At 59.8% G+C, this 55,499-nt stretch carries 55 protein-coding genes and 1 tRNA gene (2 of these 56 running past the window's edge); 23 read left to right on the top strand and 33 right to left on the bottom strand.

The window, feature by feature from the left end; all coding sequences use genetic code 11:
* Together glnA and ACPYOP_RS09635 are read right to left on the bottom strand one after the other, a co-directional pair.
* Positions 1 to 1,032: the 5' portion of a type I glutamate--ammonia ligase gene (gene glnA / locus ACPYOP_RS09640; RefSeq protein WP_481410165.1), read on the bottom strand. It extends 378 nt beyond the left edge of the window; only the first 1,032 of its 1,410 coding nucleotides appear in the window; its start codon is at positions 1,030 to 1,032; the stop codon falls past the left edge of the window.
* Between the two features lie 61 nt (positions 1,033 to 1,093).
* Positions 1,094 to 1,432 carry a P-II family nitrogen regulator gene (locus ACPYOP_RS09635; RefSeq protein ID WP_015339877.1) on the bottom strand — a complete coding sequence of 113 codons (339 nt, stop codon included), beginning with the start codon at positions 1,430 to 1,432 and terminating at the stop codon, positions 1,094 to 1,096.
* A 348-nt stretch (positions 1,433 to 1,780) separates the two neighbouring features.
* On the opposite strand from ACPYOP_RS09635, the gene ACPYOP_RS09630 reads away from it, so the two are divergent.
* Positions 1,781 to 3,256, top strand: coding sequence for an NAD(P)H-hydrate dehydratase (locus tag ACPYOP_RS09630; protein WP_481410197.1), 1,476 nt, complete (start codon positions 1,781 to 1,783; stop codon positions 3,254 to 3,256).
* A gap of 1 nt (position 3,257) precedes the next feature.
* Here ACPYOP_RS09630 and ACPYOP_RS09625 read toward each other — a convergent pair whose 3' ends face one another.
* A complete protein-coding gene (locus ACPYOP_RS09625) occupies positions 3,258 to 4,064 on the bottom strand; it encodes a DUF72 domain-containing protein (protein WP_481410164.1) in 807 nt (268 codons plus the stop codon).
* 32 nt (positions 4,065 to 4,096) lie between these two features.
* Positions 4,097 to 7,018, bottom strand: a complete 2,922-nt coding sequence (uvrA, locus tag ACPYOP_RS09620; protein WP_481410163.1) for an excinuclease ABC subunit UvrA — start codon at positions 7,016 to 7,018, stop codon at positions 4,097 to 4,099.
* Between the two features lie 271 nt (positions 7,019 to 7,289).
* Between uvrA and ACPYOP_RS09615 the strand changes: the two genes are divergently transcribed.
* Positions 7,290 to 7,844, top strand: a complete 555-nt coding sequence (locus ACPYOP_RS09615; protein ID WP_481410162.1) for a single-stranded DNA-binding protein — start codon at positions 7,290 to 7,292, stop codon at positions 7,842 to 7,844.
* A gap of 51 nt (positions 7,845 to 7,895) precedes the next feature.
* Here the strand turns inward: ACPYOP_RS09615 and ACPYOP_RS09610 are convergent, their stop codons facing one another.
* Positions 7,896 to 8,528 (bottom strand): MarC family protein, encoded by a 633-nt coding sequence (locus ACPYOP_RS09610; RefSeq protein WP_481410161.1) that lies wholly within the window; start codon positions 8,526 to 8,528, stop codon positions 7,896 to 7,898.
* Positions 8,529 to 8,753: 225 nt separating this feature from the next.
* Here ACPYOP_RS09610 and gyrA point away from each other — a divergent pair, with 225 nt between their 5' ends.
* Complete coding sequence (gyrA, locus tag ACPYOP_RS09605) at positions 8,754 to 11,549, top strand: DNA gyrase subunit A (RefSeq protein WP_481410160.1); 2,796 nt, start codon at positions 8,754 to 8,756, stop codon at positions 11,547 to 11,549.
* A 149-nt stretch (positions 11,550 to 11,698) separates the two neighbouring features.
* Here gyrA and ACPYOP_RS09600 read toward each other — a convergent pair whose 3' ends face one another.
* From ACPYOP_RS09600 to ACPYOP_RS09590, 3 genes are all read right to left on the bottom strand, one after another.
* On the bottom strand, positions 11,699 to 12,589 hold the full coding sequence (locus ACPYOP_RS09600; RefSeq protein WP_481410159.1) for an NAD-dependent epimerase/dehydratase family protein: 891 nt from the start codon (positions 12,587 to 12,589) through the stop codon (positions 11,699 to 11,701).
* A 376-nt stretch (positions 12,590 to 12,965) separates the two neighbouring features.
* The gene (locus ACPYOP_RS09595; RefSeq protein WP_162943881.1) at positions 12,966 to 13,124 is read right to left on the bottom strand and encodes a hypothetical protein; all 159 of its coding nucleotides are present in this window, start codon (positions 13,122 to 13,124) and stop codon (positions 12,966 to 12,968) included.
* A gap of 91 nt (positions 13,125 to 13,215) precedes the next feature.
* Positions 13,216 to 13,440, bottom strand: a complete 225-nt coding sequence (locus ACPYOP_RS09590) for a hypothetical protein (protein ID WP_481410158.1) — start codon at positions 13,438 to 13,440, stop codon at positions 13,216 to 13,218.
* Between the two features lie 201 nt (positions 13,441 to 13,641).
* Between ACPYOP_RS09590 and coaD the strand changes: the two genes are divergently transcribed.
* From coaD to ACPYOP_RS09555, 7 genes are all read left to right on the top strand, one after another.
* Positions 13,642 to 14,154: a pantetheine-phosphate adenylyltransferase gene (gene coaD / locus ACPYOP_RS09585; protein WP_481410157.1), complete on the top strand. Its 513-nt coding sequence runs from the start codon at positions 13,642 to 13,644 to the stop codon at positions 14,152 to 14,154.
* 30 nt (positions 14,155 to 14,184) lie between these two features.
* Entirely contained in the window at positions 14,185 to 14,757 is a 573-nt protein-coding gene (locus ACPYOP_RS09580; RefSeq protein WP_481410156.1) for a peptidylprolyl isomerase, read from the top strand.
* Positions 14,758 to 14,890: 133 nt separating this feature from the next.
* On the top strand, positions 14,891 to 15,400 hold the full coding sequence (locus tag ACPYOP_RS09575; protein WP_168838950.1) for a peptidylprolyl isomerase: 510 nt from the start codon (positions 14,891 to 14,893) through the stop codon (positions 15,398 to 15,400).
* Positions 15,401 to 15,488: 88 nt separating this feature from the next.
* Positions 15,489 to 16,574 (top strand): tRNA preQ1(34) S-adenosylmethionine ribosyltransferase-isomerase QueA, encoded by a 1,086-nt coding sequence (queA, locus tag ACPYOP_RS09570; protein ID WP_481410155.1) that lies wholly within the window; start codon positions 15,489 to 15,491, stop codon positions 16,572 to 16,574.
* Between the two features lie 6 nt (positions 16,575 to 16,580).
* Positions 16,581 to 17,711 carry a tRNA guanosine(34) transglycosylase Tgt gene (gene tgt, locus ACPYOP_RS09565; RefSeq protein ID WP_481410154.1) on the top strand — a complete coding sequence of 377 codons (1,131 nt, stop codon included), beginning with the start codon at positions 16,581 to 16,583 and terminating at the stop codon, positions 17,709 to 17,711.
* Between the two features lie 234 nt (positions 17,712 to 17,945).
* Positions 17,946 to 18,329 carry a VOC family protein gene (locus ACPYOP_RS09560; RefSeq protein ID WP_481410153.1) on the top strand — a complete coding sequence of 128 codons (384 nt, stop codon included), beginning with the start codon at positions 17,946 to 17,948 and terminating at the stop codon, positions 18,327 to 18,329.
* A 296-nt stretch (positions 18,330 to 18,625) separates the two neighbouring features.
* Positions 18,626 to 19,516, top strand: a complete 891-nt coding sequence (locus ACPYOP_RS09555; protein ID WP_481410152.1) for a cell wall hydrolase — start codon at positions 18,626 to 18,628, stop codon at positions 19,514 to 19,516.
* 78 nt (positions 19,517 to 19,594) lie between these two features.
* On the opposite strand, the gene ACPYOP_RS09550 is transcribed toward ACPYOP_RS09555, so the two are convergent.
* The 6 genes from ACPYOP_RS09550 to ACPYOP_RS09525 all read right to left on the bottom strand — a co-directional run bounded on the left by ACPYOP_RS09550 (position 19,595) and on the right by ACPYOP_RS09525 (position 26,385).
* Positions 19,595 to 20,017, bottom strand: coding sequence for a DUF4864 domain-containing protein (locus ACPYOP_RS09550; RefSeq protein WP_481410151.1), 423 nt, complete (start codon positions 20,015 to 20,017; stop codon positions 19,595 to 19,597).
* A 57-nt stretch (positions 20,018 to 20,074) separates the two neighbouring features.
* Entirely contained in the window at positions 20,075 to 21,340 is a 1,266-nt protein-coding gene (gene fabF / locus ACPYOP_RS09545) for a beta-ketoacyl-ACP synthase II (protein WP_481410150.1), read from the bottom strand.
* 17 nt (positions 21,341 to 21,357) lie between these two features.
* Positions 21,358 to 21,864, bottom strand: a complete 507-nt coding sequence (locus ACPYOP_RS09540; RefSeq protein ID WP_481410149.1) for a winged helix-turn-helix transcriptional regulator — start codon at positions 21,862 to 21,864, stop codon at positions 21,358 to 21,360.
* Between the two features lie 205 nt (positions 21,865 to 22,069).
* Positions 22,070 to 22,660 carry an NADPH-dependent FMN reductase gene (locus ACPYOP_RS09535; RefSeq protein WP_481410148.1) on the bottom strand — a complete coding sequence of 197 codons (591 nt, stop codon included), beginning with the start codon at positions 22,658 to 22,660 and terminating at the stop codon, positions 22,070 to 22,072.
* A 36-nt stretch (positions 22,661 to 22,696) separates the two neighbouring features.
* Positions 22,697 to 24,598 (bottom strand): ABC transporter ATP-binding protein, encoded by a 1,902-nt coding sequence (locus tag ACPYOP_RS09530; RefSeq protein WP_481410147.1) that lies wholly within the window; start codon positions 24,596 to 24,598, stop codon positions 22,697 to 22,699.
* 2 nt (positions 24,599 to 24,600) lie between these two features.
* Positions 24,601 to 26,385 (bottom strand): ABC transporter ATP-binding protein, encoded by a 1,785-nt coding sequence (locus ACPYOP_RS09525; RefSeq protein WP_481410196.1) that lies wholly within the window; start codon positions 26,383 to 26,385, stop codon positions 24,601 to 24,603.
* 336 nt (positions 26,386 to 26,721) lie between these two features.
* On the opposite strand from ACPYOP_RS09525, the gene ACPYOP_RS09520 reads away from it, so the two are divergent.
* A complete protein-coding gene (locus ACPYOP_RS09520) occupies positions 26,722 to 27,378 on the top strand; it encodes a dihydrofolate reductase family protein (protein WP_481410146.1) in 657 nt (218 codons plus the stop codon).
* Between the two features lie 40 nt (positions 27,379 to 27,418).
* On the opposite strand, the gene ACPYOP_RS09515 is transcribed toward ACPYOP_RS09520, so the two are convergent.
* On the bottom strand, positions 27,419 to 28,309 hold the full coding sequence (locus ACPYOP_RS09515) for a LysR family transcriptional regulator (protein WP_481410145.1): 891 nt from the start codon (positions 28,307 to 28,309) through the stop codon (positions 27,419 to 27,421).
* A 102-nt stretch (positions 28,310 to 28,411) separates the two neighbouring features.
* Here ACPYOP_RS09515 and ACPYOP_RS09510 point away from each other — a divergent pair, with 102 nt between their 5' ends.
* The 3 genes from ACPYOP_RS09510 to ACPYOP_RS09500 all read left to right on the top strand — a co-directional run bounded on the left by ACPYOP_RS09510 (position 28,412) and on the right by ACPYOP_RS09500 (position 31,054).
* Complete coding sequence (locus tag ACPYOP_RS09510) at positions 28,412 to 28,636, top strand: DUF1127 domain-containing protein (protein ID WP_481410144.1); 225 nt, start codon at positions 28,412 to 28,414, stop codon at positions 28,634 to 28,636.
* Between the two features lie 353 nt (positions 28,637 to 28,989).
* Complete coding sequence (locus ACPYOP_RS09505) at positions 28,990 to 29,844, top strand: D-alanyl-D-alanine carboxypeptidase family protein (RefSeq protein WP_481410143.1); 855 nt, start codon at positions 28,990 to 28,992, stop codon at positions 29,842 to 29,844.
* Between the two features lie 487 nt (positions 29,845 to 30,331).
* The gene (locus ACPYOP_RS09500) at positions 30,332 to 31,054 is read left to right on the top strand and encodes a class I SAM-dependent methyltransferase (protein WP_481410142.1); all 723 of its coding nucleotides are present in this window, start codon (positions 30,332 to 30,334) and stop codon (positions 31,052 to 31,054) included.
* 175 nt (positions 31,055 to 31,229) lie between these two features.
* On the opposite strand, the gene ACPYOP_RS09495 is transcribed toward ACPYOP_RS09500, so the two are convergent.
* The 5 genes from ACPYOP_RS09495 to metG all read right to left on the bottom strand — a co-directional run bounded on the left by ACPYOP_RS09495 (position 31,230) and on the right by metG (position 35,447).
* Positions 31,230 to 31,709 (bottom strand): SRPBCC domain-containing protein, encoded by a 480-nt coding sequence (locus ACPYOP_RS09495; protein WP_481410141.1) that lies wholly within the window; start codon positions 31,707 to 31,709, stop codon positions 31,230 to 31,232.
* A 73-nt stretch (positions 31,710 to 31,782) separates the two neighbouring features.
* Positions 31,783 to 32,274 carry a YbaK/EbsC family protein gene (locus tag ACPYOP_RS09490; protein WP_481410140.1) on the bottom strand — a complete coding sequence of 164 codons (492 nt, stop codon included), beginning with the start codon at positions 32,272 to 32,274 and terminating at the stop codon, positions 31,783 to 31,785.
* Positions 32,271 to 33,098 (bottom strand): MBL fold metallo-hydrolase, encoded by an 828-nt coding sequence (locus tag ACPYOP_RS09485; RefSeq protein WP_481410139.1) that lies wholly within the window; start codon positions 33,096 to 33,098, stop codon positions 32,271 to 32,273. Before ACPYOP_RS09485 ends, ACPYOP_RS09490 begins: the two co-directional genes overlap by 4 nt.
* Before the next feature lie 4 nt (positions 33,099 to 33,102).
* On the bottom strand, positions 33,103 to 33,885 hold the full coding sequence (locus ACPYOP_RS09480; RefSeq protein WP_481410138.1) for a TatD family hydrolase: 783 nt from the start codon (positions 33,883 to 33,885) through the stop codon (positions 33,103 to 33,105).
* An 8-nt stretch (positions 33,886 to 33,893) separates the two neighbouring features.
* On the bottom strand, positions 33,894 to 35,447 hold the full coding sequence (metG, locus tag ACPYOP_RS09475) for a methionine--tRNA ligase (protein ID WP_481410137.1): 1,554 nt from the start codon (positions 35,445 to 35,447) through the stop codon (positions 33,894 to 33,896).
* A 211-nt stretch (positions 35,448 to 35,658) separates the two neighbouring features.
* Here metG and ACPYOP_RS09470 point away from each other — a divergent pair, with 211 nt between their 5' ends.
* Both ACPYOP_RS09470 and purN read left to right on the top strand, forming a co-directional pair.
* A complete protein-coding gene (locus ACPYOP_RS09470; protein WP_481410136.1) occupies positions 35,659 to 36,498 on the top strand; it encodes a sulfite exporter TauE/SafE family protein in 840 nt (279 codons plus the stop codon).
* Positions 36,499 to 36,660: 162 nt separating this feature from the next.
* Entirely contained in the window at positions 36,661 to 37,260 is a 600-nt protein-coding gene (gene purN, locus ACPYOP_RS09465) for a phosphoribosylglycinamide formyltransferase (RefSeq protein WP_481410135.1), read from the top strand.
* Positions 37,261 to 37,346: 86 nt separating this feature from the next.
* Here the strand turns inward: purN and ACPYOP_RS09460 are convergent, their stop codons facing one another.
* The 9 genes from ACPYOP_RS09460 to ACPYOP_RS09420 all read right to left on the bottom strand — a co-directional run bounded on the left by ACPYOP_RS09460 (position 37,347) and on the right by ACPYOP_RS09420 (position 45,189).
* Complete coding sequence (locus tag ACPYOP_RS09460; protein ID WP_481410134.1) at positions 37,347 to 38,378, bottom strand: DNA polymerase III subunit delta'; 1,032 nt, start codon at positions 38,376 to 38,378, stop codon at positions 37,347 to 37,349.
* A complete protein-coding gene (gene tmk, locus ACPYOP_RS09455; protein ID WP_481410133.1) occupies positions 38,375 to 39,052 on the bottom strand; it encodes a dTMP kinase in 678 nt (225 codons plus the stop codon). Before tmk ends, ACPYOP_RS09460 begins: the two co-directional genes overlap by 4 nt.
* Before the next feature lie 153 nt (positions 39,053 to 39,205).
* On the bottom strand, positions 39,206 to 40,414 hold the full coding sequence (locus ACPYOP_RS09450; protein ID WP_481410132.1) for a D-alanyl-D-alanine carboxypeptidase family protein: 1,209 nt from the start codon (positions 40,412 to 40,414) through the stop codon (positions 39,206 to 39,208).
* Between the two features lie 70 nt (positions 40,415 to 40,484).
* The gene (locus ACPYOP_RS09445; RefSeq protein WP_481410131.1) at positions 40,485 to 41,654 is read right to left on the bottom strand and encodes a septal ring lytic transglycosylase RlpA family protein; all 1,170 of its coding nucleotides are present in this window, start codon (positions 41,652 to 41,654) and stop codon (positions 40,485 to 40,487) included.
* A gap of 333 nt (positions 41,655 to 41,987) precedes the next feature.
* Entirely contained in the window at positions 41,988 to 42,491 is a 504-nt protein-coding gene (locus ACPYOP_RS09440; protein ID WP_481410130.1) for an N-acetyltransferase family protein, read from the bottom strand.
* A gap of 78 nt (positions 42,492 to 42,569) precedes the next feature.
* Positions 42,570 to 43,442: a sigma-70 family RNA polymerase sigma factor gene (locus tag ACPYOP_RS09435; RefSeq protein ID WP_481410129.1), complete on the bottom strand. Its 873-nt coding sequence runs from the start codon at positions 43,440 to 43,442 to the stop codon at positions 42,570 to 42,572.
* Positions 43,435 to 44,058 carry a flavodoxin family protein gene (locus tag ACPYOP_RS09430; RefSeq protein ID WP_481410128.1) on the bottom strand — a complete coding sequence of 208 codons (624 nt, stop codon included), beginning with the start codon at positions 44,056 to 44,058 and terminating at the stop codon, positions 43,435 to 43,437. Before ACPYOP_RS09430 ends, ACPYOP_RS09435 begins: the two co-directional genes overlap by 8 nt.
* Before the next feature lie 161 nt (positions 44,059 to 44,219).
* Complete coding sequence (locus ACPYOP_RS09425; protein ID WP_481410127.1) at positions 44,220 to 44,870, bottom strand: hypothetical protein; 651 nt, start codon at positions 44,868 to 44,870, stop codon at positions 44,220 to 44,222.
* Between the two features lie 229 nt (positions 44,871 to 45,099).
* A tRNA-Ser gene (locus ACPYOP_RS09420) sits at positions 45,100 to 45,189 on the bottom strand.
* 425 nt (positions 45,190 to 45,614) lie between these two features.
* Between ACPYOP_RS09420 and ACPYOP_RS09415 the strand changes: the two genes are divergently transcribed.
* Positions 45,615 to 46,211 carry a DNA-3-methyladenine glycosylase gene (locus tag ACPYOP_RS09415; RefSeq protein ID WP_481410126.1) on the top strand — a complete coding sequence of 199 codons (597 nt, stop codon included), beginning with the start codon at positions 45,615 to 45,617 and terminating at the stop codon, positions 46,209 to 46,211.
* 78 nt (positions 46,212 to 46,289) lie between these two features.
* A complete protein-coding gene (locus ACPYOP_RS09410; protein WP_481410125.1) occupies positions 46,290 to 46,694 on the top strand; it encodes a VOC family protein in 405 nt (134 codons plus the stop codon).
* A 94-nt stretch (positions 46,695 to 46,788) separates the two neighbouring features.
* On the opposite strand, the gene ACPYOP_RS09405 is transcribed toward ACPYOP_RS09410, so the two are convergent.
* From ACPYOP_RS09405 to ACPYOP_RS09390, 4 genes are all read right to left on the bottom strand, one after another.
* Positions 46,789 to 48,333 (bottom strand): DHA2 family efflux MFS transporter permease subunit, encoded by a 1,545-nt coding sequence (locus ACPYOP_RS09405; RefSeq protein ID WP_481410124.1) that lies wholly within the window; start codon positions 48,331 to 48,333, stop codon positions 46,789 to 46,791.
* The gene (locus tag ACPYOP_RS09400) at positions 48,326 to 49,552 is read right to left on the bottom strand and encodes an HlyD family secretion protein (protein WP_481410123.1); all 1,227 of its coding nucleotides are present in this window, start codon (positions 49,550 to 49,552) and stop codon (positions 48,326 to 48,328) included. Before ACPYOP_RS09400 ends, ACPYOP_RS09405 begins: the two co-directional genes overlap by 8 nt.
* A complete protein-coding gene (locus tag ACPYOP_RS09395; RefSeq protein WP_481410122.1) occupies positions 49,545 to 50,009 on the bottom strand; it encodes a MarR family winged helix-turn-helix transcriptional regulator in 465 nt (154 codons plus the stop codon). Before ACPYOP_RS09395 ends, ACPYOP_RS09400 begins: the two co-directional genes overlap by 8 nt.
* A 257-nt stretch (positions 50,010 to 50,266) precedes the next feature.
* A complete protein-coding gene (locus tag ACPYOP_RS09390; protein ID WP_481410121.1) occupies positions 50,267 to 50,548 on the bottom strand; it encodes a hypothetical protein in 282 nt (93 codons plus the stop codon).
* 180 nt (positions 50,549 to 50,728) lie between these two features.
* Here ACPYOP_RS09390 and ACPYOP_RS09385 point away from each other — a divergent pair, with 180 nt between their 5' ends.
* The 5 genes in view from ACPYOP_RS09385 to ACPYOP_RS09365 are tightly spaced (at most 25 nt apart) and all read left to right on the top strand, a layout consistent with a single transcriptional unit that may run on beyond the window.
* A complete protein-coding gene (locus ACPYOP_RS09385; protein ID WP_481410120.1) occupies positions 50,729 to 52,621 on the top strand; it encodes a peptidylprolyl isomerase in 1,893 nt (630 codons plus the stop codon).
* 25 nt (positions 52,622 to 52,646) lie between these two features.
* Positions 52,647 to 53,669, top strand: a complete 1,023-nt coding sequence (gene trpD, locus ACPYOP_RS09380) for an anthranilate phosphoribosyltransferase (RefSeq protein ID WP_481410119.1) — start codon at positions 52,647 to 52,649, stop codon at positions 53,667 to 53,669.
* Between the two features lie 6 nt (positions 53,670 to 53,675).
* The gene (trpC, locus tag ACPYOP_RS09375) at positions 53,676 to 54,491 is read left to right on the top strand and encodes an indole-3-glycerol phosphate synthase TrpC (protein WP_481410118.1); all 816 of its coding nucleotides are present in this window, start codon (positions 53,676 to 53,678) and stop codon (positions 54,489 to 54,491) included.
* 1 nt (position 54,492) lies between these two features.
* On the top strand, positions 54,493 to 54,987 hold the full coding sequence (gene moaC, locus ACPYOP_RS09370) for a cyclic pyranopterin monophosphate synthase MoaC (protein WP_481410117.1): 495 nt from the start codon (positions 54,493 to 54,495) through the stop codon (positions 54,985 to 54,987).
* A gap of 3 nt (positions 54,988 to 54,990) precedes the next feature.
* On the top strand, positions 54,991 to 55,499 hold the beginning of the coding sequence (locus tag ACPYOP_RS09365) for a molybdopterin molybdotransferase MoeA (RefSeq protein ID WP_481410116.1). The gene runs 718 nt beyond the window's last position; only the first 509 of its 1,227 coding nucleotides appear in the window; the start codon lies at positions 54,991 to 54,993; the stop codon falls past the right edge of the window.

The following is a 55,499-nucleotide window of genomic DNA, read 5'->3' as shown; positions in this document are numbered from 1 at the left end:
GCAGGAGGCGGAGCGGTTGCGGGCCGAGTAAGCGAGAAGAACCGGCGCTTCATAACCCGGGACGAGACGCTTGTAGGAGTTCGTCGACGGGTTGGTGAAGGCGTTGATCGCCTTGGCATGCTTGATGATGCCGCCGATATAGTAGAGGCAGCTTTCCGACAGGCCTGCATATTCGTCGCCCGCGAAGGTCGGCTTGCCGCCCTTCCAGATCGACTGGTGAACGTGCATGCCCGAGCCGTTGTCGCCGAAAATCGGCTTCGGCATGAAGGTTGCGGTCTTGCCGTAGGCATTGGCGACCTGATGCACGACATACTTGTAGATCTGCATCTTGTCGGCGTTGCGCACCAGCGTGTCGAACTTGATGCCGAGTTCGTGCTGCGCGGCTGCGACTTCGTGGTGATGCTTTTCGACGGTGACGCCCATTTCGGTGAGAACCGTCAGCATTTCCGAACGCATGTCCTGGCAGCTGTCGATCGGCGGGACCGGGAAGTAGCCGCCCTTGACGCGCGGACGGTGACCGAGGTTGCCCGTTTCGTAATCGGTGTCGTCGTTGGACGGCAGTTCGCTGGAGTCGAGCTTGAAGCCCGTATTGTAGGGGTCAGCCTTGTACTTGACGTCGTCGAAGACGAAGAATTCGGCTTCCGGGCCGAAGAAGGCGGTATCGCCGATGCCGGAGGCCTTCAGGTAGGCTTCGGCCTTCTTGGCGGTGCCGCGCGGGTCGCGGTTATAGGCTTCACCGGAGACCGGGTCGAGGATGTCGCAGAGGATGACCATGGTGGACTGCGCGAAGAATGGATCCATATGGACCGTGTCCGTGTCGGGCATCAGCACCATGTCGGACTCGTTGATGGCCTTCCAACCTCCAATCGAGGAGCCATCGAACATGACGCCATCGGCGAACATGTCTTCGTCGACGCAGACTACATCCATGGTGAGGTGCTGCAGCTTGCCCTTCGGGTCCGTGAAGCGCAGGTCGACGAACTTGACGTCGTTGTCCTTGATTTGTTTCAAAATTTCGCTTGCGGTCGTCATTAAATTACTTCCCTTGACTTAGTGACGATTAAACGAGCCGCGGCCTGAGGGGCCGGGCGGATTAAATGGCATCGATGCCCGTCTCACCAGTGCGGATTCGAATGACTTCTTCCACGTTGGAAACGAAAATCTTTCCGTCGCCGATACGGCCTGTTTGCGCAGCCTTGCGGATGGCCTCGATCACCGCCTCCGCATTTTCGTCCGCCAATACAACTTCGACCTTCACCTTCGGCAGGAAGTCGACGACGTATTCGGCGCCACGATAGAGCTCCGTGTGGCCCTTTTGACGACCGAAGCCCTTCGCTTCCGTGACGGTGATGCCCTGCAGGCCGACTTCCTGAAGGGCTTCCTTCACTTCGTCGAGCTTGAAGGGCTTAATGATCGCTTCGATCTTTTTCATGAGAAAATGTCTCTCCGCTTCTTCTGTTACAGCAGGACTACTCCCCGCTCGGCCAACGTAATGCACGTATCATGCCAGTTGAGAACGAGCTGCCGTAGAAAATCCCGGCGAATTCGCACCGAGACGATGGATTGATGAGGATTTTTCGGAAAAATGGAAGCGATTTCGCGCTGAAATGCATGGGATAAGCAAAATTTCGCAAAAAAGTGCCATGCATGCCATGTTTATGCTCTGGCAAGCCATTGAATGTTATTGTTTAATTATTATGCAAATGCACATTTATCGGCCAAATTGCAGGCTACAAAAGCGGTTGTTTTTGAGGCAGATTTCGCATCTATAATGGCTGCCATGATGTTGCCGCTTGCCGACCTCCTCCTCACGCCCGACGATATGGCCGCGGTCGACAGCGCCGCCGCCATCTCCGGCATCGATTCCTATGGGCTTATGGAAAGGGCGGGTCAGGCTGTCGCCGCCGCAGCGCTCCGGTACTTTCCCGAGGCACATCGATATGTCGTTCTTTGCGGGCCGGGCAACAATGGCGGGGACGGCTATATCGCAGCCCGCGCGCTGCTGCAGGCCGGTGCCGAACTGCGGCTTTTCCATCTTGGCGACCCCAAGCGGCTCAAAGGGGATGCAGCCCGCGCCTTTGCAGATTGTCCCCTCGGCGGCGAGGCGATCGGCAGCTATATCCCGAGGGCTGGCGATGTGGTGATCGACGCCATCTTCGGCGCGGGGCTTTCCCGCTCCGTTCCGGATGAGGTGGCGGCCATCATCGCGCAAGTCGCCGAAGCGAAACTTCCCGTCATCGCCGTCGATCTACCGTCCGGCATCGATGGGCGCAGCGGCCGAATCCTCGGCGCCGCCTTTCATGCCGCGCGCACCATTACCTTCATGACGCGCAAGCCGGGCCACCTTCTTCTTCCCGGCCGCGATCTGTGCGGGGAGCTGGAGATTTTCGACATCGGCATATCAGCCCGCATCGTTCGCGCCCATGCCGACAATCTGATCGCGGAAAATACCCCGGCACAGTGGCAGGCTATGATACCGTCGGCGGGCGTAGATACGCACAAATACAAGCGCGGCCATCTGGTCGTTTTCTCAGGCGGACCGAACGCGACCGGCGCCGCGCGCATGTCGGCCATGGCGGGGCTGAAGGCCGGGGCAGGGCTTGTCACGATCGCCTCGCCGCCCGAAGCGCTTGATGTCAATGCCAGCCTGCTCACAGCAATCATGCTGCACGCCGTCGAGGATGAAGCGTCGTTGCGGCAATGGCTTGCCGATCAGCGCCTCTCGACCTTCATTCTCGGACCGGGCTTCGGCGCCGGCGAGAAAGCGCGGCAATTCTGCCTTGCGCTCGCGGATCGCCATCTGGTGCTGGACGCGGACGGCATCACGTCGTTTCGAGACGAGCCGCAACGATTGTTCGATGCTTTTGCCGAGGGACCGACACGCTTGGTGCTGACGCCGCATGAAGGGGAGTTTGCGCGGCTCTTTCCCGATATTGCCGCGGACGAAGCCCTGAGCAAGGTCGACAAGGCGAGGGCAGCTGCGGTGAGAGCCCACGCGGCCATTATCTACAAGGGTGCCGATAGCGTGATTGCCGCGCTTGATGGCAGGGCCCTGATCAATGCCAATGCGCCGCCCTGGCTTGCCACGGCCGGTTCCGGCGATGTGCTGGCGGGTATCGTCGGCGGCCTGATGGCGCAGGGCGTGCCCGCTTTCGAAGCCGCCGCGGCCGGCGTCTGGCTGCACGGCCTAGCAGGCCAGCACGCCGGTAAGGGGCTGACGGCCGAAGATCTCGTCGCAAACGTCAGGCCGCTGTAGGCTATTTTGCCACTTCTTCCTGCAATGCGATCGCGCCCGGAGGCGCATTCACCTTGCCCTCATGGATCATGAAGGCAAAGACATCGCGCGGCTCGGCCTTGACTTTGCGCTTCGCATCGATCAGCGGCAGATCGTCCGGCACCTTGCCCTCGGCCCAGGTTTTCAGGCGATCCGCCCAGGCCTTCAGATCCTTCGGCGGATAGCAGGTCTTGATATCGTCTGAGCCCTTCTGCAGGCGGGCATAGACGAAATCGGCCGTCACATCGGCAATCATCGGATAGTCGAAATGCTCGGCGCAGACCGGCGCCACATTGTATTTCTCGAGCAGGGTGATGAAGTCAGGCACCTTGAAGGAATCGTGCCGGACTTCGACGACATGCTTCAGCCCAAGACCATCCTGCTTGGCCGGCAGCAGCTTCAGAAAAGCCTCGAAATCATCCGGGTCGAACTTCTTCGTCGGTGCGAATTGCCAAAGCAGCGGCCCTAGATGATCGCCGAGCTCGCTGATGCCGGATTCCAGGAAACGCTGCATCGACTCGCCCGCTTCGGCAAGCACGCGACGATTGGTCACGAAGCGGGTGGCCTTCAGGGAGAAGATGAAGCCATCGGGAACGTCAGCGGCCCATTTGGCGAAGACCGCGGGCTTCTGGGTGCTGTAATAGGTGCCGTTGACCTCGATCACCTTCAGCCGGCGGCTGGCGTAGTTCAGCTCATCCTTCTGCTTCAGCGTATCGGGATAGAAGGTCCCGCGCCAGGGTTCGAAAGTCCAGCCACCTATGCCTGTGCGGATTTCGCCCGCTTTGGTCATTCTCTCCTCCATGGACGTTCAGTCGGGTGAATTCACTCCGCTGCCGCAACCTTCTTCATCGGACGCCGCTCCAGCAGCTCCTTCAGGAACTGCCCCGTATAGGAGCGCTTTTCGTTGACGACCGCTTCCGGTGTTCCAACGGCAACGATCTCGCCGCCGCCATCGCCACCTTCCGGACCGAAATCAAGAATCCAGTCGGCCGTCTTGATGACTTCGAGATTATGCTCGATGACCACAACCGAATTGCCCTGATTGACCAGCTCATGCAGCATTTCCAGCAACTTGGCGACATCGTGGAAGTGCAGCCCGGTTGTGGGCTCGTCGAGAATATAGAGCGTGCGGCCCGTCGATCGCTTCGACAGTTCCTTGGCTAGCTTGACGCGCTGCGCCTCGCCACCCGAAAGCGTATTGGCCTGCTGTCCCACCTTGATATAGCCGAGGCCAACATCTTTGAGGCTCTGCAGCTTGTCGCGCACGGCGGGGACAGCCGCAAAGAAATCGACGCCTTCCTCGACCGTCATGTCGAGCACGTCGGCGATCGACTTGGTCTTGAAGGTGACGTCGAGGGTTTCGCGATTGTAGCGCTTGCCGTGGCAGACGTCGCAGGTGACGTAGACGTCGGGCAGGAAGTGCATCTCGATCTTGATGACGCCGTCGCCCTGGCACGCCTCGCAGCGGCCGCCTTTGACGTTGAAGGAGAAGCGGCCGGGCTGATAGCCGCGCGCCTTGGCCTCCGGCAACCCGGCGAACCAGTCGCGGATCGGCGTGAATGCGCCCGTATAGGTCGCCGGGTTCGAGCGCGGGGTGCGGCCGATCGGCGATTGATCGATATCGATCACCTTGTCGATATGCTCGAAACCGTCAATACGGTCGTGATCGGCCGGGATTTCACGAGCGCCCATGACGCGTCGCGCAGCCGACTTATAAAGCGTCTCGACCAGGAAGGTGGACTTGCCGCCGCCGGAAACGCCCGTGACGGCGGTAAACACGCCGAGCGGGATGGACGCCGTGACGTTTTTGAGGTTGTTGCCCCTTGCGCCGACGACCTTGATTTCCTTGCCCTTCTTGGGCTTGCGACGCTCGTCCGGAACCGGAACGCCGAGCTCGCCGGAAAGATATTTACCGGTCAGTGACTTCGGGTTCGCCATGATATCCTGCGGCGTGCCGTGTGCCACTACCTGGCCACCATGCACGCCGGCCGCGGGGCCGATATCGACCACATCGTCGGCTGTCAGGATCGCATCCTCGTCATGTTCGACCACAATGACCGTATTGCCGATGTCTCGCAGATGCTTCAGCGTCTCCAGCAGGCGGGCATTGTCGCGCTGATGCAAGCCGATGGACGGCTCGTCGAGAACGTAGAGCACACCGGTCAGGCCGGAGCCGATCTGCGATGCCAGCCGGATGCGCTGGCTCTCGCCGCCGGAAAGCGTGCCTGAATTGCGCGACAGGCTCAGATATTCGAGGCCGACATCGTTGAGGAAGCGCAGGCGATCGCGGATTTCCTTGAGGATGCGGACCGCAATCTCGTTCTGCTTGTCAGTGAAAGTTCCCGGCAGCGCGTCGAACCAGTCGCGGGCAACACGGATCGACATCTCCGCGACCTGGCTGATGTGCAGCTTGTCGATCTTGACCGCCAGCGCCTCCGGCTTCAGGCGATAGCCGTTGCAGGCCGGGCAGGGGGCTGCCGACATGAAACGTTCGATCTCCTCGCGCGCCCAGGCGGAATCCGTTTCCTTCCAGCGCCGTGCAAGGTTGGGCACGATGCCTTCGAAATTCTTGTGCGTGGTGTAGGAACGCGCGCCGTCGGCATAATGGAATTCGATCTTGTCTTCCGTACCGTTCAGGATCACGTCCTTGGCCTTGTCGGACAGTTCGTTCCAGCGGCTGCCGAGCTTGAAGCCATAATGTTTGCCGAGCGCTTCCAGCGTCTGGTTGTAATAAGGCGAAGTCGATTTGGCCCAGGGAGCGACGGCGCCATCACGCAGCGTGCGTTCCGGCTCCGGCACGATCAGTTCCGGATCGATTTTCTGCTGCGAGCCGAGGCCGTCGCAGGATGGGCAGGCACCGAAGGGATTGTTGAACGAGAACAGACGCGGTTCGATTTCGGGAATGGTGAAACCGGAAACCGGGCAGGCAAATTTCTCCGAGAACAATACGCGCTCATGCGTCTCGTTCAGCGATTTGTTGGCCGAACCGCCGGCAGCGGTTTCCTCCGGCGGCAACGGCTTGTCGGCAAACTCGGCGACCGCGAGACCGTCGGCAAGCCGCAAGGAGGTCTCGAAGCTGTCGGCCAGGCGCGCCGCCATGTCGGGCCGTACGACGATACGATCGACCACGACGTCGATATCGTGCTTGTATTTCTTGTCCAGCGCCGGCACATCGGCGATTTCGTAGAATTGCCCGTCGACCTTGACGCGCTGGAAGCCCTTTTTCATGAGCTCCGCCAGTTCCTTCTTGTACTCGCCCTTACGGCCACGCACGAGCGGCGCCAGAATATAAAGCCTGGTGCCTTCCTCGAAGGCGAGCACGCGGTCGACCATCTGGCTGACCGTCTGGCTCTCGATCGGCAGGCCCGTGACCGGCGAATAGGGAACGCCGACGCGGGCAAACAGCAGACGCATATAGTCATAAATCTCGGTGACCGTGCCGACCGTCGAGCGCGGGTTGCGCGATGTGGTCTTCTGCTCGATCGAAATCGCCGGCGAAAGGCCGTCGATCTGGTCGACATCCGGCTTCTGCATCATTTCCAAGAACTGGCGCGCATAGGCCGAAAGGCTTTCGACATAGCGGCGCTGCCCCTCGGCATAGATGGTATCGAAGGCAAGCGACGACTTGCCGGAGCCGGAAAGGCCGGTCATGACGATCAGCTTGTTGCGCGGCAGGTCGAGATCGATGCCCTTGAGATTGTGCTCGCGCGCACCACGTATGGAAATAGTCTTCAGTTCGCTCATCGTCGTATGCAGGTCCTTTGGAGTCTGCCTTTATTTAGTGATGTCAGCCCGCGAGTCGAGGCTGAAATGAAGGGTGGAGCCGGGTTTTCGATTCCGTTGACAAGATCATAGAGACAAATTAGAACAAATAAAGAACAAAATTAGCGCGGCGATTTCTTTGTGGATGAACGGAACTGGGAAGGCCGCATAAATAGCGCCTGACGGCCGCTATGGGTTAAGGTGTTCGGATAGAATTTGAAAGCCGTCGATGGGCGGCAAGCAGGGTGGTATCATGGCCGGTAGTGTGAATAAGGTAATTCTGGTTGGAAATCTCGGGGCGGACCCGGAAATTCGCCGCACGCAGGACGGCCGCCCGATCGCCAATCTCAATATTGCGACTTCGGAAACCTGGCGCGATCGCAATTCCGGCGAGCGCAAGGAAAAGACCGAATGGCACCGCGTCGTCATCTTCAATGAAGGTCTCTGCAAGGTCGCGGAACAATATTTGAAGAAGGGCGCCAAGGTCTACATCGAAGGCGCGCTGCAAACCCGCAAGTGGCAGGACCAGAACGGTCAGGATCGCTACTCGACCGAAGTCGTGCTCCAGGGCTTTAACTCGACCCTGACGATGCTCGATGGCCGAGGCGAAGGCGGCGGTTCCATTGAAGGCGGCAGCCGTGGCGGTCGCGGGGGTGGTGACTTCGGTGGCGGCGATTACGGCGGCGACGATTATGGCCAGTCCTCTTCGCAGGGCTCCTCCCGCGGTGGCGGTGGCAACCGTGGTGGTAGTAACCAGGGCGGCGGCGGCAATTTCTCGCGCGATCTGGATGATGACATCCCGTTCTGAGACGGGCATACGCGGTAGAACTTTGAAAAACCCGCCACGTCGGCGGGTTTTTTATGGAAGGGCTAACGCTGCCCTTGCACCATCCACGACGAATTGTGCGGCAAGTGCCGCCAGGATGACGCCCAGCAGCCGGGTGAGAATGGCGCGGCCGGTGGCGCCGAGCATGCGGTCCAGCCGGTCTGAAATGGCAAGAGCCGCAAAGACGAGGGCGAGGTTGACCGCGATGACGCCGATCAATTGCGCTCGGTCGAGCGTCGTCTGCAGCGAGCCGGCCAACAGAATGGTGGCCGAGATGGCGCCGGGACCGGCAATCAAGGGCAGGGCGAGGGGAAAGACCGCGATATTGCGGATATGATCCTGGGTGATCGCGACTTCGGTCGTCTTCTCTTTTCTATCCTGCCGCCGCTCGAACACCATCTCGAAGGCGATCCAGAACAGCAGCAAGCCGCCGGCAATGCGGAACGCACCGATCGAGATGCCAAGCACACCAAGGACGCTCGCGCCGAACAGGGCGAAGGCCGCCAGAATGAAGAAGGCGATCAGCGAGCCGCGTAGCGCCACCTGTTTGCGCTCGGAGCGGTTCATGCCCGCTGTAAGTCCGATGAAAAGCGGAGCGAGCCCAGGCGGATCGACGGTGACAAGCAGAGTCGTGAAGGCATTGATCAGCGTGTCCGCGCTCGCCATATCGTCCCCGGAGCTTGTTCTATCGTTGTTATCGACCATTGTTATGCGAGGAACGAGCTTTCGCAAAGAGCCGTGCGCTGCTATTGGCGGGTTACGCCATGGAAATGTTCGATTTCATGGCTTAAAGGGGCAAAAGCCTGTTCAAAAACACCGGCCCAAATTGGCGCTCGCCGGGCCTTTCGGCTATAAATTTCGCAGTGATTCTAAAAGAGATCGTGATCTGTTTTGACTGAGCAAACACCACCCGGCGGCGGGAAGCTCCCGCCAGGCATCGAGCCGATTTCCATCATGGAGGAAATGCAGCGGTCGTATCTCGATTACGCCATGAGCGTGATCGTCAGCCGCGCGCTTCCTGATGTTCGCGACGGTCTCAAGCCCGTTCATCGGCGCATCCTCTATGCGGCGCATCAGAGCGGCTATCACTGGAACCGCAAATATGTGAAGTCCGCCCGTCCGGTCGCCGACGTCATGGGTAGCTACCACCCGCACGGCGACGCCTCGATCTATGACGCCTTGGTCCGCATGGCGCAGCACTGGTCGATGCGCGTGCCGCTCATCGACGGACAGGGCAATTTCGGCTCCATCGACGGCGATCCGCCGGCGGCGATGCGTTATACGGAATCGCGCCTGACCAAGGTTGCCCACGAGCTTCTCGAGGATATCGACAAGGAAACCGTCGATTTCCAGGAAAACTACGATGCAACCACGGAAGAACCGAAGGTTCTGCCGGCACGCTTCCCGAACCTTCTCGTCAACGGTTCCGGCGGCATCGCCGTCGGCATGGCGACGAACATTCCGCCGCACAATCTGTCGGAAGTGATCGACGGCTGCATTGCGCTGATCGACAATCCGGCGATCGAGCTGCCTGACATGATGCAGATCATCCCCGGCCCGGATTTCCCGACGGGGGCGAAAATTCTCGGCCGCGCCGGCATCCGTTCCGCCTATGAGACGGGACGCGGCTCCGTCGTCATGCGTGGTGTCGCGACCATCGAGCCGATGCGTGGCGATCGCGAGCAGATCATCATCACCGAGATTCCCTATCAGGTGAACAAGGCATCGATGATCGAGAAGATGGCCGAGCTCGTACGCGAAAAGCGCATCGAGGGCATCTCGGACCTGCGCGACGAATCCGACCGCCAGGGCTACCGCGTCGTCGTCGAGCTGAAGCGCGACGCTAATGCCGACGTCATCCTGAATCAGCTTTATCGCTACACGCCGCTGCAGACCTCTTTCGGCTGCAACATGGTGGCGCTGAATGGCGGCAAGCCGGAGCAGATGAACCTGATGGACATGCTGCGCGCCTTCGTGGCGTTCCGCGAGGAAGTCATCAGCCGTCGCACCAAATATCTGCTGCGCAAGGCGCGCGATCGCGCTCACGTCTTGGTCGGCCTGGCGATTGCGGTCGCCAATATCGACGAAGTCATCCGTGTCATCCGCCAGGCGCCGGATCCGCAATCGGCTCGTGAAGAGCTGATGACGCGCCGCTGGAATGCGGCGGACGTCGAATCGCTTATCCGGCTAATCGATGATCCTCGACATCGCATTAACGAAGACGGCACCTATAACCTCTCGGAAGAGCAGGCCCGCGCCATCCTCGAACTGCGTCTGGCTCGTCTGACCGCTCTCGGCCGCGACGAAATTGATGAAGAGCTCAATCAGATCGGCGCAGAGATCAAGGACTATCTCGATATCCTTTCTTCACGTGCCCGCATCCAAACCATTGTAAAAGACGAGCTTTCCGCAGTTCGCGACGAGTTCGGAACGCCGCGCCGTACCGAGATCGTCGATGGCGGCCTCGAGATGGACGATGAGGATCTGATCGCCCGCGAGGATATGGTCGTCACCGTTTCCCATCTCGGCTACATCAAGCGCGTGCCGCTGACCACCTATCGTGCGCAGCGCCGCGGCGGCAAGGGCCGTTCCGGCATGACGACGCGTGATGAGGATTTCGTTACCCGGCTATTCGTTCTCAATACGCACACGCCGGTCCTGTTCTTCTCGTCTCGCGGTATCGTCTATAAGGAAAAGGTCTGGCGTCTACCGATCGGCACGCCGACTTCGCGCGGCAAGGCTCTGATCAACATGCTGCCGCTGGAGCCTGGCGAACGCATCACCACGATCATGCCGCTGCCCGAGGACGAAAGCACCTGGGATAATCTCGACGTCATGTTCACGACGACGCGCGGAACGGTGCGCCGCAACAAGCTGTCGGATTTCGTGCAGGTGAACCGTAACGGCAAGATCGCCATGAAGCTCGAGGAGGAGGGCGATGAAATCCTCTCGGTCGAGACCTGTACCGAGCACGACGACGTGCTGATGACGACGGCGCTCGGCCAGTGCATCCGTTTCTCGGTTTCGGATGTGCGCGTCTTTGCCGGCCGCAACTCCATCGGCGTGCGCGGCATCAGCCTTGCATCCGGAGACCGCATCATCTCGATGACGATCGTCCGGCACGTGGATGCCGAACCTTGGGAACGCGCGGCCTATCTCAAGCGCTCCGTCAACGAACGTCGTTCCGCAACGGGAGATGACGAGGAAATCGCGCTGGTCGGCGAGGAAGTCACCGAAGAGGGACAGCTCAGCGACGAGCGCTACGAAGAACTCAAGGCGCTCGAGCAGTTCGTTCTGACGGTCTCGGAAAAGGGCTTCGGCAAGCGTTCGTCTTCTTACGATTTCCGCATCTCCGGCCGCGGCGGCAAGGGTATCCGCGCCACCGACACGTCGAAGACGGGCGAGATCGGCGAGCTGGTTGCCGCCTTCCCGGTCGAAGATGGGGATCAGATCATGCTCGTTTCGGATGGCGGCCAGCTGATCCGCGTCCCTGTCGGCGGCATCCGCGTCGCCAGCCGCGCCACCAAGGGCGTCACCATCTTCTCTACCGCCAAGGATGAGAAGGTCGTGTCCGTCGAGCGCATCAGCGAGCCGGAAGGCGAAGACGACGCGGCGGTCGAGGATGACGCTGTAGCCGGCGAGGCAGGAGATACCGGCGGCGACGTCGAGGGTGGCAGCGAAGAATAGAATTGCGCTGCAAGCTGGTCGGAAAAGCTGGAGGCTGATCCGCCCGACCCACCTGAAAATGGAAGTTTTTCAATCGCATGAGCTTGGCAACAGGCTCATGCGATTGTTTTTGGAGCGCTGACTGGCCTGCCGTAAGATCGCGATGGGATCTATTCAGACTGCTTATTGCCTGGGGAGAAGGGCGGCAGAACCTCGAGGCTTTCCCGATCAAATTGTGCGAAAACTTCGTCGTAGCCGAAACGGAAATGCCATCCGAGGACCATGCCTGCGGCTTTCGAGGCGTAGACGCGATCGATGCTTTGCGGCAGCGGCCAGTTTCGCTGCGCAAATTTCGCGGCAAGACCCGGAGCGCGTAATCGGATGACGGAGGCTGCGTCGACGGCGAGCGCCTCGCAATCTTCCGGTTTGAACAGCGTGCCGGCGGAAACGATATGCCGTTGAAAACCTCCGCCGCCATTCGTCAGCGCCGCGACATGGGCATCCGCCACGTCCCGGATATCGACGCCGCGATGCAGCCGGTAGGCCGCCATCACATTGGCTGGTTCCGGAAAGCTCCGAGACATGCGTAAAACGCGCACCTGCAAATCCCGGCCGGCCATGTCAGCCAGAACCCGTTCGGCTTCCAGTTTCGTGCGGTGATAGATGCTTTTCGGTTGCGGCGCCGTGTCTTCGTCTATCCATGTGCAGCAACCCGGAGTAGCTGCGTGGCCATAAAGCGCGGTCGTGCTCGTAAACACCAGTCGCCTCACGCCGGCCGCCAGGGACGCTTTGGCCAGGAAACGCGTTCCCTCCACATTGATGCGGCGAAATTCATCGTCGGAGATCGTTCCGACATGTGGAGCGTGCAACGCCGCGCAATGGATGATCGCATCCGCACCTGTCAGCGCTTGGTGCAGCAGCATCGCATCGGTAAAATCGCCAACGAGATGCGTCGTCGAAAACGGCGAATGATCAATCCCTACGACCGAGTGATCGGTCGCCAGCGCGTTGAAGATTGCCCGGCCGAGCCGCCCTGAACTGCCTGTCAGAACAATGCGCATGTCGATCCCCGATGAACTGGCCTACCATAGCACGATTGTGGCGATTGCCGCTTCTTCCTGCAGGATCAGGCGCTTGTGGAATGGCGACAGAATGCGGGGAGCCAGTGTATTGGCAATAAAAAACCGGACGCTGGCGGGGTAGCGTCCGGTTCATGGTCCATCCGAGCATCTGGCGGGGAGAGGATGCCCGGTACGCGGAGATCAGAGCGTCTTGTGACGCTTATGCAGTCTCTTGCTCTCTTCGCTCTCGCGATGGAGCGCCGAAATGGTGGATGCGACTGACACGATAAACATGATGCTGATAAAAAGTGTAAGCAGCGTCAAAATTGTGAACATGATCGCTCCCTCCTTTGGTGGGACTAGCGTTCAGATCCCTTTAGTATTGGCTCGTGGCAACGAAGGGACGAGCCGAAGCAAAGGGACCGTAGACCTTCGACTGGTCGGGTTTCTGATCGTAAAGCGCGACGGTTGCCGCGAGCATTCCCGAAATCATGGCCATCCAAACAACGTTAATGAGGGTGATCTTGTCGGGCATACTCTTCTTCCTTCTTGCCGCAATGTGCGAACTGAGTTTCGGACTGTTAACGCGGCGTTTCCTAAATGGTTCCGCCGACCTTGAGGGCTATCTAGCAATGCGCGCCTGAAGCGACCTTGAATACCTTGTTCATCTGGCGTTCAGATTCGCGATGCGTTTCGCGCATGGCACTGGCGATTTCTTGGGCAAAATTGACGCCTTTGCCGCTTTCCAAAGCGGAATCCCATTCGACTTCATAATTGTCGGCGAAAAGATGAACGAGATATTCGACGAAAAATGAACCGACGACGGCGCCTGCGATAATGAAGACGAGCATGGCATGATTTCCCTGGGACGGAGATCGATGAGCCGTTGAACCAGGCCCGTTTCGATGCTGAAGCTAGTAAAGCATTATTGAGCTGAAACAGGCTTGAACGTCGTATTCATCCGGCGTTCAGAGGCGGTCCTTAGGTTGCAAATGACTTGCGATGCGGCCTCATCCATGACAAAAGGCGTCAAAACAACGAGCCTGCTTGGTATGACGACAGCCTTTTATCCCGGATCTTTCGACCCGATGACCAACGGACATCTGGATGTCCTTGTGCAGGCGTTGAACGTCGCCTCGAAGGTGATCGTCGCGATTGGCGTTCACCCCGGCAAGAAACCGCTTTTCTCCTTCGAGGAGCGGGCGGAATTGATCCGAAGGTCGCTTGCCGAGGCTCTGCCGCAGAAGGCGGATGCCATTTCCGTCGTCGCCTTTGACAATCTGGTCGTCGATGCCGCCCGTACCCATGGCGCGACCCTGCTGGTGCGTGGTCTGCGCGATGGCACCGACCTCGACTATGAAATGCAGATGGCCGGCATGAACCGGCAGATGGCGCCGGATATCCAGACGCTGTTTCTGCCCGCCGGCACGGCCTCGCGGCCCATAACCGCCACATTGGTACGGCAGATCGCATCCATGGGCGGCGACGTCAGCGCCTTCGTGCCGTCGGCGGTTCTGGAAGCCCTGACCGGCAAACTCAAAGATGCGGCCAGCGTCAAAAACTGAGCCAAAATTCATTTTCCGAACGGAGCACCCATGAAACTCTTTCATATCGCATTGGCAGGCGCCTTGAGCCTTGCCGCCTTCGCAGGCAGCGCAATCTCGGCCGCGGCCGCTGATCTCCTGACGATCCAGCTCAAGGATGGTCCGGTCGTCATACAGCTGATGCCCGAAGCTGCGCCGAAGCATGTCGCGCAGATCGAAGCGCTGGCAAAGAAAGGTGCTTACGACAACGTCGTCTTCCACCGCGTCATCGATGGCTTCATGGCCCAGACCGGCGACGTCCAGTACGGCAATGCGACGAAGGGTTATGATCCGAACAAGGCCGGCACCGGCGGTTCCGACCTGCCGAACCTTCCGGCCGAATTCTCAAAGGTTCCGTTCCAGCGCGGCACCGTCGGCATGGCGCGCGCCCAGGATCCGAACTCGGCCAATTCGCAGTTCTTCATCATGTTCGCCAATGGCGATTTTCTGAACGGCCAGTATACGGTCGTCGGCAAGGTCGTTTCCGGCATGGAGCTTGTCGACAAGATCAAGCGCGGCGAAGGCCAGAACGGCGAAGTGAGCAATCCGGACAAGATGATCAAGGTCACTGTCACCAAGAAGTAATTTCACAGGCATGATCCCAAAAAGTGCGATGCGGTTTTTGGACAAGATCATGCCGAGGCCAGCGACATGATCCCGAAAGCACGATGCTGCTTCGGGATCATGTGCAATCAAGAAGAGAGAAGAGGAAACGAACATGGCTGAGATCAAGGATCCAGAAAACACCCTCATCCTGGAAACCACCAAGGGCCAGGTTGTCATTCAGCTTCTGCCGCAGGTCGCTCCCGAACATGTCGCCCGCGTCAAGGAACTCGCTCGCGAGAAGGCCTATGACGGCGTCGTCTTCCATCGCGTCATCGATGGCTTCATGGCCCAGACCGGCGATGTGCAGTTCGGCAAGCAGGGCAGCGAGACCTTCAATCCCGGCCGCGCCGGCATGGGCGGCTCTTCCAAGCCGGACCTGAAGGCGGAATTTTCCGCGACCTCGCATATACGCGGCACCTGCTCCATGGCTCGTTCGCAGAACCCGAACTCGGCCAATTCGCAGTTCTTCATCTGCTTTGCCGACGCTCCGTGGCTGAACAAGCAGTACTCCGTCTGGGGTCAGGTCATCTCCGGCATGGAATTCGTCGACCAGATCAAGCGCGGCGAGCCGGTGAAGGATCCGGATTCGATCGTATCCGCGCGGGTTGCCGCCGACGTCTGATCGTGATTATTCCTGAAACCCGCCTCTTGCGCTTATGGCGCGAGGGGCGGGTTTCGCTTTGCCTGAATGAATTGCCTGGACGACCTGAATGCGTGTTGACCTTTTCGATTTCGATTTGCCGGATGAGCGCATTGCGCTGAGACCCGCCGAGCCGCGCGATAGCGCGCGCCTGCTCGTGGTCGATCCGAACAACGGCGCGAACACGCTGAGCGATCATCAGGTACGGGATCTCCCATCCTTTCTGCGTCCTGGCGATGCCGTGGTCTTCAACGATACCAAGGTGATACCGGCGCAGCTGGAGGGCATTCGTTGTCGCGAGGGTGCGCCCGGCCAGCAGGTCTCGGCGACCTTGCATATGCGGGCTGCACCCGACCGCTGGAAGGCCTTTGCCAGGCCCGGAAAACGCATCAAGATCGGCGATCGCATCCAGTTCGGTCATGGCGAAAATGTCTGCGCGCTCGGTTCGCTCGATGCAACGGTCGAGGAAAAGGGCGAGGGCGGCGAGATCACCCTGCGGTTCGATCTGTCCGGTCCTGCCTTGGACGAGGCGATTGCCGCCGTAGGGCACATTCCGCTGCCGCCCTACATCGCGGCGAAGCGCCCGGAAGACGAGCGCGATCGCGCGGACTACCAGACGATCTATGCGCGGGAGGAGGGCGCCGTCGCAGCACCCACCGCCGGTCTGCATTTCACGCCATCTCTCTTTGCAGCGCTCGATGACCTGGGTGTCGAGCGGCATTTCGTGACATTGCATGTCGGCGCCGGCACCTTTCTGCCTGTCAAAGCCGATGATACCGACGATCACAAGATGCATTTCGAGATCGGCTATGTCGATGCCGAAACCGCCGCCAGGCTCAATGCCGTCAAGGCGAGGGGCGGGCGCATCGTCTGCGTCGGCACCACGTCGCTGAGATTGATCGAAAGTGCCACCGCCAACGATGGCACCATCCAGCCCTGGCAGGGCGCCACAGGCATTTTCATCACGCCTGGCTACCGCTTCAAGGCCGTGGACATGCTGATGACGAATTTTCACCTGCCGCGCTCGACCCTGTTCATGCTCGTATCGGCCTTTGCCGGCCTCGATACGATGCGCGCGGCCTATACCCATGCTATCGAGACGGGCTATCGCTTCTATTCCTATGGCGATGGCAGCCTGCTCTACCGGAAAGACTAGGACGAAATGAGCGAGAGCTTTCAGTTTCAATTGAAGAAGATCGATGGCGGCGCGCGCCTCGGCGAAGTTTCCATGCCGCGCGGCACGATCCGCACGCCGGCCTTCATGCCCGTCGGCACGGTCGGCACCGTCAAGGCCATGTATCTCGACCAGGTGCGCGAAACCGGCGCCGATATCATTCTCGGCAATACCTATCATCTGATGCTGCGCCCGACGGCCGAGCGTGTCGCCCGCCTTGGCGGCCTGCACGAGCTGATCCGCTGGCCGCACGCGATCCTCACCGATTCCGGCGGCTTCCAGGTGATGTCGCTGTCCGGCCTGCGAAAGCTGGACGAGCAGGGCGTCACCTTCAAATCGCATGTCGACGGCAGCCTGCATCACATGTCGCCGGAGCGATCGATCGAGATCCAAGGGCTGCTCGGCTCCGATATCCAGATGCAGCTCGACGAATGCGTCGCCCTGCCGGCGACACCGAAGGAAATCGAGCGCGCCATGGAAATGTCGCTGCGCTGGGCGGAGCGCTGCAAGACGGCTTTCGGCAACCAGCCCGGCAAGGCGATGTTCGGCATCGTACAGGGCGGCGACGTCCCGGAGCTGCGCGTCCGCTCGGCGCAGGCACTGAGCGGCATGGACCTCAAGGGCTATGCGGTCGGCGGTCTTGCCGTCGGCGAGCCGCAGGAAGTCATGCTGCGCATGCTCGAGATCACGCTTCCGGAGCTGCCGACAGAGAAGCCGCGCTACCTGATGGGCGTCGGCACGCCCGACGATATCCTCAAATCCGTCGCCCGCGGCATCGACATGTTCGATTGCGTGATGCCGACCCGCTCGGGTCGTCATGGATTGGCCTTCACCCGTCGCGGCAAGGTGAACATCCGCAATGCTCGTCATGCCGAAGACATGCGCCCGCTCGACGAGCAGTCCAGCTGCCCGGCCTCGCGCGATTATTCCCGCGCCTATCTGCATCATCTCGTCCGCGCCAACGAAGCGCTCGGCGGTATGCTGCTCTCCTGGCACAATCTCGCCTACTATCAGGAACTGATGCAGGGCATTCGCCAGGCGATCGCCGAAGGTCGCTTTGCCGATTTCATGGCCGAGACGCAGGAAAACTGGGCGAGGGGTGATCTCGAGCCGGTTTGATCGAGCTTGCTTCCTGGTTACTTCGCTTGTCTGCAAAGCGATTCCACGCTAATCGGAAATCGTCGAAAAAGGCATGGTCGGTTTCGGTAAGCCCGACCCCTTCCGTCCGGAAGCTCTGCTCCGCGCCATTGGCATGAGAACCCACGACGCGGAACTTGGCCATAGTGGCCGAGTGTCCCGCGTTGACGTGGTTTTTTGACCGACTTGTCTCCGCGGGAAAACCCTGGAGCGGTCATGAGACTGAATCACCTTGATTTGCATGTGCCCGATGTCGCCGCGACCCGGGATTTTTTCGTTGCTGCATTCGGCCTGACCGAGATCGAGACACGCGGCGCCAATGGTCTCGCCATCCTGCACGACGACGCCGGCCTTGAGCTGGTTATCAGCCGTCCAGTCGAGAAATTCGGAGGCGCCGATACGATTATGGTCGGCCGCAACACCTATCATATCGGCTTCATTCTGCCGTCGCGTGAGGCGGTCGATGCGCAGTATGCAAAGATCAAGGCGATGGGTCACGAGATCTGGCAACCGCCGGCTGCAATCCGTGGCGGATGGCTGTTTTACTGCTTCGCGCCGGGGCGAATCCTCATAGAAGTCGGATGGCGGCCAAGCGGTTAATCGGCTTGGTAAATCCTTTATTATCGATTGATTGCTATGTTTAAGGAACGTCGTTTTGAACTGGCTGGAACAGGCTTGCCGCGGGCAATTTCTGTCTCCAGTCATGTCTCATAATGGACTTTGCGACAATAAAGCATTGGGAAAAATAGCGAATCGGAATAAACGGTCCTTCCGCCATTGATGCATGTCATTGGCCGATTTGATTGCGTGAGGCTTGGAATTTCAAAAAAATCCGGCTAAAACGCATTCTCTTAATCGATAAGGGCTGTACTACCGAAAATAGGAGGCACTTGCCGTTGAGGGCGCAACGCAAATTCGGGGCATGTCTTTCAGGGCTATTGATTGTCGGCCTGGCGGCTACCAGCTGCACGACGACACAGAAGACGAACCCCACCCCCAGCAAAACCACCAAGCCCATTCGTGGCGCGAAAGTGACATATAATTACACGACCAAGGACAAGGACTGTCTCGAACGCGCGATGTATTTCGAGTCGGAACGGTCCGATCCCAGCGGTTACATGGCCGTTGGCACGGTCGTGATGAACAGACTGACCTCCGGCGCCTATCCGCCCACGATCTGCGGCGTGGTTTCCCAGGAAAGGCAATTCGCCCCGGGCGTGATGACCAGGGAAGTCAAGGATCAGGCGAAGTCGGATCTTGATGTTGCTGCCGCCGCGATCCTGCGTGGCGAACGGCATCCCCAGGTGAAGGACGCAATGTTCTTCCATACCGAAGGCCTGAGGTTCCCCTACGACAACATGCACTACGTCGCTTATGCCGGCGGCAACGCGTTCTATGAGAAGCGCGGTCGGGATGGCGAATTGCAGACGCCTGCGCCGCTTCCGGCCTATGAAGTCGCGATGAATTACGTGCCCACGCGGGGGGCGCCTCAATCGCCGTTCGTGCTGCCGGAAACGCAGCCGGCGCAACCGGCTTCGTCCGTTATGGCTTTCACGCCGGTCTCCAACCCGATGGTAACGATGCCGCAGAGCGCCATTATCATTCCGGCTGCGGTTCCGATCCCGACGCCGGCGCCGACGAACATGGCGATCTCTGGACCGCTTTCGAACGACGACACGACGTTCACCAATACGCCGATGCCCGCATCGACCGTCGTCGTTCCGCAGCCGCGGCCGGAATTCGACGGCAACACGCCGGCGGGAAATTCGCTTAGAATTCGCGGCTAGTAAGCCCTTGCCCAAGCCTTTCAGCAGCGCGTCTCTCCTTAAGAGGCGCGCTGTTTTCATTGCGGGCTGAGCAATGACTCAGATGCCCTCGCTCGTTGCCTTCGAAAGAATCTGCACGCCATTGATCTTGTAGCTGCCGTCAGGCTGACGGGTTATCTGATAAATCGCCGTCCAGTCCTTGTCGTCGGTGCCGGTGATCAGCACTTCCTGATAGACGACCGCGCCGTTGTCTATCGCGCGGCTCTTGCCGAAGGCATAGTTGCGGGGGTGGTAGACCGGCTGATAGCTCTTCTTCACCATGGCAAAGAAGCTCTCCTTGTCCGGGAAGAGCGCCTTGATGCCGGGCGCGGCGAAGGAATAGGCCGTCGCCGCATCATCGTGCAGAAAAGCTTCGATCTGTTGTTCGATGAGGCTCTGTGCCGTCCGCACCGGATCTTCCGCACAAGCGGCCGGTGCGAAGACGATGCAGCAGAGAAAAGCGGCTATGGAAAAAGCGCGCATGTTCGACCCCAGCCATATGGGAAGAGCATAGCGCGCTTTGATACCAGGCAGAAGCGATTACTGCCAGCGGCGGAAGAGGGCGCTGGCGTTGACGCCGCCAAAGCCGAAGCCGTTGGAGATCGCATAGTCCATGGCCATCGGCCGCGCTTTGGCACCGACGATATCGATGCCTTCGGCCGCCGGATCCGGCTCCTGCAGATTGCGGGTCGGCGGAGCGATCTGATCGCGCAGCGCCATGATGGTGAAGATCGCCTCCATGCCGCCGGCGGCTCCCAGGAGATGGCCGGTTGCAGCCTTCGTGCCGCTGACCGCGATCCCACCATCACGGCCGAAGACTGTCTTAATGGCTTCCATCTCGCCACGGTCGCCGACCGGTGTAGACGTCGCATGCGCATTCAGGTGTTTGACCTCGGCCGGTGAAATCCGAGCCTGGGAAAGGGCGGCAAGCAAGGCCCGCCGCGCGCCATCGCCGTCTTCCGGCCCGGCGGTCATATGATAGGCATCGGCGGCGGTGCCATAGCCGACGAGCTCGGCGAGCGGCGTCGCGCCGCGTGCAAGCGCATGATCCAATGTCTCGATAACAAGCATGCCGGCGCCTTCGCCCATGACGAACCCGTCGCGGCCGTTGTCGAAGGGGCGAGAGGCCTCTTCCGGCCGATTGCTGAAGCCTGTCGAGAGCGCGCGTGCGGCGGCGAAGCCGCCGAGGCTCACCTTGTCGATGCAAGCTTCGGCGCCGCCGCAGATGGCGATATCGGCTTCTCCCGCGCGGATCAGCCGTGCGGCATCGCCGATCGCCTGGACACTGGCGGCACAGGCCGTGACCGGTGCACCGAGCGGTCCCTTGTATCCATAGCGGATACTAACCTGGCCGGCGGCGAGATTGACGAGGAAGGAAGGGATGGTGAAGGGCGACAGGCGCCGGACGCCCTTTGTTTCGGCGGTGCGCACGGCATCGGCAATGGCCGGAAAGCCGCCGACGCCGGATGCGATAATCGTTGCGGTCCGCTCCAGATCGCCGACGTCAGTCGGTTGCCAGCCGGCCTGGAGGATTGCTTCCTCGGCGGCCGCCATGGCGAAAAGGATGAAGCGATCCATTTTCTTCTGGTCCTTGACCGGCACGTAGCGGTCGACATCGAAGCCGGCTTCCGGGTCCTCAGCGATATCGGGAACAACGCCACCGACCTTGGCGGCGAGATCGCCCACCATCTCCTCGGGCAGCAGCCGGAGGCCGGAACGCCCCTCGATTAGCCGTTTCCAGCTTGCATTGACACCCACGCCCAGGGGAGAAACCAGCCCCATGCCGGTGACGACGATACGATCCATGTCTTGCTCCTTTTATATCAGGCGTCGAAGCCCAGAAACCATGCCTTCATCTGGGCGATGCGGTCATGAACCGCTTCATCGGCTGCCGGCCCCGGCACGAGGATCGTGTCTTCGGGTTGAAAGGCGCGGCCGGTGACGCGGTCGATGAGAAGCGGGTCGCGATCCCGGCCGGTATTGGCATCGGCAAGCCGCATGGCGACCTCTTCCGACGGCAAATGCTGATTACCCCAGGTAAAGAGCGCCATCAGCACGGGGAAGAAATCGCGGCCCTTGTCGGTCAGCACATATTCGTAGCGCGGCGGCCGCTCATTGTAGAGACGCCGCTCGAACAGGCCTTCCTCGGTCAGATGCTTGAGCCGCCGGGTCAGGATGTTGGGCGCGACGCCGAGATTCCTCTGGAATTCATCGAAGCGGCGCAACCCTTGAAACGCATCGCGCAGGATCAGAATGCTCCACCAGTCGCCGACGCTTTCGAGCGCGCGGGCGGCCGGACATTTGAATGTACTGAAGCTGGTTCTTTGCATGGGCACGGCTGATAGCATGAGTAACTAGCATTATGCAAGTTACTCATGCGAAGCCAGCTCGGCGCCAGGCGAATACCCAATCTGCTGTCGCGAGATTTGTTCGTCTCTTGAGGCTGAGAATAAACTTGAAAAGGTCCCTTTGCGGCAAAGTGTCGGCGAACAAGGGGAGGTATCGGTCGGCTGCGTGCTCGCGGGCAAAGGATTTTCAGTACGGCGGTGCCTTGCGGGCGCGCTGCTGTTTTGCTGCCTCGGTCCACCAAGCGAGATCGTCGGCAAAACGGGGAAAAGCGCGCGCAAGGGCATCGCCTCCGTTACCGGTCGGTTTGCTGTCGACGTCCAATGCGGCCGATATATTGGCGACGGCAAGCGTGCTTGAGATGACGACCATTCCCATCTCAGAAAGGGTGCCATGCCAGGAGACCGCCGCATGTGCGCCGGAAAGGCGGCCGCCGGAGTAGCTGGCAATTGCCGCCGGGCGCCAAAACCACTCCTCGAGATAATGATCAGTCAGGTTCTTAAGGCCGGGTTGCATGCCCCAATTATATTCGCCGGCCACGAAAACGAAGGCATCAGCAGCCCGAATTTTCTCAGCAAGCCTCTCCATTACCGGTGGCGCAGAACCGTTGGGGTATTCCTTGTACATCCTATCAAGCATCGGCAGGCCAACCGCTTTCGCATCGATTAGCTCCACATCGTTTCCACGCTGACGCAAGCCGGCTACGAGGTAGTTCGCGAGACGGATGCCGACACGATCCGACCGGTAGGAACCGTAGAGAACCAAAATACTGTCGGCCATTGGTGATTATGCCCTCACAGTTTTGTACGACATGCTCTAGGTGCGTGACTCCACCGGCACCGAAGCAGACACCTCTTCCTCCGGAATATCGTCGAAGGATGCATAATTGAGGTTATAGAGCTTCGAATAGAGTTTGCCATTCGCCATGAGCTGATTGTGGTTGCCGCTTTCAAGCAGCTGGCCGTTTTGCAGCACGATGATGCGGTCGGCTTCGCGGATGGTCGCCAGGCGATGGGCGATGACGAGGCCGGTGCGCCCTTCGAGCAGCTTCACCAATGCCTTCTGGATCAGCATTTCGGTGTAGCTGTCGATATTCGCCGTAGCTTCGTCGAGCACGAGGATCTTGGCATCGGCGACAAGAGCGCGGGCGAAGCTGACGAGCTGGCGCTGGCCGAGCGAAAGACCGCCGCCACGCTCGCCGAGAACGGCGTCGTAGCCATCAGGCAGGCGCATGATGAACTCATGCGCGCCGACCGCCTTGGCGGCTTCGATCACCTCTTCGCGTGTCGCTTCCGCCTTGTTGTAGCGGATGTTCTCCAGCACCGTACCGGTGAAGAGGAACGGCTCCTGCAACACCATGGCGATCTGCCGGCCGAGCGAATCCTGGGTGAGGGACCTTACGTCGTGACCGCCGACCAGCACCTCGCCCTGCTGGACGTCGTAGAAGCGATGAATGAGCGCCATCGAGCTCGACTTGCCTGAGCCCGTCGGCCCGATCAGCGCCACCGTTTCTCCCGGATTGACCCTGAAGCTGACATTCTTCAGCACGGGATGCTCGGGATTATAGCCGAAAACGACGTCGCGGAATTCGACCGAGCCATCCATGTCGGCCGACAGCACGACAGCGTCGGGCGCATCCTTGATGTCGATCGGCACATCGAGCACCTCGGTCAGCCGCTGGCCGGACGCCATGGCGCGCTGCATGACCGAATATTGCATGGTGAGTGAACGGATGGGGTCGAAGAAGCGCTGAATGTAGAACAGGAAGGCGACCATGATGCCGACATCGAGCCTGTGGTTCAGAACCATCGAACCGCCGACGATGATGACGATCGCCATCGCCATGCCGGTCAGCGTATCGACGATCGGCACCATGATCTGCGCATAACGCGCCGCCGTCAGATGCGTCTGAAGATTGGCGTGGGCCTTGTCGTCGAATAGGGAGAAGTTGACGCCCTGACGATGCATGCCCTGGACGGCGCGCACGCCATGGATCGCCTCGGCCAGCGCGCCATTGGTGACGGAGTTGGTTTCATGCGCGTTCATGAAGGCGACGCGCGCCTTCGGCAGCCAGAACAAGCGGACGATGAAGAGGATCGGCATGACCGAAAGCGTCAGCAGCCCGAGCCGGAAATCGAGCGACAGCATGACGATGACGATGCCGAAAAGCAGGGCCATGTCACCGACGGAAAGCACTGACGTTTCAAGGAATTCCTGCATGGAGTTAACGTCGCCCTGCAGGCGCGACATCAGGCGTCCGACTTCCGTCTTGTCCATGAAGGACAGCGAGACGCGCTGCAGATGCGCAAACATCGCGCGGCGTATGTCGAACAGCACTTCTTCCGCGACCTGGCCGACATAAGTTTCCTGCACATAGCTCGCCCCGTAATTGACAAGGATCGCCGCGGCGAAAATTGCGAGAGACAGCCACAGCGCCGAATAGTCTATCGCGCCGGGTGCCATCGCCTTGTCGATCGCATGACGGATGACAAGCGGTATGACGATCTGCGATCCTGTGAACAGCAGCACGGCCGCGACCGAAATATAGATTTGCCGGTGATAGGGGCTGACGAAAGCCCATATGCGGCGAATGATTTTAGTGTCGAAGACCTTACCGAAGATCTCCTCTTCCACCCGGTGAGAGCCGACCACGGCGCGGGGAGGGCGTCGACCATCCTCGCGCACGTCATTGCGCTCGGTTTCGGTGATTTCCGACATTGTCAAACCTCCCTTTTCGCCCTTTCGAGCGTGCCGCCGCTGGATGTCCTGAGGACATCGTCCTCCGGGCGAACCTGCAGATCGTAGAGCGCCTTGTACCGCCCTCCAGCCGCCAGAAGCTGCTCATGGGTGCCGCGCTCGACGATCTCGCCATCCTCGATGAACAGGATCTGGTCAGCATGCATCAACGAACTCAGCCTGTGGGCGACGATCAACGTTACCCGATCCCGCGCAAAACGCTTCATGGCGCTGCGGATACGCTGCTCGGTTGCAGCGTCGATCGCCGCCGTGGAATCGTCGAAGACCATCACGGCCGGCTTCAGCATCAATGTGCGGGCGATCGTCAGGCGCTGGCGCTGGCCGCCGGACAGCGATACGCCGCGCTCGCCGACAACCGTGCCGTAACCGCCTGGCAGGCCAAGAATGTAATTATGCAGTTGCGCTGACTCGGCGGCACGCTCGATGCGGGTTTCCTTTGCCCAGGGGTCGCCGTAGGCGATGTTGTTCTCGATGCTCGTCGTGAACAGGAAGGAATCTTGCTGCACGACGGCAACGTTCTGCCGCAGTGACTGCAGCGTCGCCTTGCGAATGTCCTGACCATCAAGCGTGATTTGCCCGGCCGTGACATCGTAGAAGCGCGGAATAAGGTGGGCGATGGTGGATTTGCCGCTGCCGGGCGGTCCAACGATGCCGATCGTCTCGCCGCGTTTTGCCTCGAAACAGATATTCTTCAGCACCGGCCGCGTTTCCGAACCGGGATAGTTGAAGTCGACACTCTCGAAACGCAGCGTGCCGTCGGTGACGACAAGCGGCTTGGCATCCGGCGCATCCTTGATGGGGATATCGAGATCCAGCAGCGCAAACAGTCGTGATCCGCAGGTCGACGCCCGTGCAAAGGCATTCACCATCAGGCCGAGCTGGCGCACCGGCATCTGCAGAATGGTCATGAAGGTCAGGAACGAGGCCAGCGTGCCGACGCTGATCTCGCCCGCAATGACCTTGAGGCCACCGAGCCAGAGCACGAGCCCCATCGACACGAAGAAGGAGAGGTTCATGGCGCTGGTATTGACGACGCGGATACCGACGCGCTTATGAGCGAGGGACAGCGCGTTATGCGAGGCGCGATCGAATTTCAGGATTTCGTGCGCCTGTGCGGCGAAGGCGCGGACGACGCGGATGCCGCCGAGATTTTCTTCCATCACGCGCGTCAGCACGGAGAGCCGTTCCTGCAGGTCGAGCCACGTCGAGCGCAGCCGTAATTGCGTGACGGAGGATCGCCACGCGACGAAAGGCACGAAGCTCAGTGCCAGCAAGCCGAGCGCCACATCTGTCGACAACAGCATATAGGCGCCGACGCCGATCAGCATGGTCAGCAGCACCATGCGCACCAGCGCGGTCGAGAAATACATGCGCACGCCTTCCAGATCGAGCAGGCCAACGGTGATGAGATCGCCGGAGTGGGCCTTGTCGTGGAAGCTGAAGGAGAGCTGCTGGATTTTCTCGTAGCAGGCGAGGCGGAGCTCGTAGCCCATATGGTGGCCGACGGACTCGCTGTAATAGTTCTGCACCATCGTGAACAGACCGCGCAGGATGCTGACGACAAGCAGCAACAGCGCGGTCGTCATCAAGGCATTCTCTGCGATCTGGCCGGCGGCACCGCCGCCGACTGCCGTTTGCGTCTGGTCGACGGCTCGTCCCAAAAGCCTGGGGATCGTCAACTGCAACGTTGCAGCTACGAAAGTAGCCCCTATGGCGAAGCTCGTTTGCCAGGGGTGGCGCAGCGTCATATGGGTGATGCGAACGATCGTCGACAGGCCTTGGCCCCAACCGACCGCGTTGATATGCGCGCGCGAAACCAATGGCCGCGCCGCGCTTCTTGATGAATCGCTGCTCACGCTTTTATCCAGGCATGTTTAAATGAGGCGGGCCCGCAGACGGGTTCGTATCTCAGGGGAAGTATTGATAGGATGAATTTTGCCGATTCCATGGCGACGTTCAAGGGTCAATCGGTCACAAGTCCCACGCGAATGTTAGATTGCGTGTTCAAAAAATAGTCGATGACATGTCGGCGTCGAAACCGGTGAGACGTCCTTCGGGTACTATGCCAGAACAAGGAGGATATTATGCGCAAGATCATCGCAGCCACATTCATCAGCCTCGACGGCGTCATGCAGGCACCCGGCGGTCCGGATGAGGATCCGACCGGCGGTTTCAAATATGGCGGCTGGGTATTCCCTTACTCCGACGAAGAAACCTTTAAGACACTCTTCGAAGTGTTCGAAAAGCCGTTCGACCTGCTGCTCGGACGCAAGACCTATGAGATTTTCGCCGCCTATTGGCCCTATATCGACAACGACAATCCGATCGCCGCTAAATTCAACAGCGTCACCAAATATGTTGCGACGCGCGGCAACGCCGAGCTGAAATGGAACAAGAGCCAATCGCTTGGCAAGGACGTCGTGTCGGCGATCAAGGAGCTGAAAGCAGGCGAGGGGCCGGATCTCCTCATTCAGGGCAGCGGCGATTTCATTCAGACCCTGCTGCGCCACGGACTGATCGATGAATTCAACCTGATGATCTTTCCGCTCATCTTGGGCGGCGGCAAGAAGCTGTTCGCTGGCGGCGCGGTTCCCGCCGCAATGAAACTGCTGCGCACCCAGTCGTCCCCGACCGGCGTCATCTTTGCCACCTATCAGCCGGACGGCCCGGTGAAGACGGGTTCCTTCGTCGGGCCGGATCCGTCCGAAGAGGAGATCGAGCGTCGCAAGCGATGGAAATAGATAGTCGATGGTGGGACGGTCGAAGGATACTTGGTCAGGATTACATCGCTTGTTCGACCGTCTGAAATTCGCGAAGGGACTTCATGATTTCGCGAAGACCTTTCGTGAGATGCTTGTCCCGGCGCAGCACCATGCCGAGTTGTCGAACGAGTCTCGGCCTGAGCGATGAGGTAACCAGAAGGTCAGATTTGTCGCGCCTCAGCGCCATGTCCGGGAGAATGGACCATCCAAGGCCAGCCGCGACCAGCTCCTTTATGGCCTCGACGCTGCCGAATTCCATGGCCGGCTCGGCATGGACCCCGCCAGCCTGGAACCAGTCGTCCGTGGCGCGGCGTGTGTTGCCGCCTTCGTAAAGCAGCAGCGTCTTGTCCTTCATGAATTCCACATCCGGTCCGCCATCCGGCATCACGCTTCCCTTTGGAGCTACGGCCAAAAGCTCGTCGTCATGGAATGGTTCGACTTCGAGCGAGCGGCCAGCGGCGGGCAGGGCGACCACCGCGAGGTCAAGCGCATTGGCTTCGAGATCGCGCAGAATCTCTGCAATATTGCCGATGCGGACGATGATCTCGAGATCAGGCATGCGCTTCTTCGCCATGGCGATGGCGCGGGGCAGCAGGTGGATCGAGGCCGTGCCGCCGCTGCCGATCCGCACGCGGCCGACCGATCCCTCGCGAAACGGCATCATCGCCTCTTCCGCCATGGAGCAGGCTTCGATGACGCGGCGCGCATGCGGAAGCAGACCGATGCCCGCCGGCGATGGCTGCGCACGCCGTCCGACACGCTCGATCAGCTTCACGCCAAGGCGCTGCTCCAGAAGCTTCACCTGCAGGCTGACGGCCGGTTGCGTCAACCCGGCCTTGTCGGCCGCGGCGGTGAAGCTGCCGAGATCGACAACGCTAAGAAAGGCGGCGACCTGATCCAGATTGAGCATCAGAAGAATTCCTTATGGATTGCATAAAGATCATAAGCTTCATTCGTTGCTAATACCAGTGCATCCTAAAGCCATGTTGATGCGGGCCAAAGGAACACGAAGATGACGATCGATATCGATAGAGCAATGCCGGCAGCGGCTGGTACGGGCAGGGGATTGCGAAAGCCGGGATTTCTGCGAGCTACGCTCACGAAATTTCTGGCCTATCTCGAAAAGCGCCAAACAAGATGGGATCTGCGCGACCTGACCGACGACCAGCTTCGCGATATCGGCATGACGCGCGCCGAAGCGCGCACCGAGGTCAGCAGGTCATGGTTCTGGAGCTAGACGGACCGGAGCCGCGCGAAGGGAAAAGTCCGAAGAGGAGCCGCATGACACTGCCGTTTGCATCGACGGGACCTATGCAAGAAGTGCGTAGGAAGCGAATGGTCGGAGGAGTTCATGCAGTTTCAAACATCATTTCCGGTGCGCGCAGCGCAGATTGGGCGGGTAGGGCCGGTGTTCCGGATGATCTCAGCTTCGATGCACAGCAATTATGCCTCATGCAGTCTTTTTTGTGGCAGCGTTCTTCTTTCCGCCACAGAGTTGTCTGATCCATCGCCTTCCAAATTCAGCGATGCCTTTCGGCCGCTGCCCGCCTTCCGCCCGGATCATCAATTCAGAGTGCCAGATAGAGTTCCATGCTCAAGACAACTTCCTTGCTTCTCACCACGGCGCTTTCGGCCGTATCTCTTGTTGGCAGTCTTTCGATAGCGCAGGCCGGCCAGGCGAGTTATGTCGTGGATGCGCGTAGCGGTCAGGTGCTGGAGGCATCGAATGAGAACGAGCTGAACTATCCGGCATCGCTCACCAAGATGATGACGCTCTATCTCGCCTTCGAAGCGCTGCATGGCGGCCGCCTGACATGGGATCAGAAGCTGATCATGTCGGCGAATGCCGAAGGCAAGGAACCCTTCAAACTTGCCGTGGGTGTTGGCGGCAAGGTCACCGTGCGTGAAGCCGTTGAAGGCATCGTCGTCCTGTCGGCCAATGACGCGGCCGTCGCGATCGGCGAACAGCTCGGCGGCAACGAGGACAGCTTCGGCCGGATGATGACCGAAAAGGCGCATAAGCTCGGCATGAGCAACACCGTCTTCAAGAATGCCTCCGGCCTGCCGGATCCGGAGCAGGTGACGACCGCCCATGACATGGCGATACTCGGCGTCGCGCTGATGCGGGATTTTCCGGAGGAGTTCAAGCTCTTCTCCATGCGCGGCATCAAGTTCCGCGGCATGAAGCTGCGCGGTCACAACAATCTCATGTATCGCTATGCCGGTGCCGATGGCATCAAGACCGGCTATACCGATGCCTCCGGGTATAATCTCGTGACCTCCGCAACGAAGAACGGCCGCCGTGTCGTCGGCGTGGTCATGGGCGAGAAGACGGCCCAAATTCGCGATGACAAGATGGCAAGCCTTCTGGACACCTATCTGGCCCCAGTGGCGACAACGGCCACGGTATCGACCGGCACTGCCAAGCAAAGCTCGGCGAACTGATTTCTGCTTGATTTCAGCATCCAGCCGGCCATTCCTCGGGCGGCTGACAAGAGGGCGGCTCCGTTTCCGAAGTTGTGCCGCGAAGAAGCTGATCCCGCCGCATCATGCCTGTCATACAGGGCAGGGACCAGGTTTTTTCGCACAGAAGTGCGATTTCCTCCGACTGCCGCTTTCATCCAAGGCACTCCACGGTTGAACGTTGAGAGGGCCCTCTCACGAGAAATAGTTGAGTGGTGATTGCCGAGCTGGCGGGCTGCCCTATGTCTTCTGCGGAAGTCGCTCGTTCGCTGCGCTTGTCATGATCTGGTAGGAATCAGCGCCGAACTGCGAATTCGCGTAGGCGGAGATATCTGGTTTCAGTTTGTTATTCTCCGAAAATGAAGGATCCATCATTGGTCGCGACCGGCCTGATGCTTCCTATAAGATCTCGCAAATATTTCAACGCATTAGGTCAAGTTGGAGGACCGGGATGACGTATGATGCACGTTTGACGCGTGAGCGCGATTTTCACAATGAACGCTTCGGTGCTGTGGAGGAGCGCAAGGAGGATTCGTTTTATTTCGCCGTAAAGGCCGCCGTGGACGCCTATTGGCGGCTGGTGAGGACGGCCTGTCCCGAAAGGGACGTACTAGAATACGGATGCTCGAATGGTATGAGCAGCATTGGTCTCGCGCACTCCGCCAAGCGGATCACCGGTATCGACATTTCGGACGTCGCTATTCAACAGGCCACGGATACGGCGGCTCTCCGCGGAATCAACAATGTGGCGTTCCAGGTCGATAATGCGGAAGATATGAAGCTGCCCTCGGCGGGCTTTGACGTCGTTTTCGGCAGCGGCATCCTGCACCACCTGGTCCTGGAGAAATCGCTTAGCGAGATCCGGCGAGTGCTGCGACCCGGCGGCAAGGCCTTCTTCTTCGAGCCACTCGGCCACAACCCCGTGATCAATCTCTATCGCAACCGGACGCCTGAGGCCCGCACGGTTGACGAGCATCCGCTCTTGAAATCCGACTTTGACATTGTGCGCAAATATTTCTCGAAGTGCGATCTGGAATTCTTCGGGCTGGCTGCGCTTGCTTCGATCCCGTTTCGCAGGAGCCCGCTCGGCGCCGCAGTCCGGGGCACCGGCGAACAGATCGACAATCTGCTGCTCAAAATCCCGGGCGTCAGATGGCAAGCCTGGATCGTTGTCATGACCCTGGAGGCATGAGGGGCAGGCCTGTTCAACAAAGAGCAGGCCATTCCCATCCTCAAGAAATCATGGCCGATGTTGTCTCTGTCGCAGTTGGAAATAGAATGTACCCGGCTACAAACAAATATCAGATAAGATAGATTATGGAACTAATCAGATATGGTCCCTTGAAAGAGATATCCATTTTCCGGTTTTATTTCAGATAGTTGGCGAGATTTTCGAGAGTCGATGTCAAACCCTGGTCATGGTCTTTCTTGCTAATGCCATATGGCACGTTCTCGCAAACTACCGTGACCTTCGTACCGGACGGCACCTCCACCCATGACCACGTAATAATCATCGTGCCGGCGAATGCTGCGTCGTCGGATTCGAAATCCACTGCCTGAACGATGCACTTGTCAGGAACGATTTCGAGGAACCGGCCGGAAACGATATCGGTATGCTCGGAGGATTTTCCAGGTGCCGAATGATCCGCCGCATCATAGGACAGCGCCAGCCGATAAATGCCGCCTTGATATGGCTCGAAGACGTGAATGTGCCCGGTCATGCCTTTGGGCGGAAGCCAGGCGATCAATGCATCGGGATTGACGAACGCGTCGAAGATCGCGTGTGGCGTGGCGCGGATTATTCTGGAAGCCGTGTCGGTTCTTTTCGCGCCTGTTGCCGCGGTCATTACATCCTCCTCGTCGTGAGTATCGCAGCGGTTCGTGCAGCGCGGCTGATTAAATGCCCACGGCGCTGCCGCTTCAGTTCGCCTTGATACGGATCGCCTTGGCTGCGATCTTCTCGGCCAGCAGTTTCGGATTGCAGGCGAAAATACTGTCCGGGCGCCCAGCCGCGCACCAGACCTGATCATAGGCCAAAAGGCTCTCATCCATGAAAACAGGCAGATCGACGAGATGGCCGATCGGTGCGACGCCGCCGATGGCGAAGCCGGTTTCGTCGCGAACGCGATCGATGTCCGCGCGCTTCAGTCGAACCCCGTAAGCCGTTGCTATATAAGCTGTATCGGCATTATGGCTGCCAGAAACAAGAAGCAGTGTCAATTCATGCGTGTCGGCGTTGACGAAGACCAGCGACTTGACGATCTGGCCGACGGCGCATCCGACCGCCTTGGCGGCTTCCTCGGCCGTCCGCGTCGATTGCTCCATGCGCTTGATCGAAATATCCAGGCCCAGATCGCGCGCCGCCAGCTCGACGCGCTCCAGGCTCGAAAGCTTTCTGCTGTCTTCGCTCATAGATCGTCATCCTCCACGTCGAGTTCGATCTGCATCTGATCGTAGGCCGGCTCGACATGATCGGGCGTTTCTGCGAGCACGGTCACATAATCGAGCGGCGTGTGCATGTGGGTCAAGATGGCATGTTTCGGCCGTAAGCGTTCGATCCATCCAAGCGATTGTTCCAGCGATAGATGGCTCGGATGTGGCCGATACTGCAGAGCGTCGATGATCAGGACGTCGAGATCTTCAACTTTTTCAACCGATTCCGGCGGGAAGTCGCTGATATCGCTGCAATAAGCGAGTTTGCCGATACGAAAGCCGAGCGAGTGGATATCGCCGTGCAGCTGCTTGTGAGGCCAGAAACGGATCGGACCGCCCGCCCCCGCGATCGTGAAGCTTGTCTCGAGGCTTTCTATCAACACCGGCCTCACGATCGGCGGATAGCTGCTGCCGGGCGGCGTCTCCAGACAGTAACGAAAACCCTCGCGAATGCGATCCATGGTCGGCGGATCGGCGTAAATTGGGATGCGCTCGTGCGAGATATGGAAGAAGCCGCGCAGATCGTCGATGCCATGAATATGGTCGGCATGGGCGTGGGTATAGAGTACGGCGTCGACGGAACTGACACCGGCGCGGATCATCTGCTCGCGAAAATCCGGTCCCGTATCGATGACGACGGTGGTAATCCCGCCATCCGGCGCGATCTGTTCGACGAGAAATGCCGCGCGCGTGCGCCGGTTCTTCGGGTTCTTGGGATCGCAGTCGCCCCAATCCCCGGTAATGCGGGGAACGCCCGGCGACGATGAGCAGCCCAAAATGGTGAAGCGTCGCCGGTATGTCACGACGTCAGACCCTCGTCATCTTCGAGAAGCAGCGGAAGGCGTTCGCCGTGGTGATTTCGGCGATATCAGCCATGCTGACGCCGATCGTATCGGCCAGCACCTCGGCTGTGTTGACGACATAGGACGGTTCGTTGCGTTTTCCCCGCCAGCGCTTTGGCGCAAGATATGGCGCGTCGGTCTCGACCAGCAGCCGGTCATGCGGGATCGTCCTGGCGATCTCGCGCAGTTCCTCCGACTTGGGGAAAGTCAGAATACCGGAAAAGGAGATGTAGCCGCCGAGCTCGACACCCGTGCGGGCAAGGGCAGGGCCGGCGGAGAAGCAATGGAGAATGAAGGGGAAAGCCCCCTTCCCCGTCTCTTCCGTCAGAATCGCCGCCATATCCTCATCGGCGCTGCGGCTGTGAATGACCAGCGGCAGCTTCGTTTCGCGCGCGGCAGCGATATGGCGCAGGAAGCCGGTCTTCTGGTCTTCCGGCTTGACGGTGTCGTAGAAGTAATCGAGACCCGCCTCGCCGATCGCCACGATCTTTTCGTGCTGGTTTGCCAGCCGCACGAGGTCTTCCGTCTGGATGTCCAGCTCCTGGTCGGCGCTGTTCGGATGCGTGCCGACCGAGCAGAAAACCGACGGATAGCGCTCGGTGAGCGCAAGCAAGCCATCGAGCTTCCTGACTTTGGTCGAAATGGTGACCATCTGCTTGACGCCGACCTCATGGGCGCGCGCGACGATCGCGTCGCGCTCTTCCTCGAAGTCGGCAAAATCCAGATGGCAATGCGTATCGATCAGCATGGAAAACCTTATTCGGCGGTCGGCGCGACATAGCGCGGGAAGACCGGTTTCGGCGCCTCCAGCGGCGTTCCGGCAACGAGGCGGCCTGCCTCGCCGAGCGCCGCGAAATCACGCTTGTCGGCAGGGATTGCAATGAGATCCAGAAGCTTTGCAGAGGATTCCGGCATGAAAGGCTGCAGCAGAATGCCGATCTGGCGCACCACGTCGGCCGTGACATAGAGCACGGTCGCCATGCGCGCAGGGTCGGTCTTCTTCAGCGCCCAGGGCTCCTGGCCCGCGAAATAGCGGTCGGTCTCGGAAACCACGGCGATAATGGAAGCAAGCGCGCGATGAATGAGCTGCTTGCCCATGTCTTCGCGGGTCGAGGTAAGCAAGGCATCGGCCTGATCGAGAAGTGCCTTGTCCTCGTCGGTCAGCGGACCGCATTCGGGGATCTGGCCATCACAGTTCTTGACGATCATCGAAAGCGAGCGGCTGGCGAGGTTGCCGATGCCATTGGCGAGATCGGAATTGATGCGCGTGCCGATCGCCTCTTCGCTATAGCTGCCGTCCTGGCCGAAGGAGACTTCGCGCAGGAAGAAATAGCGCACCTGGTCGAGGCCGAAATGGTTCACCAGATTGACGGGATCGACGACGTTGCCGAGCGACTTCGACATCTTCTCGCCCTTGTTGAGCAGGAAGCCGTGGGCATAGACGCGCTTCGGCAGCGGCAGCTTCGCCGACATCAGGAAGGCGGGCCAATAGACGGCGTGGAAGCGGATGATGTCCTTGCCGATGACATGCAGGTCGGCCGGCCAGTATTTCGCCCGGGGATTGCTGCGGTCTTCGATATAGCCGGTCGCCGTGATGTAGTTCGTCAGCGCATCGACCCAGACATACATGACGTGGGCCGGATCGTTCGGCACCTTGATGCCCCAATCGAAGGTGGTGCGTGAGATCGACAGATCCTTGAGACCCGACTTCACGAAGGAGATCACCTCGTTGCGCCGCTCGGCCGGGCCGATGAAGTCCGGGTTCTCTTCGTAAAGCTTCAGCAGCCGGTCCTGGTATTCGGAGAGCTTGAAGAAATAGCTTTCCTCCTGCACCCATTCAACCGGCGTGCCCTGCGGTCCGTAGCGCACGCCGTCAGCGCGCAGCTCGGTTTCGTTTTCCTGATAATAGGCTTCGTCGCGCACCGAATACCAGCCGGCATAGGAATCCTTGTAGATGTCGCCGGCGTCGGCCATCAGGTTCCAGATGTTCTGCGATGTCTCATGGTGGCGCGGCTGCGTGGTGCGAATGAAGTCGTCGTTGGACGCATTCAGCAGCTTGCCCATCGCCTGGAATTCATCGGAATTGCGGTTGGCGAGCTGCTGCGGTTCCATGCCCTCGGCGCGTGCCGTCTGCTGCATCTTCTGACCATGCTCGTCCGTACCCGTCAGAAAGAAGACGTCGCGGCCATCGAGGCGCTGGAAGCGGGCCATCGCATCGGTGGCAATCAGCTCATAGGCATGGCCGATATGCGGCTTGCCGTTGGGATAGGCGATCGCGGTGGTGATGTAGAACGGAATTTTTTCGGTCATGTCGGGCAGCGGTCCGCTTTTACTGTTGCGTCTCTGTTATTCTTGGCTCCGCTCGCTTTAGCGCATGTTTGCCGGGAGCGAAACACCAAGTTTCGCGTCCGCAGCATTCGGAACTTCGGGATGGCGCCTTGCTTGACTCGGCCCCGCCTCGTCTTTACCCCTTCGTAAGATTGGAACGCAGGACTGAGATGGCTGTGAATTTCATCATTTTATGTATTGGTCTGCCCAACGGCTTCAAGGGCCTGTGAATTTGAGTTTGATTGGTTCCTTTCAGCCGCTTTATTCCTTTTCCGGCTTTTTCGTCGGCATGCTTGTGGGCATTACAGGGGTTGGCGGCGGCTCGCTGATGACCCCCTTGCTCGTGCTTCTCTTCGGCGTTCATCCGGCAACGGCCGTCGGCACCGACCTGCTCTATGCCGCAATCACCAAGACTGCGGGAACGGCCGTGCACGGCATTCACGGGCGGGTCAATTGGAAGGTCGTCGGTCTCCTGGCCTCCGGCAGCGTGCCGGCGGCGCTCGCCATGCTCTGGATCATGGCCGGCGTCAATCGCGAGAGCCCCGCCGTTGCTCATACCATCACCCTGTCCTTGGGTTGTCTTTTGCTTTTGACGGCGCTGATGCTGATCTTTCGCGGCCAGATCCTGGTGGCCATCCGCAAATGGCGCGGCGAGCGCGGAACCATAACGCCTCGCAACATCGCCCTGCTGACAGTCGTCCTCGGCCTTATGCTCGGCATTCTTGTCACCATGACGTCGGTCGGCGCCGGTGCGCTCGGCGTCACCGTTCTGCTGGTGCTCTATCCGCAGACGGATGTGCGCGAAATCGTCGGCTCGGACATCGTCCATGCGGTGCCGCTGACCCTGATCGGCGGCATGGGCTATTGGTTCATCGGCGAAATCAACTGGACGATGCTGTTCGCCCTGCTGGTGGGCTCGATCCCCGGCATCGTTGCCGGCAGCCTGCTGGCGCCGCGCCTGCACGAGCGGTCCGTGCGCATCATCCTTGCCATTACGCTGGCCATCGTCGCCTGTAAGCTGATCCTTCCCTAGCCCACTCGAGGATAATGTGGAATTGGGCAGTGTGGGCGCCCTAAACGGGATTCGGTTACCGAATGGGCGGTATTGCGCCAAAGGCGGTCATTGAAAATTTTCGCTAGGTATCATTAAAGGGAACCTCGGTTGTTGCCATGATATCGATCAACGAGGTTCCATATGAATCGGCTTGGCATAGCGTTCCTCGCGTCGAATAATGGAACATCCTTTCGCGCCGTCAACGAGGCCATTCGCGCGAATAGGGTGGACGCGACTGCGGTGGTGCTGATCAGCAACAAAGCTTCTTCCTCGGCGCTTGCCTATGCTGAAGCCAACGGCATTCCCTCGCTTCACATCCCGACAAAAGACAGTGAGTCTGATGCAGACAAACAGCTTCGTGACACGCTCATCGACCATGGAGCTGAACTCGTTGTCTTATCTGGCTATCTCAGGAAACTAGGCCCTCTCTCGTTGGAGGCGTTTGATCGGCGGATGTTGAATGTTCATCCAGGGCTCTTGCCGAAATACGGCGGGCTGGGAATGTATGGGCGCAGGGTGCACCAAGCGGTGCTCGAAAATAGAGAGACCGAAACGGGCGCAACGATCCACATTGTCGACGGAGAATATGACCATGGTCGAACAGTCGCCACTGCGATTGTTCAAATCGATCCACTAGATGACGTGCTTTCGCTAGAGCAGCGGGTTATGGCCGCGGAATGCGACCTTTTCGTTGACCTCATACGTCGCATCGCGGCTGGCGAACTGCGACTACCTTTGTAAGTTGGCGCAGCTTCGGGCCGCAAGCAGCACATGCGCCAATTCCGGAAAATACGCAGCGGTTTTTCGTCGGGAATGGCGTAATAAATCTACGCCGAAAGCTGCTGCTTGAGCTCGCCAAGGATGGTGATCAGCGTTTGCTTCCGATCGAGATTATAGGCTTGCGATACATTGAGCCGCTCGGTGGTCTCGGAATGCAGGCGGGCCAGCCTTTCTGCCGCGGCAACGGAACCGCCGAGCGCGGCGGCGCGGGCGCGATCGATGATGTCATCGCCGATGTGAGCCACGAAGAAGCCGAAGATCGTATCGCTGTCTTTGGCCGAAAGCGCATCGGCGAGACGGTGCATTGCCTTGCGGGCTGCAGGTCCGTCTGCCGAAAGCACCTGGCGATAGGCCTCGATGATTTCGCCGCCGCCGTAATTCAAAAGCTTGAGCGCCTCGCTGACGCTGCCCTTGGCGGCGGCGAGCAATTCGCTCCCCTGCCCGGCCGGAACGCCCAGATTTTCGAGCGCCATCCTCAAAGCATCGTCTGCAAGCGGCGCGAGCTTCAAAGGGAGGCAGCGCGAGCGGATCGTCGGCAGAAGCCGGCCCGGTGCATGCGAAAGCACGAGGAACAAGGCGCGCTTCGGCGGCTCCTCGAGGATCTTCAGAATAGCGTTCGCCGCGCTGCGGTTGAGATCATCGGCGGGATCGATGATGACGATCCGCCAGTTACCGGTGCCCGAGGTCTGCGAAAAGAATTTTCCGGCGCGGCGCACCTCATCCACGGTGATCGCGGACTTTACCTTGCCGGTCTTGTCGTCGACCGGTCGGCTGAGGTGCAGCAGATTGTGCGAGGCGCCCGCGGAAATCTGCCGGCTGACTGCGGATGCCGGGTCCGGATCGCCGATCATGTCCGGTGCGGATGCGGGATCGGGATGGGAGAGGACATGATTGGCGAAACGAAACGCAAGCGTCGCCTTGCCGATGCCCTCAGGCCCCTCGATCAGCATGGCATGGTGGCCCTTGCCGGAGCGATAAGATTGGGCGAGGAAGGCCTCCGCCTGTTCATGGCCGAAGAGCTTCACATTGTCCTGCGGAGGAATGGCGCCGTCGAGGACGCCCGGCCGGTCGTCACTCATTGTGCCGCTTCCGATCCCGCGGCGATATTGGCGGCCGCAAGTCGCTTGTCCACGATCCCGGCGATTTCCGTCGCGATATCGTCTTCGGACTGTTGAGCGTCGATGACGTGGCACCGATCGGATTCACGGGCGGCGATATCGAGAAAGGCCTCGCGGCGTTTCTCATGGGTCTGCATCTCTTCCTTCTCGAAGCGATCGGGCGCGGCGACGGCGGAGGCGCGTTTACGTGCACGCGCCAGGCCAATTTCGGCCGGAATATCGAGAATGAGCGTACAGTCCGGGACGACACCGTTGACGGCAACCCGTTGCAGGGCCTCGATATAATCTGGCTCGAGATTGCCCGTCACGCCCTGATAGACGCGCGAGGAATCCATGAAGCGGTCGCAAAGGACGATGGTACCGCGCGAAAGCGCCGGCCGGATGACTTCCTCGACATGATCGTTGCGGGCGGCAGCGAAAAGAATGGCTTCCATTCTCGTGCCGAACATCTCGGCCGCGCCCGAAAGCAGCACGTGGCGCACGGCCTCCGCCCCCGGTGAGCCACCGGGTTCGCGCGTTACGAGAACCTCATGGCCACGCTCGCGCAACCGCTCAGCCAGCCGGCGGATCTGGGTGGATTTACCGGCCCCTTCCCCGCCTTCGAAGCTTACGAATAATCCGTTTGCATCAGCCAATGATCATGTCCTGCACTTTTCGCGTGCCATCCGTCTGGTATGCGATACGCAACCTGTTTAACCCAAGACATGCCTCGGTGGAACCGTGGATGTCTCTGTGTGCATCACTCTATATGGGGTGTGAACAGAGATTTCGCGAGCTGCGCGGCCCTCTCAGCTCGGCAAAGGCTTGTCCCATAGCCAGGAGAAAAGCAGCGACTCTGTCAATTCCATGAAGGCATCGAAGGCCCGGCGGCCCAATGTGCCCTGCCCGACCGATTCCTTCGTGTAGAGCGGCAGTTCCCGCACCAGCCGCGCGCCGAGGAACACGCGAAGGGTTCCCGCTTCGTAGCCTGCGGCCACGGGCGCTGCCAGCGGCCAGCGATAGACGATGCGCGCCGACAGTCGATCCGGCGTTTCGATCGGGACATAGACATCGACGGGTATTTTTGCCTGTAGGCCGACGGTGGAAGCAGCGCCGCCGTAGACGCTGGCATCGCCGATCACTTCGCCACCGGCGAAGATGCGCTGGCTCTTGAAGTTGCTGAGGCCCCATTCGAGCACGCGCCGCGTCTCCTCGATGCGTTCCTTTTCGCTCTTCAGGCCTCCCAGCGCCAGGAACAGCCGGCGGCCGTCGCGCTGGATGGAGGCGACGATCGAAAAGCCCTCGCCTTCGGCAAAGCCGAGCCCGAGGCCGTCCACGCCGATATTGAGCAAAAGCATCGGGTTCTTGTTGCGCTGATAGATCTTGTTCCAGGTGAAGTCGGCCTGTCCGAAATATTTATAGAGATCCGGATGCTTCTCCTGCAGGTCCTGCGCCAGCGCCACCATCTCTCGGGCAGAGACCTTGCCGCCGCCATTCTGATCGTTGGCATCGGGCAGGCCGGTGGAATTGGTGAAGGTCGCCCGCGACATGCCGATCTCGCGCGCCCGCGCCGTCATGCGCCGCGCGAACTCGCGCTCGCTGATCGACATGCCTTCCGCCAGAACGATGCAGGCGTCATTCGCCTGCTGCACGGCAATACCCTGGATCAGATCGCCGACGCGGATGCGCGATTTCAACGCGGCGAACATCGTCGATGCGCGCGAGGGCGCGCCGCCCGTTCGCCAGGCATTTTCCGAGACGGGATATTCGGTATCGAGGTTGATCTCCCCCCGTCCGATCGCGTCGAAGACGACATCGAGCGTCATCAGCTTCGCGAGCGATGCCGGCGAAATCAGCTGGTCCTCGTTCTTCGCAAGCAGGATGGTGCCGGTCGAGGCTTCGATCATGAATGCCTGCGCGGCCTTCGTATCGAAAGTACCAGGTGCAGCCTGCGCAAAGGCGGAGGCGTTGCCGATCCCGAAGACAAAAAGGAACAAAAGAATCAAGCGCTTTGGCATATCGTCCCCTTCATCCGATCACCGGCACGATTATTTTAGTGACGGGCTGAGATTCAGGCAATGATGCTGATCAATCCGCCTGCGTCGTACCCTGATGCTTGCGGTGATAGGACGAAAGGATCGATTCCTGCGTCAACCCGTCATTGCGAACCATGACGGCATCGAAAGCGAGATTGACATAAACCGTCTTGACGGGAGCTTCCTGGTAGGCGGCAATGGTCGAGCCCAGGGTTTCATCCTTCAGGCTTGCAAGACGCCGCGAGAAGTCCGGCCGTTCATAGGGGATCGGGCCGATTCTCGGAAGCACGACCATGGTCGGATCCGCCGACTCTGCTGCCGGCATGGCGCCGCCGTTCCATTCCATCGGTGGCGGATCATTGCGCTTGCTGCGGTTGTAACCGGCATCCGGCGTCGAGCCGGCGAAAGCCGTCGTCGCGTAAGGCGATTGGCGCGGAATGGGAGCGATCGCCGGTGCGGCGTCATAGCTGCGCTGCTGGCGGATTGCGCGAAGCGGGGTTTCGGAATCAGGCAACTGATCCGCGGTCATACGGCCTGCGGAAGCAACCATCACGCCTGTCGCGATCTGACCGCCCGGATTGATACTGGGCAGGCGCGATCCCTTCGGAATGTAGGAAGCCATCAGATAAGGGTCGTCATGGCCGTCCATGCGGGCGCGGCCGACATATTGCACGCGCACATCGCCGGTGCCGCTGTGCTGCAGATCGAGCATCTGCGCGGTCTTGTTGGAAAGGTCGATGATGCGGCCGGGATGGTATGGGCCGCGATCGTTGACGCGCACGATAATGGACGAGCCGGTCTCGACATTGGTAACACGGGCGTAGCTCGGCAGCGGGAAGGTCGGATGCGCGGCGGTCAATGCCTGCTGGTCGTAGACCTCGCCATTGGCCGTCAGGCGGCCGTGAAAGGCCGAACCGTACCAGGAAGCGATGCCGACCTTGCTGTAGCTGTAATCTTCCTTGGGGTAATACCACTTACCCTTCACCTGGTAAGGATTGCCGACCATGAAGCGGCCGCCGCCCTTCGGCACGGGGCCGTTGTTGACGACGCGAGGGCTCGCCTTCACGCCATATTCCTTCTCGGAGAAATATTCCTTGCCGTGCTGGCGCGTCGAGGCAACCTTCTGAGACGTTCCGCAGGCCGTGATGGTTGCGCACATCAGGGAAAGAGCAAACCAACGCATACCCGTTGCGCATGTCACCGCACGATTTTCTGATGTCATCTGTCCCAAGCCGCTACTCATTACTTTGACGGAGGTATGCTACCGGCACATTCCCTCATTCCGGTATCCTGCTACGCTCCAATCACCTAACGGTGCTTTAATCATGATTGCAGTTTGTCGTTTTTGCGATGCAAATTGAGCGCACTGAAGGGATTCTGAAATTCATGGTTAACGCACGGTAAAGCGGCGCTGATTTGAAGTAGCGTCGGCGACGACATGCATGCCCAGGCACCGTTTCGTCCACTGATGCTCACGCGCCGTCCCGCACTGTAACAGAAGAAATCGCATTGCCATTGCAATCGGGATCTTTCGGACGGGTTTGAGGCAGTTCTCTCAGGCACTTGTATCAAGACGCATCAGTATCTCGTCGTGATAGACATCGCCGACCTTCAATGCTTCGGTATCGACGGCCCAGGCCTTGAAGCCGAAGGATTCATAGAGGCGAATGGCTGCGGCATTGGAGGATACGACGCTGAGGCGTATCGAGCGGCAATCATCCCTTGCATCCTCAAGTGCTGCAGCCATCAGCAAACGGGATAGGCCGGTGCCCCGCCCCTTTGGGCGCACATACATGCCCCAGATCGAGGCGATGTGCCGCATCTTCGTTCCCGTCGACCGCGCGACGGCGATCACGCCGACAAGCGTTCCATCATTCTCGAAGCCGCCGATCACCGTATTGCCTTCGATCCTGTCGCCGATCTGGGCCGGCGAATATTCCAGCTCCTGCTCATGGGAGGCGCCAAAGGCTTCCGGATGATGTGCCAGCCCTTCCAGGCGGATATCCCTGAAAATCGATGCATCGTCGCGCTGCAGCCGGCGTATGGTGAAGCGCTGCATGCTAGTCCTCTCGCTGAAGCGCGTTACGGCGCGGTGACGATGCCATGTTTCGCATCCGGCTCTTCGCGCCGTCAACCGTCAATGGGGCATTGCGCCGATAATGTGCCGCAGCTTGTCCGGGTTGCGCATGCAATAGATGGCAACGACCTTTTCGCGCTCGATGTGCAGCGCGGTCGTCTGCACGACATTGCCGCCTTCTATCGTCACAAACCCCGGCAGGCCATCGATGACGGCATAGTGGATCAGCTGGGAGGGCTGCGCGCGGAAAAGCCGTGCCAGCTGCTCATGAAGCAGCATGACGGCGGAAAGCCCGATATGCGGTCGCTGCGATGTCGGTACCTTGCCACCGCCGTCGGCATAGACAACGACATCCTCTGAAAGCAGGGCGCGAAGAGCGGCCATGTCCCCCGTTCGCGACGCCGTGAAGAAGGCGGTGGCAAGTTTGAGCCCCTGCTCCCTGCCGATGGCGAAGCGCGGCCGGGCCTCGGCGACATGTTCCCTCGCCCGGCTGGCAAGCTTGCGGCAGGCAGCGGCCTCACGGCCGATCGCGAGCGCAACATCGTCGAAATCCATGCCGAACACGTCATGCAGGAGAAAGGCGGCACGCTCGAGCGGCGACAGGCGTTCCAGCGCCATCATCAACGGCAGCGTGATATCGTCGGCCGCATCGGCATCTTCCGGATCGAAGATCGGCTCGGGCAGCCAGGAGCCCACATAGGACTCCCGGCGACGGCGTGCCGATTTCAGCTCGTTCAGGCAAAGTCTGGTGACGATGGTCCGCAGAAACGCGGCGGGCGTGCGAACAGTCGCGCGATCGGTCGCCAGCCAGCGCAGCCAGGCATCCTGCACGATATCCTCGGCATCCGCGACCGATCCGAGCATTCGGTAGGCAAGCCTCACGAGGCGCGGGCGCAGCTCGGAGAAGATCGGGTCGAACGGCGTTTCACTCATGAACCGCAAGCTCACGCCGGAATGACATGATTTCGCGGCCGTGGGCGAACTGCAGCGTCGTCAGCGCCACCCGTCGTCCAAGATGGCGGGCGGTGGCGAGATCGGATGCAGGCGGCGCGGTCTCCGGGCCTTCATCCGTGTTCGCCTGCGCCGCCGCGCCAAGCCAGAAGCCGAGACGGTTCATATCCTCTTCGGAACCCGTTGAAGAGCAGTTCGCCGGAGGAAGATCGAGCCCGACCCAATGCATTCCGTGCTGGGCTGCGAAGATCACCATCTGCATCAGCGTCGAAAGCTTGTCACCGGATCGTGACCCCGAGGTGGTGAAACCGGCCGCGATCTTGTCCTTCCACAGGTAGCCTTTGGCGAGAACGGCATGCGATGTTGCCTCCTGGAATGCTTTGAACGATGCAGATACCGCGCCCATATAGGTCGGCGACCCGAAGATGATGGCTTGCGCCGCATTGAGATCATCCCAGTGGCGCTCCACCTTGTCCACCGTCAACAGCACGGCCTCGACGCCATCCACCTGCTCAACCCCCACCCTCACGGCTTCCGCCTGACGGCCCGTATGGCCATAGCCGCTATGATAGACGATCGCGATGCGCTGCCGGATCATTGTCACCTCCTTCGAAATTGGTTTTGCGAAGGACGTGACAAGGCATGGGGGCGCATTGTGACATGCCCATAGTCCGAGCGTGCCGCTAACGCATGCCTAGCGCAGTTCGAAGGCTATCCTCAAAGACGTGAGCATGATCTCTGGGACAAAACTCAATGAAATCAAGGATTCTTAAAGCTCTTAGATTTACGATGAAGTGCTCGCTCAACTTGATCAGGCGAGAGTGCGTCGACTGTCGTTTCCCTGCTAGATTGGCCGTCGCTGTTCACATGTGGCATTTTGCCGATCGGCGATCTGAAGTGATCGTGTCTCGCCGTGGCGATAGAAGCCAGACGAATGAAGCTGTTGCTGGGATCATAAGCGAACCTTGGTTGGTCCTTGGCCCCCGTGATCAGTTTGGCGAGAAGGTGACCCTGTGAGCCAAATAAATAATCACTTCCCGCGCATAAATGGACCAGAGCTCGATAATCGAAATATTTAAATTGATCGTCGACGAGAAACACAGACTCTTTATAGGCGCTACCGCTCAGCTTGGAATTACGAGAACGATTCAGAAAGTCTTCTCCCACGGACCTGTTAATCTTCGCATTCGTGCATACGTTGCCAATAATACCTCCGAGGTTTTGTACCCTAAGGGTTTCAGCATCCCTGTTTGCCAGCGGCTTCATCGCTTCGGCCAGATACCAGTTGGTCGCCGGATCATTGGTCATGCTCTTGCGCCAAAATGATGGAATGTCTGCTGCAAAACAATTGAATGCCGAAACCACGAATGCGAATCCAACCATGAAGATATGCTTTGCGCGCTTGAACATCTGTTGCCTCTGGTTGCATTCCATGGTGCAGATCAACTGATTTTAAGGCGGAAAGCAATAAGATGGCGCGAGCAATCGTTCAATAATTGAATAGTAATTTCCAGGCGAAACGCGACAAAATGCCAATTCGAATTCATTGATTTTTCGCGAGAGCGGGCCTTGATCATAAAGTGTAGAGAATTAATTCGATTAATGAAAACAGAAATTAATCAACAAAATCAATGATTCTTGGCGGAAGAGGTGGGATTCGAACCCACGGTACGGTTTCCCGCACGCCGGTTTTCAAGACCGGTTCCTTAAACCACTCGGACACTCTTCCAAGTCATTGAATGGATTGAAAAATCTACATTTTGTTGATTCTTCGAAATCGGATGCGGTTGCCGATTTTCTACCCAATCATTCGACGGCTGGCTTTTTAGCAGCTTTGACCGCCGCGTCAATGTGTTCCCACGGCGTTCTACGGTCATTCAGCAAGTTTCCGCGAGAATTAAACTTACTGCGAAGGGCTCCAATATCGGCGCTCGTCATTTGTCCGACGCAAAGCGACCCAGGCGCAGGAAATAAGGTGGCCCGGCCGCGGGAGACGGCCGGGCCCCCGTCGCCAGGTCAGGGGTCAAATCTGACTGAAGCAAGCCATTAGTAAGCTAGGCTTATTTTTTGTCAATTATTGACGCGTTGGCCGCGAAGGTCTCGATTGCTGGATGTCGTGTTGATGGCTTGGGCTATCCGGGATAGTTTCCTGCCATGACTTTTGATGATCATTCCCTGTCGCTCGGCGCCAAGCCCCTCGCCGGCCCTGCCCTCGCCGCTTTTTTCAGCCGAGATGCCGTCGTGGTCGCGTCCGACCTGATCGGCGCGCGTTTCACGGTCGCGGGCATAGGCGGTCGCATCGTCGAGACGGAGGCCTATCGGCCGGATGATGAGGCTTCCCACGCATATCGTGGGCCGACGCCGCGCAACGCGGCCATGTTCGGAGCGGCCGGCCATGTCTATGTCTATCGCTCCTACGGCATTCACTGGTGCCTGAATTTCGTTTGCACCAAGGGCAGCGCGGTGCTCATCCGGGCGATCGAGCCGGAAAACGGCATCGAGGAGATGATCCGGCGGCGGGGGCTTGCCGATATCGTCTCGCTATGCAACGGGCCGGGCAAGCTGTCGCAGGCGCTTGATATCGATATAAGCCTCGACGGCTGCTCGCTGGATGCGGCGCCGTTTTCGATATCCTTGGCGGAACCGGTGCCAGTTGTCTCAGGCAAGCGCATTGGAATCACCAAGAACATCGATCCGCTCTGGCGCTTCGGCGCGGCGGGCTCGCGTTTCGTCAGCCGTCGTTTCCCATGAGTGAGAAGCAAGCGAGATCTCTAGCGCCTCCTCCAACAGTCGGTTAAACTCGCCGAAACGAACATTCTGGGAAATAGCATGTTCGACCATATGGGAATCGTCGCCAAGGATTTGAGGACCAGCGCCAGGCTTTATGCACATATGCTGGCGCCGCTCGGCATCCGTATCGTGGAAAAGCACCGGCTGGCGCCCGATTCCGCCTGGATCGTTCTTTCCACCGGAAAGCCGCAAACGCCTTTCTTCGTGATCGCCGAAGGAAGGCCGACTTTCTGGACTGAAAGCGCAACGGTTGCCTCCAGCCCCATTCATCTCTGCTTCCAAGCGCCGTCGCGTGAAGCGGTCGATCGCTTTCATGAAGCCGGCCTCAAGCATGGCGCACGCGACAACGGTCTTCCGGGCATTCGCCGGCCGCCTTTCTATTGCGCCTACTTGATCGATCTGGACGGCAATAATGTCGAAGCGGGTTGCTACCTCGACGATTGAGATACGCGCCGCCTCTCGATACAAAAAGACCGCCGGGGTGGTGCCCGGCGGCCATCTAGCCACGCAGTGAAACTGGAAAGGCTGCTTGGCTATTCTATTCCACCGCGACGCTGTGGTCGACGGCAGGAGGCGCCTTCGGCTTGCGCAGGAGCACCAATAGCGGCATGGCGAAGATCGACATCAGCATCAGCAATTTGAAGTCGTCGATATAGGCGATGACGGTTGCCTGGGTGGTGATCATGCCGTCGAGCGTCGCGCGGCCGACCGCCGTCAAGGGGCTCACGCCCTGCGCGGCCGTCGCATCGAAATAGCGGTTGAACGGCGTCACATAGGCGGCAATGTTGGCGTGGTTGACCTGCGTATTCTCGGTGATCAGCATCGAAACGACGGAAATGCCGACACTCGAGCCGATATTGCGCGAGAGGTTGTAGAGACCCGTTCCCTCGCCGCGCATCTGCGCCGGCAGCGTCGCGAAGGCGATTGTCGTCAGCGGCACGAAGAGAAAGCCGAGGCCGGCGCCCTGGACGAAGCCGACCGATATCAGCGTCCATTGCGAGACATCCGGCGTCCAGCCGGTCATATCGTACATGGCCCAGGCCGTCAGCGCGAGGCCGATGAACAGCAACCAGCGCGTATCGACCTTGCCGATCAGGCGCCCCACCAGGAACATGCAGAACATGGTGCCGAGGCCGCGCGGTCCCATGACGATACCGGCGGTGACGACCGGATAGCCCATCAGCGTCTGCAGATAGGGCGTCATCAGCGCCAGCGAAGCCAGATAGGTCACGCCGACGATGAAGATGAACAGGATGCTGACGGCAAAGTTCTGGTCCATGAAGAGCCGCGGATTGACGAAGCTTCGCTCGGCCGTGAACATATGGACGATGAAGAGATAGAAGGCGCTGACGCAGACGAGCGCCTCGATGATGATTTCGCTCGAGTAGAACCAATCGAGCTGTTCGCCGCGGTCGAGGAATAGCTGCAGCGCCGCAATCGTGATCGAAAGCATGCTGAAGCCGAACCAGTCGAGTTTGGCGAGCGCATCGAGCTTCGTCTCCGTCACGTAGACGACGATACCGAAGAAGGCGAGCGCGCCGATCGGCACGTTGATGTAGAACACCCAGCGCCAGCTGATATTGTCGGTCAGCCAGCCGCCGATGACCGGGCCTAGCACCGGGCCGACCATGACCGAGACGCCGAACAGCGCCATGGCACGGCCGCGCTCCTCGACGCTGTAGATATCGAGCAGAATGCCCTGCGACAGCGGAACGAGCGAGGCGCCGAACAGCCCCTGCAGCAGGCGGAATCCGACGATCTGCGCCAATGATTCCGACAGGCCGCACAGAACTGAAGCGGCGACGAAGCCGGCAATCGCGACCAGCAGGACGCGCTTGCGGCCGAATTTCGCCGAAAGGAAGCCGGAGGGCGGCGTCATGATCGCGGCCGCGACGATGTAGGACGTCAGAACCCAGTTGATCTGGTCGGCGCTGGCCGAGACGTCGCCCTGGATATGCGGCAGCGCGACGTTGGCGATCGTGGTGTCCAGCGCCTGCATGATGACGGACAGGATGACACAGGCGGTGATTGCGCCGCGATTGGCGACGGGCGCTGAAGGCGAAGCGGTGGTAGCGTTACTCATGATCCTGACCGCGGGAATGGCCCAGCAGGTTGCTGATGAAATCCGGCAGGCCGCGGGCATGGCCGGTGTCGACATCGGCGACGACGCTCATCCCGACGCGCAGCGGCGGCTTGCCCTGCATGTCATCGATGCTGATGATCATCGGAATGCGCTGCACGACCTTGACCCAGTTGCCGGTCGTATTCTGGGCCGGCAGCAGCGAGAAGCTGGAGCCGGATGCCGGCGAGATGCTGGCGACCGTGCCCTTCCAGGTCACGCCCGGATAGGCATCGACCGAGATGTCGACCTTCTGGCCGGGGCGCACATAGGTAAGCTCGGTTTCCTTCGGGCTTGCATTGATCCAGACATGGGTCGTGGAAACCAGCGAGAACCCCTGCTGCGCGGCCGTCAGATAAGCGCCGACCTGAAGCGAGGGCACATTGGCGGTGATACCGTCGAAAGGCGCGCGCACCACGGTATCGTCAAGCTCGCGCTGCGCATTGTCGACAGCGGCCTTGGCCTGGAGATAAAGCGGATTCTGCTCGACGGGCTGATCGGCGGTGCCCTCGCCGCCCAATTGCGCGAGTGTCGTTGCCGCTTGGGCCTGTGCGACCGATACCTTCTGCTGCGCAGCCTCGAGATTATGCTTGGCTTGGTCGAATGCCGCCTTCGAGGCAACCGAGCTGTTGATCAGGTTCTGCTGGCGCTCGAATTCCGTCTGGTAATAGGGAATATCGGCCTGTGCCTGGGCGATTTCGGCCAGGGCCTGCTTGTAATTCGCCTGCAGGTTCAGGATCTGGTTCCTGGCATTGCCGAGCTGCGCTTTGGCGCCGTCCAGTGCAATCCGGAAGGAATCGGGTTTGAGGCGAAAGAGCACCTGCCCTTTCTTGACGACTTCGTTTTCATGCACGTCGACAGAGATCACCGTGCCGGATACGTCTGTGGAAACGCCGACCATGTCGGCCTGGATATAGGCATTGTCCGTGGACATGATCTGTCCGCCGGTGACGTAGTAATAACCGCCGATGACGAGCGCGACGGGGAGCAATGCAAAGAGCACCGGTCGCGTCAGGTTGCGGCGCTTGCGCGGCGTTTCCGGGGGCGCGATTGGAGACGCCGATACAGCCGCCGCGGGCTGCGGCGACGGGTTGGAGGAAGGGGCCTCGGCAACCGGGGTCTCGGTCTGTTCAGCGGAATTTACATTTGCAGGTACGCGAAGCGGAGAAGATGCATCAGCCATGTTGTAACTCTTTGTCGACTGCCTTTGAACGGCAGGCGCTAAGCAGGTTCGATTTCATGAGGGTAAGCAGTTCATAAAGCTGCTCTTGATCCTCCTGCGAGGTTCCCTCGAGCGCTTCCTTGCGTGTTAGGTCGCCCATATCGCGCATGGTATCGATCAGCGGCCGGGCTTCCTCGCACATGTAGAGAAGCCAGCTTCGCCGATCGTTCGGATGCTGTCGGCGCTCCACCAGGCCGCGTTCGCTCAGCTTGTCGAGGATGCGGACCAGCGTTATCGGCTCGATCTCCAGCATTTCCGCCAAACCGGCCTGATGGATGCCTTCATTATTTGCGAGGTAGGCGAGCGTCTGCCATTGCGAACGCGTTAGGCCCAGATCTTTCGCGCGCTGCTCGAACCGCTTGCGAAACAGCCTGGCAACGTCGTGGAGGAGAAAACCGAGGGTGGGTGTCGAATTCATGGTAGGAAAGCCTGCTATTGATAAGCAACCTTATAATTATCACTACGTATAGTAAGCGCCCATTTGATACAAGAGGCGAGCGATTAAGAAATGGCTGTTGTCGAAGATGTCGCAGGGGTGTCGCAAAGATGCCGCAGTGGGTGGCGGCCGATCATCAATTGAAAAGGCGCGGACCGATTCGTCCGCGCCTTTTCGGCAGTTTCGCAGCAGAGGTGGTACGTAGGGGGCGTCTCACCCGTCGAGAGTTCGACCCGAAGCTAGCGTCGGCTGAGAAGGCCGATGAGATAGCCGATGCCGGCTGCGGCAGCGACCATGAAGATCGGCTCCTCGCGAACTCTCTCGCGCAACTGCTCAGTGATCTCCTGGGCTTCCTCCGTGACGACAGATTTCGCTCCCTGCCCCACGGCTGCCATGCTCTGCGACAACCTCGATAAATCTTCGCGTAGCGCAGCGACCTGCGCTGCAAGATCCTCCATTGCCACTTCGGTCTGTGCTCGCGCGGAAGAAGATTGGACGGAAGCTGATTTCGTTTCTGCCATCGTGTGCTCCTTATGTCTTCTGGTTCGTAGAACGCCGCTGCCTGTCAAAGGTTCCGGCGCCTTTGCATACCATCCGGCGATTTCCCCAGTGGCTCTTCAATTCCGGTTCGGATTGTTCTAAGGAACTCCGATTGTTTCGCCGGCGTGCGAAGACTTGATGATGACGAGGTTTGCTTTCCGATGTTCGACGTGCTGAGAAAAATCGCCCAGACCTGGCTTGCCAAGGGCTTGTTGCTTCTTCTTGCGGCAGCTTTCGGTGTATGGGGCGTCGAGCGGTCCCTCATCAGCGGCGGCAGCAGCAATACGGTTGTCACCGTTGGCGATCAACACATCGATACCAATGAATTCCGCCTCGCCTACCGCCGCCAGATTCAGGCGATCAGCCAGCAATTGCGCATGCAGATCACGCCCGAGCAGGCTCGCGCCTTCGGGATCGGTCAACAGACGGTGGCGCAGCTCGTCGCCGGCGCCTCGCTCGACCAGCTTGCCGCCGACATGGGCCTCGGTCTTTCGCAGGACCGGCTGGCCAAGCTGATCGGCGACGATCCGGCCTTCAAGGCGACGAATGGCTCGTTCGACCGGCAGAAATTTGATACGCTGCTTCGCAACAGCAACATTTCGCCTGACGACTATATCAAGGAGCGCAGCAAGGTTGCGATCCGCGGACAGATCGTCGAGGCGGTTTCGAACGGCTTTACCGCGCCGCAGGTCCTGGTCGACGCCGTCAAGCAATATCACGACGAAAACCGCAGCATCGATTATCTGCTGCTGACCAACGCCAATATCGATCCCGTCAAGGCGCCGGCCGACGATGTCCTGCAGAAGTGGTTCGACGGCGTCAAGTCGAAGTATCGCGCTCCGGAATACCGCAAGTTCGGCTACGTCAAACTGCAGGCCGAGGATATCGCCGATCCGGCGAGTGTGTCTGACGACGAGGTGCGCGCGCAGTTCGACAAGCGCAAGGACAGCTTCACGACGCCGGCGACGCGCACGATCGAGCAGCTGACCTTCGCCAACAAGGATCTCGCCAACGCCGCAGCCGATGCGCTGAAGACCGGAACGACGTTCGATCAGCTGGTTTCCGATCAGGGCAAGAAGCCCTCCGATGTGCTGCTCGGCACCTTCACCAAGGATCAGGTTCCGGACAAGACCGTTGCCGAAGCCGCCTTTGCCGTCGCTAAGGAAGGTGGCACGAGCCCCGTCGTCGATGGTTCGTTCGGCCCGGTCATCCTGCGCGTGACCAACGTGAAGAATGAGACCGCGAAGAATTTTGACGAGGTCAAGGAAGATATCCGCAAGCAGATTGCGCTCAGCAACGCCGCCAACGAGATCACCAGCGCCCACGACAAGTTCGAGGACCTGCGCGGTTCCGGCGCCTCGCTGCAGGAAGCTGCGTCGCAGCTGAAGCTGAAACTGGTCACCATCGATGCCATCGACCAGACCGGCCTTGACCAGAGCGGCAATGAGATCAAAGACCTGCCGGCACGCCAGCAGCTGCTTTCGGAAGTCTTCAAGGCCGAGCAGGGTGGCAACCCTGCACCGCTGACGGTCGGAAATGACGGCTATATCTGGTACGACATCATGAATGTCACGCCCGACCACGATCGCCCGCTTGCGGAAGTGCGCGAAAAGGCCGTTGCTGATTGGACTGCCGAACAGCAGAAGATCGCGCTCGCCGCCAAGGCGACCGAGCTGAAGCAGGAGGCGCAGAAAGGCAAGTCGCTTGCCGATATCGCCGCGCCGCTCGGTATTGCCGTCGAAAACAAGACCGGTATCAAGCGCTCGACCGATGATCCTGTTCTGGGCCGCGGCGGCATCGCAGCCGCCTTCTCCGGCCCGGTCGACGCGGTCGGCAATGCCGTCGGCGCCGATGATACGACGCAGATCCTGCTCAAGGTCACCGATGTCAACGACAATCCGACGACGGACGCGCTGAGCAATGACGATCAGCAGGTTGCCCAGATCGCCAACGCCGCCGGCGACGACATCCTCGATCAGATGGTCAGCCAGCTGCAGGGCAAATATGCCGTCACGGTCAACCAGAGCCTCGCCGAACAGGCGATGTCCCGCTAGGCCCGCTCGGGAGGATGGATAGTCGATGAGCGAATTGAAGCCTTTCCTCGCCAAGGTCGCCAATCGCGAGGCATTGACGCGGGACGAAGCCCGTAAGGCATTCGAAATCCTGATGTCGGGTGAGGCCACGCCGTCCCAGATCGGCGCATTCCTGATGGCTTTGCGGGTGCGCGGCGAAACCGTCGACGAGATCGTCGGCGCGGTGACCACGATGCGCGCCAAGATGCTGCCGGTGAAAGCCCCGGCCGATGCCATCGATATCGTCGGCACGGGCGGCGACGGCGTCGGCACATACAATATCTCGACGCTGGCGGCATTCATCGTTGCCGGCGCGGGCGTGCCGGTTGCCAAGCACGGCAACCGCGCTCAAAGCTCCAAGGCCGGCACCGCCGACACACAATCCGTGCTGGGCATCAAGCTCGACATCGGGCCGGAGACGATTGCCCGCTGCATTCGCGAGGCCGGTATCGGCTTCATGTTCGCGCAGCTGCACCATTCCTCGATGCGCCATGTCGGCCCTTCGCGCGTCGAACTCGGCACACGGACGATCTTCAATCTCCTTGGTCCGCTTTCGAACCCGGCCGGCGCGCGCCGGCAGCTACTGGGCGTCTTCGCGCCGCAATGGGTATTGCCCTTGGCCGAGGTGCTGAAGGATCTCAACGCGGAAAGCGTCTGGGTCGTGCACGGCGACGGCCTGGACGAGATCACGACGACCGGCAAGACCTCCGTCGCGGCGCTTGAGAATGGCAAGATCCGCACCTTTGAACTGACGCCGGCCGATTTCGGCCTGCAGCATGCCGACCTTGCCGATCTCAAGGGCGGCGATGGCATTGCCAATGCGGCGGCGCTCCGGGGCGTGCTCGGCGGCGCAAAGAATGCCTATCGCGATATCGCGCTCGCCAATGCCGCCGCGTCGCTAGTCATTGCCGGTAAGGTGGAAACGCTTCATGATGGCATGAAACTCGCGGCCCATTCGCTGGACAGCGGCGCCACGGCCGTTGCATTGGAAAAGCTCGTTGCCATTTCCAACGAGGAAGCAGAGGACTAGGACGTCATGACCGATATCCTTCAAAAGATCGAGGCCTACAAGCGCGAGGAGATCGCCGCCGCCAAGGCCAAGATTTCCCTTGCCGGTCTCAAGGCGATGCAGACCGAGCAATCCGCGCCGCGCGGCTTCCACAAGGCACTGCTCGCCAAGAAGGATGCAGGCGGTTTCGGACTGATCGCCGAGATCAAGAAGGCGAGCCCCTCGAAGGGCCTCATCCGGCCGGATTTCGACCCGCCTGCTCTCGCCAAGGCCTATGAAGCCGGCGGTGCTGCTTGCCTTTCGGTGCTGACCGACACGCCGAGCTTTCAGGGCGCGCCTGAGTTCCTGACGGCTGCCCGCGCCGCCTGCTCGCTGCCGGCGCTGCGCAAGGATTTCATGTTCGATACCTATCAGGTGCAGGAAGCCCGCGCCTGGGGTGCCGACTGCATTCTGCTGATCATGGCGTCGCTTTCCGATGAGGATGCCAAGCGCCTCCAGGATGAAGCGTTCGGCCTCGGCATGGACGTTCTGGTCGAGGTCCATGATGCGGAGGAGATGGAGCGCGCGCTGAAGCTCTCCTCTCCTCTGATAGGCATCAACAACCGCAATCTGCGCACCTTCGAAGTCAGCCTCACGGTCAGCGAAAACCTGGCTGCCATGGTCCCCGAGGGCCGGCTGCTGGTCGGCGAAAGCGGGATCTTCACCCATGCCGATTGCACGCGCCTCGAAGCCGCCGGCATCACCACCTTCCTCGTCGGCGAAAGCCTGATGCGCAAGGATGATGTGACGGCGGCGACGAAACTGCTGCTGAACGGCGAAACCGGCATTCTGGCGGCCGAGTGAAATGAGCACCGAGAAGGCCGGTCTGACCCATATCGACGCTTCCGGCGAGGCGCATATGGTCGACGTTGGCGATAAGGCGGAGACGGCACGCAGCGCTACGGCGACTGGTTACGTCAGAATGAAGCCGGAGACATTGACGCTGATCCGCGACGGCAACGCCAAAAAGGGCGATGTCGTCGGCACGGCGCGGCTTGCCGGCATCATGGCCGCGAAGCAGACGAGCAACCTCATCCCGCTCTGCCATCCCCTCATGCTGACGAAGGTTGCCGTCGATATCGAGGAGGATGCCGCCCTGCCCGGCCTGCGCATAACGGCGACGGCAAAGCTGACCGGCCGTACCGGCGTCGAGATGGAAGCGTTGACGGCGGTTTCCGTGGCCTGCCTGACGATCTATGACATGGCCAAGGCCGCCGATCGGGGTATGGAGATCGGCGGTATCACATTATTGGAGAAATCCGGCGGCAAATCGGGTGATTTCCGCCATCCAGGGGCCTGACAAATGAGCCTATTGCCCGTTGCCGAAGCGCAGGCGCGCCTGCTTGATAGCGCCGCGCCGATCCATCGCGTTGAAAGCGTTCCGCTCGATATGGCCGAGGGCCGGGTTTTGGCCAGGGATTTGACCGCTCGCCTGACCCAGCCGCCTTTCGATGCTTCGGCGATGGACGGCTATGCGTTACGCTTCGAGGACGCGGCAATGCCGGGTTCGGAGCTGCGGGTCATCGGCGCCTCCGCAGCCGGTCATGCCTTTGAGGGAACCGTCGGCAAGGGCGAAACGGTTCGCATCTTCACCGGCGCACCCGTTCCGGCAGGGGCCGATTCGGTTCTCCTGCAGGAAGATGCGGAGCGGCTGGAAGGCGATCGTATCCGTACGACCTACGCCCTGCGCAAGGGACAGCATATTCGCCCACGCGGGCAGGATTTCCTGGAAGGTGAAGCCGTGCTTCCCGCCGGCACGGTCATGGATTTCTCGCGGCTCACCGTCGCTGCGGCTATGAACCATCCGGCATT

Source organism: Rhizobium sp. KNZ2-6A (assembly GCF_056755475.1).
This window is presented reverse-complemented; position numbering and strand designations above follow the sequence as displayed.

Excerpts from the sequence above, each read along its gene's own strand:
- ACPYOP_RS09450 (WP_481410132.1), bottom strand. The coding sequence starts at position 40,414 with ATGCCAAAGCGCTTGATTCTTTTGTTCCTTTTTGTCTTCGGGATCGGC.
- ACPYOP_RS09430 (WP_481410128.1), bottom strand. The coding sequence starts at position 44,058 with ATGATCCGGCAGCGCATCGCGATCGTCTATCATAGCGGCTATGGCCAT.
- ACPYOP_RS09520 (WP_481410146.1), top strand. The coding sequence starts at position 26,722 with ATGCGCAAGATCATCGCAGCCACATTCATCAGCCTCGACGGCGTCATG.
- ACPYOP_RS09410 (WP_481410125.1), top strand. The coding sequence starts at position 46,290 with ATGTTCGACCATATGGGAATCGTCGCCAAGGATTTGAGGACCAGCGCC.
- ACPYOP_RS09405 (WP_481410124.1), bottom strand. The coding sequence starts at position 48,333 with ATGAGTAACGCTACCACCGCTTCGCCTTCAGCGCCCGTCGCCAATCGC.
- ACPYOP_RS09610 (WP_481410161.1), bottom strand. The coding sequence starts at position 8,528 with ATGGCGAGCGCGGACACGCTGATCAATGCCTTCACGACTCTGCTTGTC.
- ACPYOP_RS09590 (WP_481410158.1), bottom strand. The coding sequence starts at position 13,440 with ATGCTCGTCTTCATTATCGCAGGCGCCGTCGTCGGTTCATTTTTCGTC.
- ACPYOP_RS09580 (WP_481410156.1), top strand. The coding sequence starts at position 14,185 with ATGAAACTCTTTCATATCGCATTGGCAGGCGCCTTGAGCCTTGCCGCC.
- ACPYOP_RS09510 (WP_481410144.1), top strand. The coding sequence starts at position 28,412 with ATGACGATCGATATCGATAGAGCAATGCCGGCAGCGGCTGGTACGGGC.
- trpD (WP_481410119.1), top strand. The coding sequence starts at position 52,647 with ATGAGCGAATTGAAGCCTTTCCTCGCCAAGGTCGCCAATCGCGAGGCA.
- ACPYOP_RS09540 (WP_481410149.1), bottom strand. The coding sequence starts at position 21,864 with ATGCAAAGAACCAGCTTCAGTACATTCAAATGTCCGGCCGCCCGCGCG.
- ACPYOP_RS09600 (WP_481410159.1), bottom strand. The coding sequence starts at position 12,589 with ATGCGCATTGTTCTGACAGGCAGTTCAGGGCGGCTCGGCCGGGCAATC.
- ACPYOP_RS09630 (WP_481410197.1), top strand. The coding sequence starts at position 1,781 with ATGATGTTGCCGCTTGCCGACCTCCTCCTCACGCCCGACGATATGGCC.
- ACPYOP_RS09480 (WP_481410138.1), bottom strand. The coding sequence starts at position 33,885 with ATGCTGATCGATACGCATTGCCATCTGGATTTTGCCGACTTCGAGGAA.
- ACPYOP_RS09440 (WP_481410130.1), bottom strand. The coding sequence starts at position 42,491 with ATGCAGCGCTTCACCATACGCCGGCTGCAGCGCGACGATGCATCGATT.
- ACPYOP_RS09635 (WP_015339877.1), bottom strand. The coding sequence starts at position 1,432 with ATGAAAAAGATCGAAGCGATCATTAAGCCCTTCAAGCTCGACGAAGTG.
- ACPYOP_RS09460 (WP_481410134.1), bottom strand. The coding sequence starts at position 38,378 with ATGAGTGACGACCGGCCGGGCGTCCTCGACGGCGCCATTCCTCCGCAG.
- ACPYOP_RS09385 (WP_481410120.1), top strand. The coding sequence starts at position 50,729 with ATGTTCGACGTGCTGAGAAAAATCGCCCAGACCTGGCTTGCCAAGGGC.
- ACPYOP_RS09495 (WP_481410141.1), bottom strand. The coding sequence starts at position 31,709 with ATGACCGCGGCAACAGGCGCGAAAAGAACCGACACGGCTTCCAGAATA.
- ACPYOP_RS09595 (WP_162943881.1), bottom strand. The coding sequence starts at position 13,124 with ATGCCCGACAAGATCACCCTCATTAACGTTGTTTGGATGGCCATGATT.
- ACPYOP_RS09435 (WP_481410129.1), bottom strand. The coding sequence starts at position 43,442 with ATGAGTGAAACGCCGTTCGACCCGATCTTCTCCGAGCTGCGCCCGCGC.
- ACPYOP_RS09515 (WP_481410145.1), bottom strand. The coding sequence starts at position 28,309 with ATGCTCAATCTGGATCAGGTCGCCGCCTTTCTTAGCGTTGTCGATCTC.
- ACPYOP_RS09525 (WP_481410196.1), bottom strand. The coding sequence starts at position 26,385 with ATGACGCTGCGCCACCCCTGGCAAACGAGCTTCGCCATAGGGGCTACT.
- ACPYOP_RS09615 (WP_481410162.1), top strand. The coding sequence starts at position 7,290 with ATGGCCGGTAGTGTGAATAAGGTAATTCTGGTTGGAAATCTCGGGGCG.
- ACPYOP_RS09415 (WP_481410126.1), top strand. The coding sequence starts at position 45,615 with ATGACTTTTGATGATCATTCCCTGTCGCTCGGCGCCAAGCCCCTCGCC.
- trpC (WP_481410118.1), top strand. The coding sequence starts at position 53,676 with ATGACCGATATCCTTCAAAAGATCGAGGCCTACAAGCGCGAGGAGATC.
- ACPYOP_RS09395 (WP_481410122.1), bottom strand. The coding sequence starts at position 50,009 with ATGAATTCGACACCCACCCTCGGTTTTCTCCTCCACGACGTTGCCAGG.
- ACPYOP_RS09445 (WP_481410131.1), bottom strand. The coding sequence starts at position 41,654 with ATGACATCAGAAAATCGTGCGGTGACATGCGCAACGGGTATGCGTTGG.
- queA (WP_481410155.1), top strand. The coding sequence starts at position 15,489 with ATGCGTGTTGACCTTTTCGATTTCGATTTGCCGGATGAGCGCATTGCG.
- moaC (WP_481410117.1), top strand. The coding sequence starts at position 54,493 with ATGAGCACCGAGAAGGCCGGTCTGACCCATATCGACGCTTCCGGCGAG.
- ACPYOP_RS09550 (WP_481410151.1), bottom strand. The coding sequence starts at position 20,017 with ATGCGCGCTTTTTCCATAGCCGCTTTTCTCTGCTGCATCGTCTTCGCA.
- ACPYOP_RS09625 (WP_481410164.1), bottom strand. The coding sequence starts at position 4,064 with ATGACCAAAGCGGGCGAAATCCGCACAGGCATAGGTGGCTGGACTTTC.
- ACPYOP_RS09490 (WP_481410140.1), bottom strand. The coding sequence starts at position 32,274 with ATGAGCGAAGACAGCAGAAAGCTTTCGAGCCTGGAGCGCGTCGAGCTG.
- ACPYOP_RS09530 (WP_481410147.1), bottom strand. The coding sequence starts at position 24,598 with ATGTCGGAAATCACCGAAACCGAGCGCAATGACGTGCGCGAGGATGGT.
- ACPYOP_RS09505 (WP_481410143.1), top strand. The coding sequence starts at position 28,990 with ATGCTCAAGACAACTTCCTTGCTTCTCACCACGGCGCTTTCGGCCGTA.
- ACPYOP_RS09390 (WP_481410121.1), bottom strand. The coding sequence starts at position 50,548 with ATGGCAGAAACGAAATCAGCTTCCGTCCAATCTTCTTCCGCGCGAGCA.
- fabF (WP_481410150.1), bottom strand. The coding sequence starts at position 21,340 with ATGGATCGTATCGTCGTCACCGGCATGGGGCTGGTTTCTCCCCTGGGC.
- tgt (WP_481410154.1), top strand. The coding sequence starts at position 16,581 with ATGAGCGAGAGCTTTCAGTTTCAATTGAAGAAGATCGATGGCGGCGCG.
- ACPYOP_RS09575 (WP_168838950.1), top strand. The coding sequence starts at position 14,891 with ATGGCTGAGATCAAGGATCCAGAAAACACCCTCATCCTGGAAACCACC.
- ACPYOP_RS09470 (WP_481410136.1), top strand. The coding sequence starts at position 35,659 with ATGTATTGGTCTGCCCAACGGCTTCAAGGGCCTGTGAATTTGAGTTTG.
- ACPYOP_RS09400 (WP_481410123.1), bottom strand. The coding sequence starts at position 49,552 with ATGGCTGATGCATCTTCTCCGCTTCGCGTACCTGCAAATGTAAATTCC.
- ACPYOP_RS09535 (WP_481410148.1), bottom strand. The coding sequence starts at position 22,660 with ATGGCCGACAGTATTTTGGTTCTCTACGGTTCCTACCGGTCGGATCGT.
- uvrA (WP_481410163.1), bottom strand. The coding sequence starts at position 7,018 with ATGAGCGAACTGAAGACTATTTCCATACGTGGTGCGCGCGAGCACAAT.
- purN (WP_481410135.1), top strand. The coding sequence starts at position 36,661 with ATGAATCGGCTTGGCATAGCGTTCCTCGCGTCGAATAATGGAACATCC.
- metG (WP_481410137.1), bottom strand. The coding sequence starts at position 35,447 with ATGACCGAAAAAATTCCGTTCTACATCACCACCGCGATCGCCTATCCC.
- coaD (WP_481410157.1), top strand. The coding sequence starts at position 13,642 with ATGACGACAGCCTTTTATCCCGGATCTTTCGACCCGATGACCAACGGA.
- ACPYOP_RS09425 (WP_481410127.1), bottom strand. The coding sequence starts at position 44,870 with ATGTTCAAGCGCGCAAAGCATATCTTCATGGTTGGATTCGCATTCGTG.
- ACPYOP_RS09560 (WP_481410153.1), top strand. The coding sequence starts at position 17,946 with ATGAGACTGAATCACCTTGATTTGCATGTGCCCGATGTCGCCGCGACC.